The sequence below is a fragment of the Aequorivita antarctica genome, assembly GCF_007997155.1.
In the GTDB taxonomy this organism is placed as follows: Bacteria; Bacteroidota; Bacteroidia; order Flavobacteriales; family Flavobacteriaceae; genus Aequorivita; species Aequorivita antarctica.
In genome coordinates this window covers 1-57,671 of the sequence record NZ_VORT01000006.1, presented here as the reverse complement: position 1 = coordinate 57,671, position 57,671 = coordinate 1, and the positions used below count along the sequence as shown (strand labels likewise).

The window sequence follows — 57,671 nt, the reverse complement described above, 5'->3', positions numbered from 1 at the left end:
TGTTGCGAAGAAAGCTTGTCCGCCGCCGCCGCCTTGAATGTATTTTCCAAGTTCACGAATAATTTTCCCGGCATCAAGTCCTTTTTCAGTAGCCAATTCTTTTGAAATATAACAGGCTAAAAGTGCTTTTCCATCGTGTTCGGCTCCAAAAACCAAAAACAGATTTTCGGTTTCACCGCCCATTTCAAAAGCCAGATCCTTCATTCCGCCAGCGTCCAAATCAATTCTTTTGGCAAGGAAATTTACACCGTTGATTTCTTTTATTTCAGTTTTTAATTCGCCTTTTAAATTCTTCGTTTTATCCTTCAACAATTGCTGAATCTGTTTTTGAAGATTATTATTTTCTTCCTGCAAACTTTCTACAGCTTTCACTGGATCTTGCGCATTGTTCAGGGTTTTTTGAAGTGTTGCAAACGATTCACTTCTGTCAATAAAATATTGTTTTGCAGCATCGCCGGTGATGGCTTCAATTCTTCTAATTCCGGAAGCAACCGCACCTTCGGAAGTGATTATAAAATGCCAAATAGTATTTGTATTCGGAACGTGTGTTCCACCACAAAGTTCCATGGATTTTCCAAATTTTATGGCACGAACGGCATCACCATATTTTTCACCAAAAAGCGCAATAGCACCTTCGTCAATAGCTTGCTGATACGGAATATTTCTTCGTTCTTCCAAAGCAATTCCCTCGCGGATTCTTGCGTTTACAAAATCCTCCACCTGCTTCAATTCTTCATCCGTAACTTTTGCGAAATGTGAAAAATCGAAACGCAGGTTTCGACTATGTACCATACTTCCTTTTTGAGCAACATGTGTTCCTAGAATATTTCGCAATCCTTGGTGAAGCAAGTGCGTTGCGGTGTGGTTTGCTGCGGTGCGATTTCGTTGTTTTTCGTCAACAACAGCCATAAAAGTAGCTTCGGGATTACGCGGCAGTGTTTTCGTGAAATGTATAATGAGATTATTTTCCTTTTTGGTATCAACAATATAAATTATACCACCATCTGCAGCTTTTAAATAGCCTTTATCGCCTACTTGGCCTCCGCCTTCGGGATAAAAAGGCGTCAAGTTGAAAACGAGCTGGTACATTTCGCCGTCTTTTTTACTGTCTACTTTTCGGTAACGGGTAATTTTCACTTGGGTTTCCAGGGTATCGTAACCCACAAATTCTTCTACATCATCTTTTTCCAAAACAACCCAATCTCCTGTTTCCACTTTCGTTGCGGCGCGGGAACGTTCTTTTTGTTGCTGAAGTTCTGTATCAAACTCTTTCTCGTTTAAAGAGTAACCGCGTTCGCGAAGAATCAATGCTGTTAAATCTATCGGGAAGCCGAAGGTGTCATACAATTCAAATGCTTTTTTACCTGAAATTTCTTTCGAATCTGCATTTTCAATAATGTTTTCGAGCAAAACCAAACCTTGATCAAGCGTTCGTAAAAAAGAATTTTCCTCTTCGCGAATAACATTTGTGATTAAATTCTTTTCAATAATTAATTCAGGGAAAGCTTCACCCATTTGCGCGCTCAGCGTTTCAATTAATTTATAAATGAAAGGTTCCTTTTTGTCCAGAAACGTAAAACCGTAGCGGATTGCTCTTCTTAAAATTCTTCTTATTACGTAACCAGCGCCTGTATTGCTTGGCAATTGACCATCGGCAATGGAAAATGCAACGGCACGAACGTGGTCTGCAATCACGCGGGTTGCAATGTCTTTTTTCTCGTCTTTGCCGTATTTTGAATTTGTTATTGCTTCTATTTCACGAATGAGCGGTGTGAAAACGTCAGTGTCATAGTTACTCTGTTTGTTTTGCAAAACCATGCACAAACGTTCAAAACCCATTCCTGTATCAACGTGTTGTGCGGGTAATTTTTCGAGACTGCCATTGGCTTTTCGGTTGAACTGCATAAAAACCAAATTCCAGATTTCCACTACCTGCGGATGGTCGTTGTTTACCAAATCTTTTCCTGGAATCTTGGCTTTTTCTTCCGCGGAGCGAATATCTACGTGTATTTCACTGCACGGGCCACAAGGGCCTTGATCGCCCATTTCCCAAAAGTTGTCTTTTTTGTTTCCGTTTAAAATACGGTGTTCTGGCACAAACTGTTTCCAAAGGTTGTATGCTTCGGTATCGCGCTCCAAACCTTCACTTTCATCGCCTTCAAAAATGGTTACGTAAAGAATTTCTTTATCGATTTTTAAAACTTCGGTCAAAAGTTCCCACGCCCATTCTATTGCTTCTTTCTTGAAATAACCTCCTACGCTCTTATCAGAGCTTCGGTGGTCGCTGTCTCCAAAACTCCAGTTTCCCAACATTTCGAACATGGTGTGATGGTAAGTGTCCATTCCTACTTCTTCCAAATCGTTATGCTTTCCGCTAACGCGAAGACATTTCTGTGTATCGGCAATACGGTTGCTTTTTGGCTTTCCATTTCCCAAGAAATATTCCTTGAACGGCGCCATCCCACTGTTGATAAACATCAGCGTTGGGTCGTTTTTTACGACCATGGGTGCCGATGAAACAATAAGGTGTTGTTTCGACTTAAAAAATTCTAAAAATTGGGAACGTATTTCCTTAGACTTCATGTTTCGATATTATTTATTTTCAAAGGTAATATGGAACATCCTTAACAGACATTCGTCTGCAAGCTCGAGATTTAAGAATGGATGTTTCATTTCTTATAAAGTTATGCTAAAATTAAGGGTTGGGCGCAGTGGTAAACAATTTCTATATTTGTAAAATCGTTATCTTTACTTCGCGCAAAAAAGCAAAGCGCAAAAATAGCAATTTTTTAATGCATGTCTAAGGTTAAATATTACTACGATAGCGAAACGCTTTCGTATCGAAAAATAGAAAAGAAGAAAGGGAGAAAACTGAAGATTTTCGCCCTGAGTCTGTTGGGTATGTTTCTGAGTGGCTTTCTGTTGCTTTTGATTTATATAAATCTTCCGTCAGTGCAAACCCCAAAGGAGCTGGCGTTGCAGCGGGAGCTGAACAATATGGAGCTTCAGTTTGAACTTTTAAATAAAAAGATGAATCAAGCACAAGCCGTGCTTGGTGAAGTAGAAGATAGAGACAACAACCTATACCGCGTATATTTTGAAAGCAACCCAATTCCTGACGAACAACGTAAAGCAGGTTTTGGAGGGATAAACCGTTACAAGGATTTGGAAGGTTTTGACAATTCAAAATTGATTATAAATACCACTCGGAATTTGGATATTTTGACGAAACAAATTGTCGTGCAGTCAAAATCGTTGGACGAAATTGCTAAGTTAGCGGAAGAAAAAGAAAAGCTCTTGGCGGCAATTCCAGCAATTCAGCCGGTTAAAAACGAAGATCTTACGCGAATGGCTTCGGGTTATGGCTACCGAAATGATCCTTTTACAAAAGCGCGAAAGTTCCATTACGGAATGGATTTTACCGCACCCCGCGGAACTCCAGTATATGCTACTGGAGATGGTAAAGTTACACGTGCCGATAATACGGCAACAGGCTACGGAAACCACGTTGTAATTGACCACGGTTATGGCTATGAAAGTCTTTATGGGCATTTGTATAAATACAATGTTCGCAACGGACAAAAAGTGCAACGCGGCGATATAATAGGATTTGTGGGAAGCACTGGAAGAAGTGAAGCGCCACATTGCCATTATGAAGTTTTTAAAGATGGCGAACGCATCAACCCTATAAATTTTTACTATGGAAGTTTAACTGCGGAAGAATTTGCTCAGGTGCTGAAAAAATCACAGGAGGAAAATCAATCGCTTGATTAATGGCTGTAAGCTGTAAGCTGTAAGCTGTAAGCTGTAAGCTGTAAGCTGTAAGCTGTAAGCTGTAAGCTGTAAGCTGTAAGCTGTAAGCTGTAAGCTGTAAGCAAAATTAAAACTATAACTAAATAAATGCACATAGACCTACCCGAAAGATTATACTACAATATTGGCGAAGTAGCCGAGGCTTTCGGTGTGAATACATCGCTTATTCGTTTTTGGGAGAAGGAATTTGATGCATTGAAACCAAAAAAGAACGCCAAAGGCAATCGCAAGTTCACTCCACAAGACATTAAAAACCTAGAACTCATTTATCATTTGGTTAAAGAGCGAGGGTTTACACTGGAAGGCGCAAAAATCCATTTAAAGGAAAACAAACAAAAAACCCTGGACCAATTTGAGATTATACGAAAATTGGAATCGGTAAAAGCAGAACTTATAAAAATCAAAGAACAACTCTAAAACAAACTTATCATGAAAAAATGGTTACCCATTATTATTATTCTTGGACTTATCCTTCTTATTGGCGCTTATATGGCAAGCCTAAACAATAAATTGGTTGTACTGGACCAAAATGCAACAGCACAATGGGCGAATGTGGAAAGTTCCTATCAACGTCGCGCAGATCTTATTCCTAACATAGTAAGCACTGCAAAAGGCTATGCTGAATTTGAACAGTCAACTTTAATAGCCGTTACAGAAGCCAGAAGCAAAGCAACGTCTGTCACTATTGACCCTACTAACATTACTCCCGAACAATTGACACAGTACCAAGAAGCCCAAGCTGGTGTTACCTCTGCCCTTTCGCGATTATTGGCTGTTTTTGAAAGATATCCAGACTTAAAGGCTAACGAAAATTTCAAAGAATTGATAAACGAACTGGAACGTACCGAAAACCGTATCAATGTAGAACGCAACAGGTTTAATGGTTCCGCCAAGGAATTGAATACTAAACTAAATCAATTTCCTACTAAGATGTTTGCAGGAATGTTGGGCTTCCACGAAAAACCGTATTTCAAAGCCGATGCAGGTAGTGAAAACGCACCAAAAGTAGAATTTGACTTCGGAAAAGATAAAAAATAATGTCAAAGGTTGAAGATTTTCTTACTTCGGAAGAAGAAGCCGCTATTGTTGAAGCTATTCGTATTGCTGAAAAAAACACTTCTGGTGAAATTCGAGTGCATTTGGAGCCCACTTCCATTTCCGCAGAAGAACCAAATGAGCACATTGATGCCTTTGACCGTGCTGTGGAAGTGTTTGATATGCTAAATATGGATAACACCAAAGAAAGCAACGGTGTGCTTATTTATGTTGCTGTACAGGATAGAACGCTGGTAATAATGGGCGACAAAGGCATTAACGACATTGTGGGGCAAAATTTTTGGGAAAGCACCAAAGATATTATCATCAACCATTTCAAAAATGGTGATATAAAGCAAGGTTTGGTGGAAGGAATTCTAAAGGCTGGCGAACAGTTGAAAAAACATTTTCCTTATAAAAAAGATGACAAGAATGAACTACCGGACGAAATTTCGGTGGGGTGATTCAGGGGTCAGTGGCCAGTATTCAGTGTTCAGTGTTCAGTAAAAAAAAATAATGAGACTATTTCTTCAGAAATATAAAATACTATTTGTTTTAATCGCCATTGCATTTTTTTCTGAAAGTGTTTCGGCACAATATGAAATTCCTCCGATTCCTTCGGTTCAGACGTCACTATATGATTATGTAAATCTGCTTACCCCTTCTCAGAAAACTGAATTGGAAAACAAGTTAATTCGCTATGCAGATTCCACATCCACGCAGATAGTTTGTATTATCATTGGTTCCACAAATGGAGAAGATATATCTATGCTGGGTGCGGAATGGGGCCAGAAATGGGGCATCGGCCAAAAAGGCGAAGGTAACGGAATCGTAATCACTCTCGCAAAAGATGACCGAAAAGTAGATATAAATACGGGCTACGGTATTGAATATCGGATTACAGATTTAATGTCTGAACGCATCATAAATCGTATAATGATTCCAGAGTTTAAAAACGAAAATTACTACGCTGGTCTTGACAAAGGCAGCGATGCAATTTTTGCTGCGTTGAAGGGCGAATTCAAAGAAGATCGCGATTTTGGAAAAAAAGATAGTGGGAAGTTTCCATTTTTTATCATTTTCGTTTTTATCATTATTATTCTTGCTCTTATCCGTAAAGGTGGCAAAGGCGGAAAAGGTGGCGGCGGTGGAAGCCTTCTTGACATTATTGTTCTCAGCAGCCTTGGCCGCGGGGGTTTTGGCGGCGGAGGCGGTAGCTTTGGCGGAAGTGGTGGCGGCTTTGGCGGCGGTTTCGGCGGTGGTGGCTTTGGCGGCGGTGGCGCTTCAGGTGGTTGGTAAAACACATCCCTCCCCAACCCTCCTTTCAAAGGGAGGAAGCTCAAAAAAATAAAAACATGGAAAATTTTAAAGACAATTTTTCAAAACAATCAAATGCTTATCAAAAATACAGACCGTCCTATCCAAAGGAATTGTTTGAATATCTAAGTAAAATTTGCATTGATCACAATTTAGCTTGGGATTGTGCCACGGGCAATGGCCAATCTGCTGTAGGTTTGGCGAATTATTTTGAAAAGGTATATGCCACAGACCCCAGTGAACAACAAATTTTAAATGCAGTTTCACATCCAAAAATCACTTATAAAATTGAAAAAGCCGAAAGTAGCAGCTTGAATAATCATTCTGTAGATTTAATTACTGTGGCGCAAGCCTTGCATTGGTTTGATTTTGAAAAATTTTATGCTGAAGTAAATCGGGTATTGAAGCCGGAAGGAATCATCGCTGTTTGGACTTACAGTTTGCCGAAAATTTCCCCAGAAATAGACAAAATAGTTCTTCACTTTCACGATAACATTGTGAGCGAGTTTTGGCAAAGAGAAAATCAATTCGTTTCCGAAGAATACAAAACGATTCCATTTCCTTTTAAAGAAATAGAAACCCCTTCTTTCAAATTTCAAAAGAAAATTACACTTGAAGATTTAAAAGGCTTACTTTTAAGTTGGTCCGCCACTCAAAGATATAAAGACAAAAACGAAGTAAATCCTTTACTGGAAATTGAAAACCATCTTCAAAATTTTTGGCATAAGCCCAAAGCTACCAAACTCGCAACTTGGAATATATTTATAAAAGTGGGAAGACTAAATACCTACTGAGATTACTTCTTCCTAAAATAAACCGTGATTGGAACCCCCGTAAAGTCAAAGTTTTCACGCAGTTTGTTTTCTATAAAACGCTTGTATGGATCTTTTACATACTGCGGTAAGTTACAGAAGAATGCAAAACTAGGATAAGGCGTTGGCAATTGCGTACAGAATTTTATTTTTACGTATTTCGCTTTGTAAGCTGGTGGTGGATAGGCTTGAATTATTGGAAGCATCACATCGTTCAGTTCACTAGTCTTAACTTTTTTGCTTCGGTTTTGGTAAACTTCAACAGCAGTTTCAATTGCTTTATAAATACGTTGTTTTGTTAATACTGAAACAAAAACAATAGGCACATCTACAAAAGGCTCACATTGTTGGCGGATGTATTTTTCATAATCCTTCACACTGCTGGTGTCTTTATCTTCCACCAAATCCCATTTGTTGGCAATAATTACAATTCCTTTGTTGTTGCGCTGTGCAAGCCAGAAAATGTTTTCAACCTGCCCGTCAAAACCACGAGTGGCATCAAAAACGAGAATGATTACATCGCAATGCTCAATGGCGCGAACGCTTCGCATTACCGAATAGAATTCCAGATCTTCCTTTACTTTACTTTTTTTGCGAATTCCGGCGGTATCAACCAAATTGAACTCAAACCCAAAACGGTCATATTTTGTATCAATACTATCACGCGTAGTGCCTGCAATATCTGTAACGATATAACGATCTTTACCAATTAAGGCATTGATGAATGAAGATTTTCCAGCGTTTGGACGACCCACAACTGCAAATCGTGGCAACTCGCTATTGTCTTCTTCTTCGCGATCAGGCAATGCTTTTACCAAATCGTCAAGCAATTCACCTGTTCCGCTACCGTTGATACTTGAAAGATTGTATTGTTGATCAAAGCCCAAGGAATAAAACTCCATTGCGGCGTTCATTCGAGAGGCTCCATCTACCTTATTGATTGCCAAAAAAATTGGTTTCTTTGAACGGCGAAGCAGTTTTGCAACTTCTTGGTCCATTCCAGTAACGCCACTTTCCACGTCAACCATAAAGATTATTGCATCGGCTTCGTCAATGGCAAGTTCTACTTGTTTGTCTATTTCTGCTTCAAAAATATCGTCACTTCCCTTCACATAACCTCCAGTGTCTATCAACGAAAATTCCTTTCCATTCCAATCACTTTTTCCGTAATGACGGTCACGAGTAACGCCGCTCACTGCATCAACAATGGCTTCTCTGCGTTGAATCAATCTATTGAAAAAAGTGGATTTCCCTACATTTGGTCTTCCTACAACGGCAACAATGCTCATAATCTTAATTTTAGGGTGCAAAAATAGCTTTTAGTTGGGAGAAAAAATACTATTTTAACCGCTTAAAAATTAAATAAGTAAAGAATGCTTCCCAATGAAATTGTATTACGTCCACGTTTCCAAATGGAACTAGACAAAAGTTGCAACCAAGTTACAGCACTTTTCGCAAAAGTTAAAAAAGACCAGGTTAAATATATTGTTTCTTGCGTTGACGATCATATTTTTATAAAACTTCCGAATAACCAACAACACTTTTGGTCTCCACATTTGCATTTAGAAATATCGAAAATTTCTGAAAACAAATGCGCGCTTCACGGCTTTTTTGGTCCGAACCCCACGGTTTGGACTATGTTTATGTTCCTCCATGTGGCTGTGGGAATCCTTTTTATGGTTGATTTAACTTGGCTGTACTCAAATTACACTATGGGAAATGCTATCGCTCTACAAATTAGCATAGCCGTTGTTTTGGTAATACTATGGATATTACTTTATATAGCTGGAAGAATTGGAAAGAAAAAAGGAAAGCCCGGAATGCGGGAACTTTATGATTTTATGATGGAAACAATTGGTTGAAAACCATCAGTTTTAAGTTAAGTGCCTCCATTTTAGGGTTTACTATTTCTCTTTCTATTAGCTGGGTTTTGCTGAAAACATCTTTCGAGCATTTCATAGAGTTCCAGATGTTTTTTTCTGAAAAGATTTGGGCGCTCAAAAAAGTATTCCGAGGCTACCGCTAAGAATTCAACTTCACTGGTACCACCGTATTTTCGGATGTCTGATTTATTTTCATTGATGGCTTCCATTTCTTCGTGCATCAATTTTAGCCAGGGTGTAATATATTGTCGTTGCAAAAGCTGTTCTGGGACCCCATCAGCCTCACCGTCCATTTTATCTATCAGATGGACAAATTCATGTACGGGAGTATTTCCTTTATCTGTATCGTTTTCGAAACCGTGATGAAGGGCTTTTCTTGAAAGAATCATTTGTTTTTCGAATCTTCCAGAACCTACAAGACCAGCAATAATTCGCTTTTCACCATTATTTTCAAACTCTAGGTCACCATTAAAATTATTAGGATAAATTATGATGCCCGAAAGATTATTATAATGCCATTCCTTGAATCCGAAAACGGGAATGACCGCACTGGCGGCAATAAGCACTTTATCTAAATCTTCTATTTCCGTGTCAACAGCTTCAATATATACTTCACTTAAAAAAAGCATCATTCGCTGGCGGAACGTTTCCTTTTCGGCAATGGAAAGTTCCCTGTAAAAGTGAACATGTTCATTTAAAAGTTCTTTCCAATGTTCGGGGAAAGGCTGTATGGGACGTTTTTTATTTTGAATGAATGCGTAAACCGAAAAAGACACTAAGCCAATAAAGAGAATAAAATAAATCATTTTTTATTGTTGTACCCAAACCTACGCAACTGCCGTTCGTCACTACGCCAATTTTTGTTGACTTTTACATAAAGTTCTAGGTGGATTTGCTTTCCGAAGAATTTTTCCAAATCCTTTCGGGCTTCGGTGCCGACTCGTTTTAAGGCAGAACCTTTGTGTCCAATAATAATTCCTTTTTGGGTTTCACGCTCCACCATAATCACACTGCGGATGCGGATGATGGTTTCATCTTCAAAAAATTCCTCAGTATCAATTTCTACGGAATAAGGAATTTCTTTTTTATAGTGAATCAATATTTTTTCGCGAATGGCTTCGTTCACAAAAAACCGTTCGGGTTTATCGGTCAGTTGGTCTTTAGGATAAAACGCTGGCGACTCTGGAAGCAATTCTATAATTCGATTGAAAACTTCGGGCACTCCAAAATTTTTAAGCGCAGAAATAGCGAAAATTTCAGCATTCGGAACTTTTTCCTGCCAAAGTTTAAGCGCTTCGGAAAGCAAGCCTTCATTGCCTATATCAATTTTATTTATGAGAAGTAAGACTGGAATCTTGGAATTGGTTATTTTATTGAAAAACGCTTCATCCTTCAATTCCTTTTCGCCCAATTCAACCAGATACAACAAAATATCAGCATCCTCAAAAGCAGATTTCACAAAATCCATCATACTTTCCTGTAACTGATAAGCTGGTTTAATAATTCCAGGTGTATCGCTTAAAAGAACTTGAAAATCGTCGCCATTCACAATTCCCAAAATACGGTGACGTGTGGTTTGTGCTTTGGAAGTGATTATTGAAAGTCGTTCGCCCACAAAAGCATTCATCAGGGTGCTTTTGCCTACGTTTGGGTTTCCTATGATGTTTACGAATCCGGCTTTGTGTTTTGTCATTTCTGTATTATTGATTTTGCAAATTTAAAGCTTAAATACCGAAACATTGGATTTGGTTCTATTTTAAAACTTTCAGCATTGAAATCCTTACTTTTGTAAGATGCTTTTCCCAAAGAAAAAAATAGAGCTCGAAGAAGGTGATTATTACCTTACCCCTGAAGGATACAAATGCTTTACGGAGCAATATCATTTAAAACGCGGCTATTGCTGTGAAAGTGGTTGCCGTCATTGTCCATATGGATTTGATAAAAAAACTGGAAAGCATCAATAAAAATATATTTGGAAAATGACTTTTAAAGAACAAATACAACAAGGTATTCCTTCAATTTTGCCAGAAAAGAAACCTTACGACCCATCTATTAATCACGCGCCAAAGCGGAAAGATATTCTTTCAAAAGAAGAAAAAGAACTGGCTTTGCGCAATGCACTTCGGTATTTTGAGCCAAAACATCACGCCACGCTCCTACCCGAGTTTAGTGATGAACTTGAAAAATACGGTCGAATTTATATGTACCGTTTTCGTCCCGAGTACAAGATATTTGCGCGACCCGTTGACGAATATCCAGGAAAATCTAATCAGGCAAAAGCAATAATGTTAATGATCCAAAACAACTTGGATTATGCCGTAGCGCAACATCCGCATGAGCTTATTACTTATGGTGGAAATGGCGCGGTTTTTCAAAATTGGGCGCAGTATCTTTTAGTCATGAAATATCTTTCGGAGATGACTGACGAGCAGACTTTGGCAGTGTATTCTGGGCATCCAATGGGTTTATTTCCTTCACATAAAGACGCGCCTAGAGTGGTTGTAACGAACGGAATGATGATTCCGAATTATTCAAAGCCTGATGATTGGGAAAAATTCAATGCGCTGGGCGTGACGCAATACGGCCAAATGACAGCGGGAAGTTATATGTACATTGGCCCGCAGGGAATTGTGCACGGAACTACAATTACTGTTTTGAATGGTTTCAGAAAAATTAAAAAAGAAACAAAAGGCGGTTTGTTCCTAACCTCCGGTCTTGGCGGAATGAGCGGCGCACAACCCAAAGCGGGAAATATCGCAGGCTGCGTAACTGTGTGCGCCGAAGTGAACAAAAAAGCTACTGAAACTAGACAAAGTCAAGGTTGGGTTGACGAAGTGATTTCAGATTTAGATGCGCTTTCAAAACGTGTTATAGAAGCAATCGAGAATAAAGAAACCGTTTCTATAGCATACGATGGAAATGTGGTTGAAGTTTGGGAGAAATTTGCTGAAGAAAATATTAAAATCGATTTGGGAAGCGATCAAACCTCCCTGCACAATCCTTGGGCTGGCGGCTATTATCCAGTTGGGTTAACCTATGAGGAAGCCAACGAAATGATGGCCACTAATCCGGAACAATTTAAAAAAGAAGTACAGCGAAGTCTGCGTCGTCAAGTTGATGCCATCAACAAGCATACAGCAAAAGGCACATACTTTTTCGATTACGGAAATGCTTTTTTATTGGAAGCCTCGCGTGCGGGAGCAGCTGTTCTTTCCGATGATAAAAGCAAAGAATTTAGATATCCTTCCTATGTTCAAGACATAATGGGACCGATGTGTTTCGATTATGGCTTCGGACCTTTCCGCTGGGTATGTGCTTCTGGCAAGACAGAAGATCTTCAAAAAACGGATGAAATAGCCTGTAAAGTTTTGGAAGATTTAATGAAAAATTCACCAAAAGAAATCCAACAGCAGATGCAGGACAACATTACTTGGATAAAAGGTGCGCAGGAAAATAAATTGGTGGTGGGTTCACAAGCCCGTATTCTTTATGCAGATTCTGATGGGCGTTTGCAGATTGCTTCCGCTTTCAACAAAGCGATTTCTGAAGGAAAAATTGGTCCGGTTATTTTAGGGCGCGACCATCACGATGTTTCGGGCACCGATTCGCCATATCGGGAAACTTCAAACATTTACGATGGAAGTAGATTTACCGCCGATATGGCCATCCAAAATGTAATTGGCGATAGCTTTCGCGGGGCTACGTGGGTCAGTATTCACAATGGAGGTGGCGTAGGCTGGGGCGAAGTGATAAACGGCGGTTTCGGAATGGTTCTTGATGGTAGTGAGGATGCACAACGACGTTTGGAAAACATGCTTTTCTGGGATGTAAATAATGGAATTGCACGACGCAGTTGGGCGCGAAATGAAGAAGCTGTTTTCGCTATAAAACGCGCAATGGAAAACAATCCGCATTTAAAAGTTACACTTCCAAATTTCGTTGATGACAATCTTTTCAAATAAATTTCTTTAACTTTAAAGGAAAAACCGCAAATGCCAAAACATTTGCTTCAACTTAAAAAAATTGCATTATGAAAGCACTTAAATTCCTACCCTTGCTATTGCTTTTTGTATTCGCTTCCTGCTCCACCGTTCGCGTGGCGACAGATTTCGATAAAGAAGCTAATTTTAATCAGTACAATTCCTTCGCCTTTTTTAAGCCGGGAATAGACAAAGCCGAAATCAGCGATTTGGACAAAAAACGCATTCTTCGCGCAATTGAAGAAAATCTTACAATGAAGGGAATGACAAAATCTGAGACTCCTGATTTGTTGGTTAGTATATTCACCAAAGAGCGTGAGCGGATAGACGTTTACAACAACAATTTTGGTTACGGTTGGGGCTGGAGCCCTTGGTATTACGGAGGTTATTATGGCGGCAGCAATGTTTCCCGCTCTACGGAAGGTACACTTTACATAGATTTGATTGATGCAAAAACCAATAATCTGGTTTGGCAAGGTATGGGAAGTGCCGATTTAGTGACTAGCAGTATGGAGAAAAAGGAAGAGCGCATTCGTGAAATTGTTTCTAAAATTTTAGCAGAATATCCACCTGGAGCGATGAAGAAGTAAAAATGATCATACTAGGGGGTTTAAAAAAAGCCTCCCCAAAATAAGTTCTGGAAAGGCCTTCAACAATTGGGGATAAATATAAGTTTACTGTTTAATCAGTTTTATTCCTTTTTGCATCCCTTCATTCGTTAAAACGTTCATGAAATAAATTCCTGAAGTCCAGTTTTGAGTATTGATATTGGTTTCCTTTTCACTATTATATTTGGCACTAAACAATTGTTGTCCCAAAACATTGAATATTGAGATTGCTTGAATTGAGGAATTACTTTTTATAAGCATTTCATCTTTTACAGGGTTTGCAAAGAATATTGAAGCATTCGAAAATTCTTCAATTCCTACGGTATCATCCAAAACATTTTGAGCATAAACTTTCATGCCGGTTCCTTTGTCTTCAGCAAAAACTGCTACATTCTGCATATTTCCTTCTTTCGTGAAATTCACTCTTACTTTGGCAGCTGCGAAAGTAGCTACAGGACGGGTTTCCTCTAACCATTCAAACGCACCGTTTTCGTCCAAGTACACAGCGTGCAGAGTGGTAGGTGCAACTCCGTTGTTTTCTCCTTCTTCCATTAAGAAAAGTGGGGTATTATTTCTTAGGCTGAGTGACCCGGCATGAACCTTGTCTCCTCCTATTGGAAAAACTACTTTTGCATTATCGGTAAATTCACGCGCACCAGAAGCTTTGTCAAATTTTTGAACATACTCACCGCGCTCACTTTGGTTAGGGCTGGTATAAGTTGAAACAGCCCAAATATATTGTGAACCTGCTTGAAAAGCAATTTCAGTGTCCATTTCATAATCGGTTTCATTTGTGTCGAAGTCTGAACCGTTTACGCCCCAAGGCAACGTTCCATCAGGATTTATTCGCTGTAAATAGGAGTCAAAACGTGTTCCGGCTGAAGCAAAATAGCCCATATAAACTAGATCGCCATCCTGCAGACCTGTATAAGACCGATTAAAAGCAGTGGCTCTGTCAGCGATTTGTATGGCGTTTGCCCATACTGGATTTCCATCTGTATCATAACGTTGTGCATATAAAAAAGAGTTTATTCCGCTTAAAACAGAATGATAAACTACTTCAAAATCATTCCCGGAAAGTTCAAATATATTTGCAGCTACAGTATTTCCAGAACCTATGGTTTTAGTAGTTGGCCATACGGCCGTTCCATTAGCATCATATTTTTGCATAACAGCAGCACCTGAATCGTGCCATGAAACAATGGCTTCTCCAGAAGATAGTGGCAATATAGTAACAGGCACTCCTGTACCCAGATTAATACCATTGGCACCCCAAAGCTGGTTGCCTTCAGAGTCAATTTTAAAAGCATATGCCGAAAAGTCTTGCGTTCCGGTAACGCCTACATAAAGATTATCATCCGCATCAACCACGGTGTTCATAATTACGGTAAAAGTACTCATAGGTAATTGATCACTAACCAATATGCCATCACTGCCCAATGTTTGGTTACCATCCGCATCCATCACTTGTAAACGCAGTTCGATGTTTGTTGGCGCACCAACGTTTTTCCATGACACTACATAGGTTTGGCCGTCAGAAGTGCCACGAGCTTGCACATCCAGTTCTCCAGAATCAGCGACCAGTGTATTTGCATCCGTATCGGTTGTCCATTGTGCAGAGGCAATAAAGATTGATAAAAAACAGATAATTGTAAAAATTGCTTTCATTATTTTGGTTTTAGTTTGTCTTGCTAGTTGTGCTTTGTTTTTTGTCCAATTCTTGAATTATTTTTTTCAAAGCATTTTTTTTGTTCGTATTGTTTTCCAACAGTTTGTCCAAAATGGTTTTTTCTTTCAATTTATGTTTCATTGCAATAGTTTTGGGTATAAAACTTTTTGACCTGCCTTAGATTTTGGTTTTTTAAAGGTCAGATCGAATGTCCAGATTAAAATGCTTTTAGTTTTAGATTTGTTTTTTGGACATTTCAAAAGTATAGCTTGATCTTAGTTGCGCATAATCTTTTACCCTATCAAAAACACTCAACCCAAAAAAAGACCCATAGCATTACCACTCAATTTTAATTAAAATATTGATTGTCAATTATTTAATTTTTATTTGAAATTTAAAAAATGTAGAATATGTTATCCGAAATTGGATAAATATGCAGACAAATCTGTATGTAAATTGGTTATATCTAGCTTTTTTCGAAGCCTTGTTCGGGCATTCTCAACAGATTTTGAAGACAATCCAGCAATTTGAGCAATTTCTTTTGAAGTAAGATTTAGTTTTAGAAGCGCACAAAGCCTCTTGTCGCGAGAAGTTAAATCAGGATGTTTTTCAGTTAAGTTTTCATAAAATGATTCGTGTACTTGCTCAAACCGAAGTTCAAATTCTTCCCATATATTGGTTGAAGTATCACGCTTTAAACGTTTAGCTATATAATCTATGGCGTTTTGAGTTTCTTTTTTTGCCGCTTTAAGTTTTATTTCTTTTAAATCATTTAAAATATCCTCTATTATTTCGGTACGGTGCATTTCCACCATTGCTTTCCCAATAAGCTCTTTGTTCTTTAGCTGGAGGTTTGTGTTCAATTCCGTTTGTTTGGCTGTTGCTAATTGTTTTTCAAGTTCGGCGCGTTTCAGTTTATTACGAAAACGGTACAAAAGCATGCCCAATATTAATAAAAGCGTAATGAGCCCCAAAAGAATAATGTAGTTGCGCGATTGCCTTTTACTTTCCTCCAGCTCCCTAATTTTTTCCTTATTCCGATATTCTTCCCCAATAAGTAATTTCTCTACATTTACCCGTTTGTCTTCCAAATTCAAGGTATCACCAATGGCACAATATTTTTCAAAATAGGTAGATGCTTTTTCAAAATCACCTTTACCGATATAGCCTTTGTAAAGAAAGCCTACAGCTCGTTGCTGTTCAAAACCAAAGGGAGCTACACTGTCCAAATTTTTTACCGCCTTTTCTGCAAAATAGACCACGGAATCAGGTATTTTGGCGTTTAAATAAAATTCTGAAAGTTCATTATACAACCACGCAGCACCTCGAGGGTTAACACCCTTATCCACATCTGCAATGGCTTCTTTAAAATACATTTTTGCCATATTTGGATTTTCTTTCCGCACATAGCAGCGAGCAAGATTAGTATGGAGAAACATTTTTAAATCTGGATCAGCTATGTTTTGAGAAAGCTGAAGCGACTTTTTAAAATATACCAAAGACGAATCTACTTCCCTATCCAAAAAAAGACTTCCCATATTATTGAGAATTTTAGCCAAATTTAAAGTGTCGCTTTTCTCCTTTTGGGAATTGTAAACTTTTCTGAAATAAAATAATGCCTTTTCATTATTATCAGTACGCGCATAGACAATGGCGAGATTATTTTCCAGTTTAAATCGGTCTGAATCTGGGTGACTTTCGTAGAATTCATAAGCCTTTAAATAATGCTCCAAGGCAATGTCCAACGCGTCTTTCGTAAAATAAATATTACCAAGTGATTTATAAAAATCCGCCACGGTTTTTTCAGAATCAGATTTTATAGCACTTTCTTTTGCAACATCCATATAATTAAGTGCCCGCTCCCAGTCGTCATTGGCCAACTTTGCTGCAATTTCCATGCTCCATCTGGCCCTTCCACTTTCAGAAGAAGTTTGCGCCAAACTGTCCATCAAAACGGAAACGCCTTCTTGGGCAACCACTGTTTGGACTAGCAATAGAAATAAAATGAGACGAAAAATCATAGATTTTAAATTTCGGAACACAAGTTACGGAAAATCAATAGTTCAAAACTTCCAAAATCTTTTTCTTCACTTTTTCAGTAGAAGGAATCATGGTTTCTTCCAAAGTAGAATTTAGTGGAATAGCTGGCATATTTTCAGAACCTATTAGCATTACGGGTGCATCCAATTGCTGAAAACATTCCTCCTGAATTCTTCCCTGCAAGCCTCTTGAAAAACCATTTTCCGAAGGTTCTTCGGTTACGACTAAACATTTTCCGCACTTTTTTACGCTTTTGAAAACAGTTTCATAATCCAAAGGATGAAGCGTTCGAAGATCCACAACTTCAATTTTATCCTGCATTCCAAGTTCTTCTGAAGCGTTCATTGCCCAGTGCACACCCATTCCATAAGTAATAATAGAAAGAGTTTCCTCTTCTTCCTGTTTCCAGATTTCCTGTAAAACCCAAGCTTTTCCGAAAGGCAAAATATAATCTTCTGCAGGCATTACTGAAGTTGCTCCTTTGGTTCCTTTCACTTTACTCCAATACAACCCTTTGTGTTCAAAAATCACAACGGGATTGGGGTCGTAATATGCTGCTTTCAGCAAACCTTTTAAATCGGCGCCGTTACTTGGATAGGCAATTTTCAACCCGCGAATATTTGTCACCACACTTTCCACGGAAGAAGAATGATAAGGCCCACCACTTCCGTATGCACCAATTGGCACACGTAAAATCATTGAAACTGGCCATTTTCCATTTGAAAGATAACAGCTTCGGCTTACTTCAGTGAAAAGTTGGTTGAGTCCCGGCCAAATATAATCCGCAAATTGAACTTCTACGATTGGTTTTAAGCCCACCGCACTCATCCCGACGGTACTCCCTACAATAAATGCTTCTTGAATTGGCGTATTAAAAACACGATTGTCGCCAAATTTCTGTGCTAGTGTTGCTGCTTCACGAAAAACGCCACCCAAACGTGCACCAACATCTTGACCGTATAATAAACATTCCTTGTGTTTCGCCATTAATTCTTCAATTGCGAACAGCGCACAATCTACCATCACTACTTTTTCGCCACCTTTTGGAGAACGTTCGCCAACTTCTTCAGTAATTTCGGTTGGAGCGAAATCATGCGTAAATAAATCTTCTGGTTTTGGATCTTCGGCTTTTAAAGCTTTTTCCAAACTCTCAACAACTTCCTTTCTTGCAATTTTTTCAATGTCTGAAAGCTCTTTTTCTGAAAAACCATTTTCAATCAAAAGTTTTTTCAACTTTGGATATGGATCGCGGGTTCTCGCTTCATCTAAATCATCGCGATAAAATTCCATGCGAACGCCGGAAGTGTGATGGTTCAGCAACGGAACTTTTGCATGTACCAAAAATGGTCTTCTTTCTTTTCGGATTTTTGAAATTACATCCTGAATAGTGTTGTAACTTTCTTCAAAATCGGTTCCGTCAATTGTAACTGCTTCCAATCCGTGAAAACCTGCTGCATATTCAAAAGCGTTCTGGGCACGTGTTTCTGCAGCATTTGCTGAAATGTCCCAACCGTTATCTTGCACTAAATAGAGAATTGGCAACTGTTTTAAAGCGGCCATTTGAAAGGCTTCGGCAATCTCACCTTCGGTCACTGAAGCATCTCCCAAGGAACATACAACAATGGGAAGTTCGGAAGTTTCATTTTTGAATTCAGTTTTAAAAGATTCTTTATACCAAAACCCCATCGCAACGCCCGTTGCTGGAATGGCTTGCATTCCCGTGGCTGAACTTTGATGCGGAATTTTTGGTTTGTTGTCATCACGTAAACTTGGGTGACAATAATAAGTTCTTCCGCCAGAAAATGGATCATCTTTCTTTGCCAACACCTGAAGCATCAGCTCATAGGGTTTCATACCGATTGCCAGCAACATAGAATCATCGCGATAATACGGAAAAGCATAATCCTGTGGTAGGAGTTGCATTCCCAAGGCTATCTGGATCACCTCATGTCCGCGCGAAGTAGCGTGCACATATTTTGAAACGGTTTTGAAATTTTCTTCATAAATCTCAGTCATCGCTTTTGCGGTGACTAGATTTTTGAATGCTTTTTTTAATATATCTTTTGAAATATTCACTTATTTATTATTAATGAGGTCTCGACTACGCTCGACCAAACATTTTTAAATTTTTCTTTTTGAATCAAATTTCTCCATATAATCTGCAATTCTTCGTAAAAAAGAACCCGCTAAATATCCATCAACTATTCTATGATCGAAGGAAAGTGAAAGGTACATCATCTGTCTTATTTCAATAGAATCACCATCTTCGCGTTCCATCACCTCAGCTCTTTTTTTAATGATTCCAATTGCTAAAATTGCCGCTTCTGGTTGGTTGATTATAGGCGTTCCCATTAAACTTCCGAAAGTTCCCACATTACTAATTGTGAAGGTACTTCCTTTGGTATCGTCAGCTTTCAATTTGTTGTCTCGAGATTTTCCAACCAATTCGTTGGTGGCTTGAGCTAATTCTTTTAAATCTTTTTTATCGGCATTTCTTACTACGGGAACAATCAAATTTCCTGAAGGCAGTGCCGTTGCCATACCAATGTTTATTTCGTCTTTTACAATAATATTTTTTCCATCAAGCGTGGAATTTATCATTGGAAAATCTTTAATTGCCTTTGCAACACATTCAATAAATAGTGGCGTGAACGTAAGTTTTTCACTGTGCTTTTTTTGAAAAGCATCTTTGTTTTTGTTTCGCCAAGTTACCATTTCGGTCAAATCTGCTTCTACGTATGCGGTAACGTGAGGCGAAGTGTGTTTGCTGAAAACCATATGGTCCGCAATCATTTGGCGCATTCTGTCCATTTCAACAATTTTGCCTTTTCCTTTGTCGAATTTTAAGTCGGGAATTTGAAAACCAGAAGCCTCAGAAACTGCTTGCGCAAACTGAAATGGACGACCCAATTCCAGATATTCTGAAACATCACTTTTACGCAAACGGCCATCTTTTCCTGTTCCCGAAATTCTTGCAAGCTCTTCGTAACTAATATGATTTTTACGAGCAATAGCATCAACCAAAGGCGAAATAAAAACGTTCTCGTTTACTTTAAATGAAGCAGGTTTTGAAGCTTGTTTTTGTGCTTTGGGTTTTTCGGAAGTTATATCCTTCGCAACAGTTTTTTCAGTAGTGATTTTTGGAGATTTCGAAATCCCCTTTTCTCCTGAAAGCTCTAAAATAGCTATCACATCCCCAACAGGAACAACATCTTGCGCTTTATATTTATGTTGAAGCATTTTTCCTGAAGACGGTGCAGGCACTTCATTATCCACTTTATCGGTGGCTACTTCTAAAAGTATATCGCCTTCATTAAAGGTATCGCCCTCGTTTACGTGCCACTCGATGATGGTTCCTTCGCTAATGCTCTCGCCCATTTTGGGCATTTTAAATTCTGTTTTTTGCATTTTCTATAAATGTCACAATGAGCAGCCTGTCCTGAGCGCAGTCGAAGGGCTGTCGAAGTGCTTTTGTGTACTAATCAATATATATCTTTCAAATGAACCCTCGACTGCGCTCGGGGAGACATCGGTCTTTATTCTTGGTTCTTTGCTCTAAAATCTTTCAAAGTTTTATAAAAATCTTCCTGAACTGGTCGAGTCTGAGGAATTTCACGCAATGGCTCCACCTCTCTTAAACTTTCATGGCAGTCCGTTGGTAATTGTTGGTATAATCTAGTTCCGGCAGTTTTCCAAGCAATCATTTCATCCGAAATATCTTTTATTGCTTTTGCGGGGTTCCCAACAATCAATTTTCGTTTTGGAAATTTCTCTTCTGCTTTCACAAAACTCATTGCACCAACGATACATTCATCACCAATTTCGGCATCGTCCATTATTACGCTGTTCATCCCTATCAAACAATTTCTGCCCAAATTGGCTCCGTGAATCACTGCTCCGTGCCCAACATGCGCGCTTTCTTTCAAAACTATACTTTTCCCAGGAAACATATGAATGGTGCAATTTTCTTGTACATTCACGCCATCTTCTAAAATAATCTCACCCCAATCACCGCGAATGGCAGCACCTGGACCGATGTAGCAGTTTTTCCCAATAATCACGTTTCCTGTAACAGCCGCCAATGGATGGACGAAACTGGATTCGTGGATTACTGGAATATGTCCTTTGAAAGAATAAATCATAATTTAAATGGTATGAACTAAAAACATATTTCCTCATATTAAAACTGAAAAACCCTTTTAGTCTATAAAATCAGGATAATTTTAATGGTTTATTTAATCACGTTAATTTTTTTATTTATCAAATCTTCTATTTTAGACTTAAACCAAGTAGTAGAAGAAAGAACATCTTGAGTCAAATTAAATTTATTTAAATATGCTTTGTTGTAATCTTTCATATTGAAATATTCATAAAAATCTGAAAAATTGTCACTCCTTAGTTTATCTAATATTTTTTCTGAATTTTTTTCATCTCTATATTTTTCACCATGAATTTTAAGTTCAAAAAAAGTACTCCTTGCTCTATTAAGCTTACTTGCAATTTTCAGCAAATTTACATTCTTATCTTCTATTATACTTTCAATATATTTTTCCCTTTCAAATCCTTCCGATAGTAATTTTTCAACATTTTCTGGATGATATAAATAATTTTCAATACAATAAAAATCTAAAATACAGTAGTTCGGAAAATCAGCTTCTATTGATTTTTTCTCAGATTCTAAAATAAAATCTTTATCTCTAATACCTATTATATCGGTATCAGATTGAACTCTTCCAAATACCGTATAACTATCTTTTTCGGGTAAAAAATCAATATTTAAAAACCCTAATGAATTTAGAATTCCAGCATTTAAATTTTCGCAAACGATCATTTTTCGTTTTCCTATTTCTCTACCATAATTAATTAAAAGAACATTAATATCAACATCTTCCACGGACTCATCACAAACAATTTTCGACTTACCACTAATTTCATATTTCTTTAGTACTTTATAAGGGAAAAAATGGGGGTGTTTGTTTTTTTCACAATAGCTACAAATACATGGAACCATTTCTTTAATTTCTAAATCATTATAATCGTCATGAATTGCAGCAAAAGACTTTCTAATAGCAAATAAATATTCCTTTACTGAATCTCCAAATAAGCTTATAGTGATTTTGTTTTCAAAATAATATTCTCTAACAAGTGCAAAAGTGTTATCGAAATTAAGTTTAACACCATATCTCCAATAATTATTCTCATAAATATCTTCATTCATCTTAACGATTAACCTTGCTAAAATTCCTTTTGGCATAAACTTATATCTAAACTCAAATTTTGCAGTAGTCAAACTATCGTTCCACTCAAATTCAATTTGATCGACTGGTAGTAATCTTGGAACTAAATATTTCTCCGCGCTTACTTCGAAACACAGATCAAACTTTGTGTTTTTCATTAATGAAATAAGCTCAACAGTCCTAGGTTTATGTTCAGAATCTTTCCAAATTCTTTCAATATCCTGACCTGTAAATACCCCTCTATTTTCAATTACTATAGGATCGTCAAGAATTTTATATACACCTTTGGTAACCCATTCATGGTTTAAAAATATGACCCGTTTTAGGATAATATCATTTCTAAAATGAAGGAATACTCCTAAATCATGAAAAAAATCTGAAAGAAATTCTGACCTTTCTTGAGAGAGATAGTAAGTTCTACATAATTCTTCGAATTCTTCAAGATGAATAAAATTTTTGCCATTAGATTTTAAATTTTCAATTTCTCTTCTTATGTCTACCCAAACCTTCGGAAGAGGATTTCCAATATGGGGTAAATTTGCTGCTATCTTAATTACCTTATTCCTAAATAAATTCAAATTTGTTAAATGAGGTTCACAGTTAACTAACGAAATTTTATCAAAGTCAAGAATATTGTCAAAAGTATTTTTATATTCCTTTATAGGTAAATCTTTTATAGGTTGGTCGCATTTGTTAAGCACCATTAATACAGGGCTTTTATCACCTAACATTTTAATTATATTTAGCCAATAAAAAAAATCTTCATGACTATCTTCTTTCCTAGATTCAGTTAATAATAGGTACAATGATCTTTTTGTGAGAAAAAACTGGTGAGTTGAATGGTAAATCTCTTGCCCACCAAAATCCCAAATATTTATCAATAAATCTCTTTTTATGGCGTCATTGTATTTTATGACTTCATCATTAGGAATGTTCCATTGGAGAATATTAATACCTTCGGTTGATTTTTCATCCTCTAAAGAAAAATTTTTATCAGTTAAAGCATTAGATAAAGATGTTTTTCCAACTCTTCCTTCACCCACCATTATTAATTTAACTTCATATAAATAATCAGGATCTTTTAATTCTTGAAAAAAATTTCGAATTGAATCAATACCTTGTGAAGCAATTTCTGGAGGTAGAATATCGAATGGATTTCCCGAGATTTCTAACACACTTAATTGAGTCATATTAGCAACCTTTTCCGGTAAATGTTTAAGATTATTATTTCTTAGATTTAGATCTTTCAACCTTGGTAAGGTGGCTAATTTGTCACTAATCTTTAATAGGGAATTATTTTCTAAATTAAGTTTAGCAAGTCGATTAATCTTACTAATATCATCGGGGATTTCATCTATTTTATTTCTATATTTTTCATCAATATCATTGTCATTTCCTAAGTCAATATAAACGATGTTAGGGTTCTTAAATAACTCATCGGGAAAATGAGTTAATCCACAATTTCTAAAGTCCATACTAGTCCAACCATGATTGCGAAGATTTTCAAGTTGTGTATTTATTTTTTTTTCATTCATTTCTCACAAATTTATTGAACTTTATAAAAATTTTAATTGGGATATTCTAAACTATTTACTCAAATCTCTTTAGCGTCTCTTTTGTAAAATCACTCAAAACCAATCTTCCTGAAATCACAGCTCTTTCCGCAAGTAATTCATCCCAATCTTCCGTTCCACTCCAAAATACTTTCTTCATCTCCCTCATTGCTTCGGGGTTGTAAGTACAAAGATTTGCAGCGAATGATGCTACCGCCGCATCCATAACTTCAATACTTTCAAAAACTTGATTGAAAAGACCTTTCTGCATTGCCCATTCTGCACTGTAAAAAGTATTGGCATCAATGGCTATTTGGCTCATCGCGCTAAGACCAAGTTTGCGTTCTACTGCGGGGCCAACTACAAATGGGCCGATTCCGACATTTAATTCACTTAGCTTGATTGCTGAAAACTTTGTTGCAAAACAATAATCAGTCGCAGATGCAACGCCAACTCCACCGCCAACAGTTTTCCCTTGAATTCTTCCAATGATGAATTTTGGACATTTCCGCATTGCGTTGATTACGTTTGCAAATCCGCTGAAAAATATTTTTCCAGTTTCAGCATCGTTGATATTTATAAGTTCAGTAAAACTAGCACCTGCACAGAATGTTCTGTCGCCGCCGCTTTTCAGAATAATAACTTTTACATCTTCATTATTTCCAGCTTCAGTGATTGTATTTGCAAGTTTCGCTAACAAATCTCCTGGCAGGCTATTATGCGCTGGGTGGAAGAATTCGATGGTTGCGATTCCATTTTCTGTATTTATGTTTACGTGTGGTTTATCCATTTTTAAATAATAAATTTTAAATGTAAAAGTATCATTCGAATTAACTTTTACATTTTTAATTTTACATTTTTCGGTTTTAAATTACAGTAATCCGAATTGCTCGAAATGATGATTCAAATGCTTGCGCTCCATCAAATACCATTCATAACGATTCAATTCGCCAAAAACCAGATTGTTTAATTTGGCATCTGGATTTTCTTTGAAATAGGTTTTATAAGCTTCTCTTTCTTCAAGAAATTTCTCCTTCGCAGTTGCTAAATCAGTATACTTTAAAGTATCCAAAATATCTTTTTCCAACTGTGGGAATTGAGAGTTTTTTGGAAACTTATCATAGTTATAAAGACTGGCGTGAACTTTTTCCAAATACTTTTCAGGTGTTGAAACCTCAAAGTCTTGAATTTTTCCAGAAGCAATTTTATAAGTGTATTCCATATGTTCCAACATATGTTGCGGTGTCATAACGCCCCATTTTGGCTTGGTTTCTTCGGATAGCTTGTTCAAAGATTCCTGAATTTTTTCATCGGTCATTTCAACAAAAACCTCTTGTTTCTTTTGAACCATTGTCAAAATTGTTGCAACCGCCACCAACTCATCTTCTGCGTCAAAAACCTCAACAAACCATTTAACAATCCCGCTGGGATGTTCAGCAGAAGCGACATCGCGATCTACTTTTTGTTTACACGTTAAACGCACATAAATAGTATCGTTGTGATACAACGGACGTAAGAATCGACAATCTTCCAAACCGTAATTTGCAGCTACCGGGCCTTTATTTGGATAAACAAATAATCCCGCCGCTGCTGCAATGATGAAATAACCGTGAGCAGTTCGCTTTTCGAAAATGCTTCCGTCTAAAGAAGTAATATCTGTATGTGCATAAAAATGATCCCAAGTAAGATTGGCGAAATTTATAATATCTGTATCCGTAAGAGTACGATTATGAGTTTTCAAGGACATTCCAGGCTCGATGTCTTCCCAATGATATTTAAAAGGATGTTGGTCTGCTTCTTTATATTTTGCGTTTGCCTGATAAATTCCTGTAATTTCGGTTAAAGTAGTTGGTGAACCTTGAATGGCTGTACGTTGCATATAGTGTTTTATACCACGTACTCCGCCCATTTCCTCGCCACCGCCGGCACGTCCCGGACCTCCGTGAACTAAATACGGAAGTGGCGAACCGTGACCTGTGCTTTCTTTGGCACTTTCGCGGTTTAACACTAAAATCCGTCCGTGGTGGGAAGCTGCATTAATTACATACTCCTTCGCAATTTTATCATCATTTGTGGCAATAGAAGAAACCAACGAGCCTTTCCCCATTTGGGCTAAAGTGATTGCTTCGTCTAAATTTTTATATGGCATAATGGTACTCACAGGACCAAAAGCTTCCGTCTCATGAACCGCTAGATTTTTAAATGGGTTATCTTCTCTGAGTAAAATTGGAGCCAAGAAAGCTCCTTTTTTAGCATCGGCACCTATGACGTCTATTTTATCTAAATCGCCATAAACAATAGTTGCAGTTTTGGACAATTCTTGAACTCGCTCCCTTACTTCCTTCACTTGATCCAGACTTACCAATGATCCCATTCTAACTTCTTTTAAACGCGGATCGCCAATAGTTACTTTTGAAAGCGCTTTTCCGAGCGCAATTTGGACGTCTTCTATCAAATTTTCCGGAACGATAACGCGTCGAATGGCGGTACATTTCTGTCCGCATTTTACAGTCATTTCATTTCGAACTTCTTTAATGAAAAGATCGAATTCTGGAGTTCCGGGAACGGCATCTTCCCCCAAAATGGAAGCATTTAGACTATCAGCTTCCATAGTGAAAGGAACCGATTCCTGAATAATTCTTTTGTGAGCTTTCAACATTCTACCTGTCGTTGCCGAACCAGTGAACGTAACCACATCCTGGGATTCCACGGTATCGAGAATAGTTCGTGCCGAGCCTGAAATTAATTGCAATGCGCCTTCAGGTAGTATTCCGGAGGCGATGATTTCACGAACTACTGCTTCGGTTAAAAAGGATGTGTTTGTAGCAGGTTTTACAACGGCGGGAACTCCTGCCATCCAGTTTACGGCGCACTTTTCAAGCATTCCCCAAACAGGAAAATTAAAAGCATTTATATGAATGGCAACCCCACGTTTTGGAACCATAATGTGATGTGCCATAAAACGACCACCTCGTGACAAATCTATAGGTTCGCCTTCAACGTGATAGGATTGATTGGGAAATAATTTTCTGAGAGAAGCATTGGCAAAAAGATTTCCGAAACCACCTTCAATATCAATCCAACTATCTACTTTGGTAGCACCCGTTCTGTAGCTTATTTCATAGAAATCGGCTTTCTTCTTTACCAAATAAAGCGCTAGGGATTTTAGCATATTTCCACGCTCCTGAAAGGTCATTTTTCGAAGTACTTCTCCTCCTTTTGTTCTTCCGTATTGCAGGATTTCAGCAAAGTCCAGTCCTTCAGTATCTGAAAGGGCAATGATTTCGCCGGTAATGGCATCGTGCATTGGTACACCTTCGCCTTTACCTTCAACCCATTGTCCTGTTATGTAATTCTGTAATTTTTTCATTCTTACTTTTTTAGATAATCCACATTGAAGCGGAAAACAATCTTTTAAACTCGCTCAATAATAGCTGCATATCCTTGCCCAACACCCACACACATTGTTATTAGCGCATAGCGTTTGTTTTGTTCCTGCAATTCCAAAGCCGCAGAATAAGCGAGACGCGCTCCAGTAACCCCAAGCGGGTGGCCAATAGCGATTGAACCACCGTTTGGATTGATTCGAGGATCATCATCTTTCAATCCCCATTCGCGAATACATGCCAAAGCTTGGGAAGCGAATGCCTCGTTTAGTTCAATAACGTCCATATCTTCCATTTTCAAACCTGCCTTTTTTAAAGCTTTATTTGAAGCTTCCACAGGGCCGATGCCCATAATTCGTGGTTCTACGCCAACTACTGCAGAAGATACAATTCTTGCAATTGGTTTGAGATTATATTTTTTAACGGCATCTTCCGAAGCGATAATGGTTGCAGCGGCTCCGTCATTCAATCCTGAAGAATTTCCTGCGGTTACACTACCATCTTTTTTGAAGGCTGGACGCAATTTCGCCAAAACTTCTTTTGTAGTTTCGGGACGAATGAATTCATCATCTTTAAAAATAATTGGATCTTTTTTGCGCTGGGGAATTTCCACAGTTACAATTTCTTTCGCCAAACGTCCGCTTTTTTGTGCTTTTGCGGCCTTCATCTGGGAATTATAGGAAAATGCATCTTGGTCTTCACGATTAATATGATGCTTTTCTACCAAATTTTCAGCCGTATTTCCCATTCCGTCTGTCCCATACATTTCGGCCATTTTTGGGTTTACAAAACGCCATCCAAAACTAGAATCGTACATTTTGGCATCGGTTCCAAAAGCAGAAGAAGGCTTTGCAACCACGTACGGCCCGCGGGTCATATTTTCAACGCCCCCCGAAATAAACAAATCACCGTCGCCAGCCTTTATTGCTCTATTGGCTTGAATGATTGCTGAAAGTCCACTGCTACATAGTCTATTTACAGTCTCACCAGGAACAGTTACAGGCAATCCTGCTAGAAGTGCAGCCATTCTGGCAACATTTCTATTGTCTTCACCTGCTTGATTGGCACACCCGAGGATTACATCGTCGTAAGCTTCTTTGGGGATATTTGGGTTTCTTTTTACTATTTCAGCAATAACCAAAGCCGCCAAATCGTCCGTACGGACAGCGCTTAGCGTTCCTTGATAACTTCCTATTGGGGTTCGTATTCCGTCAATTATATATGCTTCCATTATGATTTTTGATTTTTGATTGACGATTTTTGATTGTTGAGTTTTAGCTTTTTTAGTTCTTCAATCAACAATCGTTAATCTGCAATCGTTAATTTAATATTTCCGAAAAGGTATCACCCTGCTTTATATCACCTGTCTTATAGCCTTTCATAAACCATCTTTTGCGTTGTTCTGAGCTCCCATGCGTAAAACTATCTGGGACAACATTCCCCTGCATTCTTTTTTGGATGGCGTCATCACCTACTGCATTTGCTGCACTAAGCGCTTCATCAATATCGCCTTCTTCAAGATATTCCTGATTGTAATGCGCCCAAACTCCTGCATAAAAATCGGCTTGAAGCTCCATTGCTACGGAAAGCTTATTAGCTTCAGTTTTATTTGATTTCCGCTGTAATTGACTCACTTTTTGATTGGTTCCAAGAAGCGTCTGCACGTGATGGCCTATTTCGTGGGCAGTTACATAAGCAATGGCAAAATCGCCACCCTGTGCACCAAAGCGTGTTTTTAATTCATCGAAAAATGCCAAGTCCATATACAATTTTTGATCCGCAGGACAATAAAATGGACCCGAAGCTGAACTTGCATTTCCACAGCCAGTGCTTACTGCATCAGTAAAAAGAACCATCGTGGGATCCTGATATTGTCCAAGATTATTATCACTGAAAACTTTTCCCCACACATCTTCTGTATCAGCTAAAACAGTCGCCATAAAATTTCCCATTTCCTTTTCCTGGGCAGTGAGTTCTCTTTGCTCAGTTTGCTGGGTAGTCTGGCTATTTCCTAATTGTTCAACGATGGGAGCGAGCTGTTGCCCAGTTTCACCGCCAAAAAATTGTAGCGCAAGCACAATTAATGTTACCGCTATTCCGCCACCAGCGGCCAGCTTGCCTTTGCTCATACCGCGACGATCTTCTAAGTTACCGCTTTGTCTTCTACCTTGCCATTTCATAATTTGAACATCTATATTTGTTAATGGATTGTATAATATTGTTGACTTAAAATTAAGCTTTCATTTTGAATTTTATCACTTCAAAAATCTGCAATCGTTAATTTTACTATTCCCAATCCTTGCTAGTTCTATAAACTACGCCTTTAAAAAGTGCAACCAGTTCATCACCGCGCTTTACTTCAACGATATTGAAACCGAGTTTATTCCCTACTTTTTCGATTACAGATTCCGCAGTTAAATAATCTCCTTCATTCAAAGCTTCAATATGATTGATTGAAGTTTCTATGGAAACTGCATACTTTCCGTGGGTGTTTGCCGCGAAGCCGAAAGCCGTGTCGGCGAGACTATAACTTATGCCTCCGTGAGCTTTGTTCATACTATTCAGCATTTCTTTGCGAACCGTCATTGCAACTTTGCATCTGCCCTTTTCAACTTCCAATATTTCAATACCAAGCCAAGAACTGAAGGCATCTTGACTGAGCATTTTATGTGGTATTATTTCAGCTTCAAGCATTTAAAAGAAGTTTTTATTTTCAAGATTCATTTTCCGCAACAATGGCGAACAACGATAACGGTCTTCGTGATATTCATCGTAAAGTTCATCCATTTTCTCCACACACCAATCAATTCCTTTTTCGTTGGCCCAAGCCAGCAACCCTTTCGGATAGTTTACGCCTTTTGTCATTGCATTATCTATATCTTCAGCGGAAGCGATGTTCCAAAATAATGCGTCGGCTGCTTCGTTGATTAGCATAACAAGAATTCTTTCAAAAATAGCTTTATCCGACACCTTCTCTCCTCCATTCGTTCTCGACTGCGCTCGAACTGACATTTCTCCATTTTCGGAATAGTTATAATATCCTTTTCCACTTTTTCTACCCAAATAGCCCGCTTCTGAAAAACGCTTTTGGGTGAATGAAGGTTTGTAACGGGGGTCGCAATAGAAAGCTTCAAAAACGGTTTCGGTTACAGTATAATTCACATCATTACCAATAAAATCCATAAGTTCAAAGGGGCCCATTCTAAAACCGCCAATCTCTTTCATTGCAGAATCTATTTCAGCAAATGTTGCAATTCCTTCTTCATAAATTCGGAGTGCTTCGCCATAAAAGGGACGCGCAACGCGGTTTACTATAAAACCGGGAGTATCTTTTGCAACTGCGACAGTTTTTCCCCAATCCTTAATTGTTTTTACTGAAATATTTAGAGTTTCTTCGGAGGTTTGGATTGCGGGAATTACCTCAACCAATTTCATCAATGGCGCTGGATTGAAAAAGTGAATCCCAATGCAGCGTTCTGGTTTTTGCAACGAAGAAGCTATAGAAGCAATGGAGAGCGAAGAGGTATTTGAAGCTATGATACAATCGTCGCTCACAAATTTTTCTAGTGTTGAGAACACATTTTTCTTTATATCCAAATTTTCGACAATGGCTTCAATTGTCAAATCCGAATCTTTTAATTCTTTAAGTGAACTGACATATTTTATGTTGTTTTGGATGCGTTCTTTTTCTGTGGAATCTATTTTTCCTTTTTCGATCAAACGAGCCATTATTTTTTCCAAATCGGCTTTGGCTTTATCCAAGGCTTCGGTTTTGGTATCGTATAATTTTACTGAGCAACCGGCTGTGGCGGCTACTTGCGCAATGCCAGCACCCATTGTTCCGCTTCCTATAATTCCAACAAATTTGATTAACGATTGCTGATTTTTGATTTTTGATTTTTGATTTTCCAAATTATTAAATTTTATTTTTTTGTGAAGCTGTTTTAATACTAGCTACAAAAATCGAAATTAACTCATTGTTCTCTGAAAGTAATCCTTCAATTATTTTCTTTAACCTCTCGATTGCGCTCGAGGTGACATTAATTAATTTCCTTTGAAGTTTGGCTTTCTTTTATTTACAAACGCATCAACGCCTTCCGCATAATCTTCGCTTTGAGCAGCTTCTATTTGAAGTTTGCTTTCCAAATTTAATTGTTCTTCCAAAGAATTTTGCATTGAATTGTTTAACAAACGCTTCGTTAATCCCAATGCTTTAGTAGGCATATTCGCCATTGTGTTTGCAATATTATTTACTTCATCCATAAAATTTTCTGAAGAAACTACTTTATAAACCATCCCAAGTTTTTCGGCTTCTTGGGCAGAGATTTTATCGCCCAACATCATTAAAGCCGATGCTTTTTGAAAACCAATCAACCTCGGTAAAAAGAAGGTTCCCGCACTATCTGGCACCAATCCAATTTTACTGAATGCTTGAATAAAGCTTGCGTTTTCCGAAGCAATAACCACATCACAAGCCAAAGCGATGTTTGCACCTGCGCCAGCTGCAACACCATTAATGGCGCCAATCACTGGTTTTTCAATATTTCGAATTCGAGAAATAATTGGGTTGTAATGTTCTTCGAGAATTTTTTTGAAACCTGGATTCAATTCAGGTGAAGTAACTTCCTTTAAATCCTGCCCTGCACAGAACGCTTTTCCGCTTCCAGTGATTACAATTGCGCGAACTTCAGAATTTTTTTCGCAGGCATCCAATTCGTTTTGAAGCAACAACGCCATTTCGCGGTTGAAACTGTTGAAAACCTCAGGACGATTAAGCGTTAAGATTGCCACTTTATTTTCTATTTGTGTGGTTATGCTTTTATTCAAATTTATATGTTTTAAAAGACCCTTCGATTGCGCTCAGGGTGACATTTCGTTATTATTTTAAACATTTAAAGTAATCAAACGGTTCTTGGCAATCGTCGCATTTAAAAAGTGCTTTGCAAGCCGTGGAACCAAATTGACTAACAAGATGAGTATTTGTGCTTCCGCATTGCGGACATTTCACCAGTTTTTTTTCGCCGAGCAAAACATCTTTGTCGGCTGTTTCTGAAAGCGGACGGGCAATACCGTATTCTTCCATTTTTTGTAATCCTTCCTCTGAAATCCAATCGGTGGACCAAGCTGGTGAAAGAATTAATTCAACTTCTACTTTCTTTCCAATTTCTGAAAAAGCTGCTTTTAGATCATCACCTATTACATCCATTGCTGGGCAACCGGAATAAGTTGGAGTGAGTTTTATGTGAACAATTCCATTTTCTTCAATTGCTTCTCGAATTACACCCAAATCCAAAACAGAAAGCACAGGAATCTCCGGATCTGAAACAGTTTTCAGAACTGGGACTAAGTCTTGCTGTATGTTCGGTTTTTCTGTGAGTGTCATAATTTATTAACGATTGCAGGAACCCGATTAACGATTGTTGATTAACGATTTTTGATTGTTGAAGTTTTTAATTCTGAAATCAGCAATCTTCAATCGTTAATCGTTAATCATTCTACCACGTCATATTCGGATAGGTGCGCTGCATATATTGCAAATCAGCCAAAATATAACCCATATGTTCAGTGTGAATTCCTTCTTTTCCGCCTTTAGTAAAATATTTGTTTTCTGGAATAGTGAGTGTGGCTTCTTTTAAAACTTCGGAAACCTCTTTGTAATATTTCCCTTTAAAAGATGAAACATCAATTCCGATGCCTTCTTTAACCATAGCATTTTCAGCATCAGTCATAAAGAAAAGTTCATCGGTGCATCGCCAAAGATCATCGATTGCTTCCTGCATTTTAGTGTTACTTTCTTCAGTGCCATCACCCAAACGTTTTACCCAATCGCTTGAAAAACGTTTGTGATAACTCACTTCCTTAATTCCTTTTTTTGCAATAGCTGCCAATGTTTCGTCGGGACTGTTCTGCAATTTTTCCATCAACATCAAATGATAGACATCAAACAAAAACTGACGGCCAATCACGTAACCGAAATGTGTATTTGGCTGTTCTACCAAAAGACAGTTTTTGTATTCCCTTTCAATTCTTAAAAAAGCGATATCGTCTTCAGTTTTACCTTCTCCGGAAATTTTTGCGGCATATTGATAATAACTTCTAGTTTGACCTAGCAAATCCAACGAAATATTTGTTAGTGCAATATCGGTTTCCAAGTTGGGACCGTGACCGCAGAGTTCACCCAATCGCTGCGCTAAAATCAGGGAATTGTCAGCAATTGTGAGGATGTAATTATAGAGGTTTTTGTTTTTCATTTTATAAAGGCATTAGGGATTGGGTATTAGGTAATAGTATTTCTTTCTTTTATCTTATTCCTAAGTGAGGAAAGCATTTTTGTCAATTCAGATAAGTATTTTCGATTTTCTTCGTCTTCTTCTACTGAAATATAATCCCTTCTTCTTGCTTTCGTACTACAAGAAACACATTCATTAGAACTATAAATAGAATAGTTAATATGTTTAATGAATTGCAAATCGCTTCCTGGATAGCCTTCTGCAACATTCAAGGCAATAGAATCTGCAGCTCTTCTGAATTGAGATGACAGCGCATATAATTCATGTTGAGTAAATTTCATTACTAATATGTTAGTCAATTCACCAAAATCCATAGCTTTTTGATAAACATTTAAATCTTCAAACTTAAAATGATATTTACTTTTCATAACATACTAATTCCAAATACCCATTGCCTAATCACTTAAGATTTACATGTGCTTCACCTCATCCGGCAAATCATAAAAAGTGGGATGACGATATACTTTGTCCTGCGCAGGTTCAAACATTTCGCCATTATCTGCAGGATTTGAAGCGGTAATATTTTTGCTTTCAACAACCCAAATGCTCACGCCTTCATTTCTTCTAGTATAAACATCGCGGGCATTTTCCATTGCCATTTCAGCATCGGCAGCGTGGAGGCTTCCAAAATGACGGTGTTCCAATCCATTTTTACTGCGGACGAATATTTCCCAAAGGGGCCAATTCTTTTTCATAAATAAAGTCTTGAGTAGTTAGTATTTTGTATTGAGTTATTCATTATTTCTCTAAAGATTTAATTAATGCGTAATTCATTTTTTGTACTTCTATTACTTCTTTAAGAATAGGTTCAACCAAATTTTCTGAGACTAAATTTAGCTTATGCGAAAGTATTAATTGAGTAAAAAGCTCATACGCTGAACCATTTGCAATGCTAATGAAATTTTTAAATTCACCTTTTGTATTTCTTCCTGCACCTTCAGCAATATTTGACGGAACAGAAATAGCACTTCTTCTTATTTGGCTAGTCAATCCGTATTTTTCTTCTTTTGGGAACTTTGAAGATAATTTATAAGTTTCAACTGCAATGTCCATTGCTTTATTCCAAACTTTTAAATCATTTAATACATTCATAATGGTAAGATTCTCATTACTATTCTCTCAATACTCAATACTTAATTAACTTGCTTTTGCTATCTTCTTATTTGCATTCTTTTCGGCGTGCGCCATTGCAGCATCACGCACCCATTCGCCATTATTCCATGCGTTGACGCGTGCACTCATTCGTTCTTTGTTACACGGGCCGTGGCCTTTTACCACTTGCCAGAATTCATCCCAATTAATTTCACCGAAATCATAACTACCAGTTTCTTTATTGAATTTCAAATCTGGATCTGGAATTGTAAGTCCCAGCAAATCTGCTTGTGGCACCGTTTGATCTATAAATTGCTGGCGTAATTCGTCGTTACTTTTGCGTTTCAGTTTCCATTTCATTGATTGTTCCGTGTGAATGGACTCAGCATCGGTTGGCCCCAACATCATTAAACTTGGCCACCACCAGCGATTTAAAGCATCTTGCGCCATTGCTTTTTGCTCTTCGGAACCTCGGCAAAGCGTCAGCATAATTTCGAAACCTTGTCGTTGGTGAAAACTTTCTTCCTTGCATACGCGTACCATTGCTCTTGCATAAGGCCCGAAAGAAGTATTGCAAAGCGGCACCTGATTTATAATGGCGGCACCGTCAACTAACCAGCCTACTGCGCCCATATCGGCCCAAGTTACCGTTGGATAGTTGAAAATAGAAGAATATTTCGCCTTTCCGCTATGTAGCTGTTCGTAAAGTTCATCTCTTGAAATTCCTAGGGTTTCACAAGCCGAGTACAGATATAAACCGTGGCCGGCTTCATCTTGAACTTTCGCAAGCAAAGCAGCTTTTCTTCGCAAAGAAGGCGCACGGGTAATCCAATTTCCTTCGGGAAGCATTCCCACAATTTCGGAATGCGCGTGCTGGCTCATTTGCCGAATATGGGTTTGACGGTATTTCTCCGGCATCCAATCTTTTGGCTCTATCTTTTCATCGCGCGCAATGCGGGCTTCGAAAATTTCTTCTAAGTTTTTTACTTCTTTTTCACTCATCTCTTTATGCTTTAAGCTTTAGGCGGTAAGCCGTAAGCTAGTTATACATCAAAATCTACTTTCACTTTCTCTGAAGTTGGCACAGCTTGGCAACTCAATACCAAGTTTTGTGAAACTTCTTTATCGCTTAATGCGTAATTTATTTTCATCTCTACGCTGCCTTCCAAAATCTGGCATTTGCAGGTGCTGCAAACTCCGCCCTTGCAGGCAAAAGGCAAATCGGCACCCGCAGCTAAGGCCGCATCGAGAATATTGTCAAAATCTTTAGTCATTGTAAATTGAAATTCCTTTCCGGCATCTACAATAGTCACTTCAACTCCTTCAACATTTTGTTGCGCCAAACGTTCGGCGCGTTTTTTATCTTCTTCGGTCAACCCTGTTACAAATAATTCAAAATGAATCAATTCTTTTGGCAAACCTACTTGAATTAAATAGTTGCTTACATAACTAACCATTTCTTCGGGACCGCACAAAAACACTTCGCTTGTATCGGGAATATCGATGAAATTTTTAGTCAGAACCTGCATCTTTTCATCGTTAAAACGCCCGTTAAAAAGTTCAATATCGCGGCGTTCTTTCGTAAGAAAATAATAAATTTCGAGTCTTCCGAAATATTGATTTCGCAACTGTTCCAAAGCTTCTTTAAAGATAATGGATTTCGCCGTTTTATTCACATAAAACAGTTTGCAAGTTGCTTTTGGCTCCAAAGCCAAATGCGTTTTAATCATAGAAAGAACAGGAGTAATGCCACTTCCTGCAGCGAAAAAAAGATAGTTTTTCGGTTTATCCGGTTCTATTTCAACGCCAAACATGCCGCTGGGCTCCATAATTTCCAAGATGTCTCCAGACTTCAATGTAGCATTAACAAAAGTTGAAAAAGCACCTCCAGGAATCGTTTTTACTGCCACTTGCCATTGGTTGTCAATGGGGCTGGAACACAAACTATAGGAACGGCGCGTATCTTCGCCATTAATATCAGCTTTCAGGGTTAAATGTTGACCTTGGCGAAAGTGGAATTCCTCAGCCAAATTTTCTGGAATGTCAAAAGTAATTACCGAACAATCGTTGGTTTCTTTATAAACCTCTTTTACTTTTATTTTATGAAATTTTGCCACTTCTTTTTTTTCGAATTAGGTTAACAAAACTAACGCTTGTTAGTTAGAATTGCAAATTATTATTTTTGTGATAAACTGTCCGTCACACAATACCTTTTATCAATACCGAAACCATATCTTTTTTCAAAATATTTACATCCACTTTTCCACGCTTTTGATACCATAAATAAAGTGTTCGCAATGTTGAAAGTATTGAAAATAATATTACTTCGGGATGGTATGATTTTATTTCGCCCGCATCCATTCCTTGTTTAATAATGATTCGGAAATTTTCTTCGTAATCTTCCCGCATTTTCACGAAAGCTTCCAAATCTTCTTCTTCCAAATGCATCCAATCATTGTTCAGGGCTGCAAGTGCTTCAGAATGATTCACTGTAATATCTATATGAAGTTCGATAACTTTTTCAACTTTTTTTATGGCTGAAGTGTTTTCAGTAACCACGGATACCATTCCATCGGTAAATTCTTTTGCGACTTTCAAAATGATTTCAGAAAGTATTTCCTGCTTGCTTTTTATGTGGTTGTAAAGACTCGCAGCCTTTATGTCCATTGCCGTTGCAATGTCGCGCATAGAAACAGCTGTGTACCCTTTTTCATAAAAGAGACGTGTTGCAGTTGCTATAATTTCTTCTTTTCTGGAGATTGTTTTCATTGATGATGCAATATATGAATTTTAGGGCTGAGCACCCCTTCCGATTTTTTTACGAAAAAGCAAAAAAACCACCTTCCCCTGAAAAAGGGGAAGGAGCTATGCATTTTCAAAACAAAACCAAGTACTTTTGAATTATGGAAAGCAAGATTGAAACCAACGAATTGTTGGACCGGTTACCGCCGCATTTAAAACAATATATAAAACCACAAAATTATGAGCAATACACGCCCATAAACCAAGCGGTTTGGCGTTATGTAATGCGGAAAAATGTGGATTATCTGGCAAAGGTTGCCCACGAAAGTTATTTGGGCGGGCTCAAAAAAACCGGTATTTCCATAGATGAAATTCCTTCGATGTATGGAATGAACCGTATTTTAAAGGAAATTGGCTGGGCTGCAGTTGCGGTTGACGGATTTATTCCACCGAATGCGTTTATGGAATTTCAGGCGTATAAAGTGCTAGTCATTGCCAGCGACATCCGCCAACTTGAAAATATTGAATACACGCCAGCACCCGATATTATTCACGAAGGTGCAGGCCACGCACCAATTATTGCAAGTCCAGATTATGCAGAGTATTTGCGCCGTTTTGGGGAAGTTGGCGCCAAAGCCATTTCCAGTGCGCACGATATTGATATGTATGAAGCCGTTCGCGAACTTTCTATTTTGAAGGAAGCCGAAGGCATTTCACAGGAATTGATAAATGCTGCAGAAAATCGCGTGGAAGAACTTCAAAATAAAAAAGTAAAACCTTCCGAGATTTCATTGATTCGAAATTTGCATTGGTGGACTGTGGAATACGGAATGGTTGGCACGGTGGAAAATCCAAAGATTTATGGTGCGGGACTGCTTTCCTCAATTGGTGAAAGTGTTTGGTGTATGAAAGAGGAGGTGAAGAAAATCCCTTATTCCATTGAAGCGGCTTATCAAGATTTCGATATTACAAAACCACAACCGCAACTTTATGTAACGCCAGATTTTGCTTATTTACAGGAGGTCCTGGAAGAATTTGCGAACACCATGGCCGTTCGGAAAGGTGGTTGGCGCGGACTGAAAAAACTTATAAAATCAAAACAGCTCGGGACTATTGAAATTAGTACCGGACTTCAAATAAGCGGGCATTTTTCGCGAATGATCAAAAACGAGGATAATGAAGTTGTTTATTTTGAAACTGAAGGCGAAACCGCACTTTCCTACCGTGAAAAAGAAGTAATCGGTCACGGAATAAGTAGACATAAAAAAGGTTTCCGTTCTCCTTTGGGGAAATTAAAAGGCATTAATTTATCCATTGAAAATATGGGTCCGAGAGATTTGCAAGCGTATAATTTTTATGATGGAAAACAAATTGCTTTTGAGTTTGAAAGTGGAATAACGGTGCAAGGTTTGAACGTTACTGGAATACGAAATCTTCGAGGCGAGCTGATGCTAATTCAATTTACAGATTGTACAGTAAAGTATAAAGATGAAGTTTTATTTTCTCCAGAAATGGGTGATTTTGATATGGCAGTAGGCAAAGAAATTGTTTCTGCTTTTGCGGGTGCTTCTGATTACCATTCGTTTAATTTAGTGACACACACTTCTTCAAGCGAAACCATTCGTCCGCAAATTTCTGAAAAGGAAAAAGAGTTGAATTCTTTTTATAAGGAAGTGCGGGAAATTCGTAATTTCAATGAAATAGATTCGACAAAACTTCAGCAAACTTTTAAAAATTTAAAAGAAAATCATCAAAGCGATTGGCTACTTATGTTAGAAATTTATGAATTACTTGTAAAAACGGATTCAGATTTTTCCAATGAGGTATTAAAACAGCTTTTACATTTAAAACAACAAAGACCTAAAGTGGCACATCTGATTGAAGGTGGATTGGCACTTTTAGAAGCAAACAAAAAAGTAATTATTAATTAACACTTCGACAAGCTCAGTGTGACAAGTGCGAGGAAAAATTCATATTAAATGGGATTATTAGATTTTTTATTGGGAAACAAAACAAAGAAAATTGAAGATTTTAAAAGCCGTGGTGCTATCATTATTGATGTGCGAAGCAAAGGGGAATATGACGGGGGAGCAATTCCAGGTTCAAAAAACATTCCTCTTCAGAATATTTCTTCCAAAATATCTGAAATAAAAAAATGGGACAAACCAGTGATTGCATGCTGCGCCAGCGGAATGCGAAGTGCAAGTGCCACAGGAATTCTAAAAAGCAATGGCATTGAGGCGATGAACGGCGGCGGATGGTATAGCTTGAACAGTAAACTATAATTTCAACTTTTGAAGATCTTGTTCTTCTTCGATGGGTTTTCCGTTATATTCCAACTTCCAACCCATTGAATTGGTAAGTATATAAATTTTCTGAAGTTCAGAAATCAATCGATTTTGGGCATTGGTGCGAAGTTCTGATGCTTCAATTTTTTTGCGAAGTGATTTTTCAACTCGCTGTTTTATTTTGTTATAATCTGAAGCGGAGAACTGGTTTAAATAATCCTGGGTCACATCGTAATATTCAATATTTGGATTGATAGAAAGTTCTGGTTCAGGAATATTGGTGATGGTTACGGTTTTTGTGGTTTCATCAACTGTTGTGTTTACCTTGCTTAAATCGTACGCAATACTTGCTTTTGCATTTACAACAACCAATGCTTTCTTTCTGGCATCAAACATTCCATAAAGCAAATCCTTGCTGTCGTTATAAGTGAAAACTTGGGCGTAACTACCCTCGGTTACAATCAGTTTTCCGACGTTTTTTAATTCTTTTTGAATAAGTGCCGTATTGGCTTCAAGAATTTCACGATTATCTTTCTTGTTTTCACAATAACGCAATCCGAAAACAATTACAAAGGCAATTACAATTCCGAGGAAGATGTTTCGCATGGTGACAATTTTTATGGGAAAGGTACGAAAAACATTCCACCCCCAAACCCCTACCTTCAAAGGGAGGGGAGCATTTTTACAGGTCGTATTTTATTACAAACATCACAATGCGTGGCATCACAAAATATTGCGACGTATTACTGAATTGGTCATTAAAACTGTCATTGTTGATGGATTCGGTATCCAAAATATTGGTGGCCTGTACTGAAAATTCCCACGGACTTTCGCCGTGTTTGTAATATAAATTTGCATTGAAAAAGGAATAACTGTTTTCAATCGTTTTGGCTTCGTTCGTATAATTGTAATAATCCCATTCGGCAAAAAGATTGAAATCCTTTAAAAAACGAAGATTCACGTTTGCATAGGGCCGATTTGTGAAAAATATTTGAGTCGAGCCCCCGTTGTCATAATCATTTTTTACGAAACGATAGCCCACTTCAAAATTTGGAAAGGTTTTGAAATTGCTTAAAACACTGGCATTATAGTTTTGGGTAAAACTTTGGCTTTCGCGAATTTCATCATTTACGATGTTATTTGTTTTGCTTAAAAACACTGCGGCATCAAGCTTAAACTGAACTTTTTTTATTGTTTTGCTAAATCTTCCAACTGCTGAAAATGTTTCATCGGGGAAGTTGCTGTCAAAATTTATAGGGCTACTCACTTGACTTATACCCTCCAAGTTTGTGTTAGCTTTTATAGCATCAATTCGTCGTGTGTAACTTAAATTTCCGCCAATGTTTGTATAGTTAAAAAGATTAAAACTGAAATAAGTTAAATTATAACTGTGCGAAAGTGAATTTTCCAACTCTCTATTTCCGCGGAAAAGTCGGTTGTAATCATTGAAGACATAGGCTTGGGCATAGTTATTAACATCACTATATTCTGAAGTTATTGCATAGTTGAAGCGCAAGTTTTCACTTTTCTTCAGTTCCAAAACCACGTTTATATCTGGCAAAACCATCCAATCGTTTTGGGTAGCAGTTGTCCCCAACTGTTCGTTTTTCAGATTATAATTATGAAGCGTAACCCCTGGCGTAAAAATGAATTTTCCACTTTTCAATTTATAGTGAAGCCCGAAAAAAGCATCTGTGAACACATAAGTTACATGGTTGTTGAAATCATCTTCAGTGAAATCATTTTGATTCCCATTATCTAAAATCTGAAAAATACTTGAGTTAAACTTTTGGTTACTGTAAGTAGTTCCGATTGTTAAATTAATATTGCTGACATTGTTCAAAACATAGTAATAATCAACCTTTGCATCCAGTTTATTACTTTTTATGGTTTTGTTTTGATTGACATTATAACGATCCGATTGTTCCAAAGGATCAAATGTATCTGCATCGCTATTAAAAGGATCTGCCAGATCTATTTGTGTAAAAACCCCTCGAAATGGAATTAAATCCTGCTCAGCTTGATAAAACGGATCTTCATTTTGATATAAATGCTGAACCTCTGCTGCAAAAATATTTTTATCGTTTAAAGTGTAATAAGCATTCGCAGTTTGATTTATGGAAAAGGGTTGGTTTTCCTTTACCTCCGAAATATCATTTTGATTGCCGCCAACAAAGGAAATTGTGGCATCGTCTTCAGTTTGCTTCGAAGTTTTTATCAAGGCATCATAATCTAACTGAAAGTTTGTATTTGGTTTATAGGTACTGCTTAGTTTTAGCATTGCCAATTGGTTGCGCTGATCGTTTTCAGTAATTGTATTTTCAGTGACTCCATTTGAAGTATATTGACGAATACTATTGTTAACGATGTTTGTTTTGTTATCGCTCAAAATTCCAAAACCGCTAATATCCAGTTTCTCATTTACAGCATAGCTGAAGTTTCCTGCAACAAATTTGGCGTCAATCTCCTTTGCCCTATCATTTTGTGAAACCGCAAACCCTAGGTCGCTATCGCTAATTCTAAAACTAGTTCCGCCGCCTTTGTTGAAATTCTTAAACCCGCCGGTAAAGTTGAAATAATCTCGAAACGTAAATGGCACTTCCCCAATATTGTTGAAATCGGTAATTATGTTGATGCTGTATTTCGGACTGTAATAAAACAATTTGGGATGTACTAGATAACGTCCATTTTCTTGTCCATATTCATCTGCCAAGCCAGCGCCGGCAGTAACTTCACCAAACCAGAAATTTTTCTTTCCTTCTTTTAATCTAATATTGATTGCTACATTATCGCGGTCATTTCCAAGGCCACGCATTTGATCAACTTCGTTGTAATTCCGAAGTACTTCCACTTTATCTACTGCATCTGCAGGAATGTTTTTGGTGGCGAGTTTGCTGTCGCCATCAAAGAAATCTTTCCCCTCAACCATTACTTTGGTAACAGTTTTACCTTCAACCTGTATTTCTCCATCTTCATTAACTTCAACGCCGGGAAGCTTTTTCATCACGTCGCCAAGTTTTCGCTCGTCGCCATTTGTGAAACTGTCAGCGTTGTAAATTATGGTGTCGCCCTTTACGGTTACAGGCATTTCGTATACAATTTCCACATCGTCCAGTTGATTTTCCTGAGGATTTAAGATAAAATCCAAATCGATATTTTCTGCGTCTGTAGAAACATTTACCGTTTGTTCCTTGCTTTCATAACCCAGAAAACTGGCTCTTAAAACGTAGTTATTTCCCTTTGGAAGATCTAATTGGTAGCGTCCTTGGTAATTAGTAATTCCGTAAGATTCCGTTTTACCCGTAGTTTTGATGCTCGCGATAACATTGGCAAATTCCAATGGATTGCCGATACTGTCTTTGATGGTTCCTTTCACCTTAATGCTTTGTGCGGAAAGGGAAATTGAGAAAATCAATAAGAGAATTGTAATTATTTTGTTCATGGGAAAGAATGATTTACCACAGAGACACAGAGGGCACAAAGATTATAAATAGCCATTTATTACTCTTTTAAGACCGTCTACTAATTTTACTGAATTGAAATTCACTAAAAGTCCGAGTTTTAAATCTTTAAGTTTTAGATAAGTTAAAATTTGAGCAGTGTGAATTGGAGCTAAGTCTTCAACAGACTTTATTTCTACTATAATGGTATTTTCAACAATTAGATCAATTCTATATCCAGCATCCAACTTTACTTCTTTATAAATTATTGGTAATGCTATTTGTTGTTTTACATTCAATCCTAAATTTCTCAACTCATAAGCCAAACAATGTTCATAAGAACTTTCCAGCAACCCAGGGCCCAATTCTTTATGGACCTCAATACAAGCCCCTATAATTTTTGAAGAAATTTCGTTTTCTATCATTTTATTTTTTCTCTGTGCCCTCTGTGTCTCTGTGGTTTTTTACTTTTTACCCCCCAAAACCACCTCCACGACGGTCATTGCCACCACGACCTCTAAAATTCTCGCGAAGTTCATCAGTCTTTTCCTTTACAATTGTAGTGTATTCGTCACGGGTAACTTTTTTACCTTTTGTGGGTGGTTCAATTTTTTCTGAATCTTTTGGATTCATTACTATTTTGGAACAAAGAAGCGTAGTTCGGTAAAAATTCAATTCTAAAATAAGTCCGGGCAAACCCGCAAATTCGCCTGGTCCGTTACTAATCGGAATTTGAGGTGTAAACCATGCGGTAACCTCAATTTCCTTTGGAATTTCAATCATATCCATTGGGTCTTCCGGTTTTGTTGTGTCTTTTTTTACTTCGGCATTTTCTTTTTCATTTTCATCTTTTCGATCGCGTTTGGGACGGGCCATACTATAATCGTTTGGATCTACTTTCTTTATTGCAGTTGCTTTGAAAGCGATGTATTGCCCAATTTGTTTTGACTCATTTGTTGTTTGCCAATCCAAGGTTTGTATGGAATCTGTTACCAAAAATTGTTTTCCGAAGAATTCATTTTCTTCAACAATTTGTCCGGTTTTCAGATTTTTGTATTGAGCTCCCGGCGTATAGCTGCTCATCATCATTTTAAAACCAGGATTTATAGGACTTGCATCCAGTTTTTCCTGCTCTTTGTAAATGGATTCATCTTTATTAAAAGTAAGAACGTAGGTTTTTTCCAAGGCGCTTTTCATCATTGTTGCCACGGTTTTTTTCATCTCCTCGCTCATTTCACGACCACCTCCAAAGGCATCCATATCTACAGTGGTTTTGGATTCATAATAAGCTTGCCCGCTAATATTTTGGGCGTTTATTCCGAAAGTAAAAAGCAGAAGAAAAATTAAGGTATATTTTTTCATAAAAAGATTTTGATGATTATTGCCAAAGTTAAAACACTTTGACTAAAGTGTTTAATAATAGTTTCATTTGTTTGAACAAATAGTGTTCTTTAACACTAAGACGAGTGAAGTTATAATCTGTTACATTATTTTTCGTTCAAATAAAACCTTCATTTTGTAACTTGCCAACTTTATGAAATGCCATTAACAGATTGTAAACCCCAAACGAAGGTGTATGTTGGGGCATTCCATCTTCCTATTTCTCAAATATCTTATACAGATGAAACAGCTTTTTCTTCTTTTTCTGCTTATTTGCCAATTGAGCATTTCGCAAAGCCTCGCTCCAATAAGCAAGGCGCCACTTGTTGCTGATAGGTTTATAGGTTCGGATAATTACAAAAACACTTACTTTATTAAGGACAGGGTAATCAACAAACAAGGTCCCGACGGTAATTTTCGCTTCAACGACCTTCAGTTGGGGCGGATTACTTCGGTAGATATTATTAATCCGTTAAAAGTGGTTGTGTTTTTTCAGGATACAAATACGGTGGTTTTGTTGGACAACAAGTTGAGTGAAATTGAACGCATCAATTTCAATAATCTGCCACAGTTTTTAAACGTGAGCACCGCCACCAACGCTGGAAGCAACAGCTTGTGGCTTTTTAATGTTGATACGCAGCAGCTGGAACTTTATAACTACGGCTCCAAATTGCAGACGGTGGTTTCGCAACCCTTTTCAGGGAGATTGATTTCGCAGGCGAGTAATTTTAATTATTGCTTCACTTTGACCGAAAAGAAATTACGAGCTTTCAATATTTATGGAAGCATTCTGAATGAAACGGCTTCGGAAGGCTATGAAAAATTAGTTCAGCAGAACGAAAATTTGATCGCTTTAAAGGAAAATTCACTTTACTACATTCCCGATTTCGCTAAGCGGAATGATGCCATTTCACACGAAACCGTAAAGTTGTCATTCCCTGAAATAAAAATTAAAGACTTGCAGCTTACCAATGATTTCCTGTATATTTATGACGGCGAAATTTTGCACACTTTTAAACTAACCCTTTCAACTAAAGAATAGATATGCACGTTGCAATTGCAGGGAACATAGGTTCCGGAAAGACCACCCTTACCCGATTATTGGCAAAACATTACAAATGGCAAGCCCATTACGAAGAGGTTGATGACAACCCCTATTTGGATGATTTTTACAACCAAATGGAGCGTTGGTCTTTCAATTTACAGATCTATTTTTTGAACAGCCGTTTTCGACAAATTCTTGAAATTCGCGAAAAAGGAAAAAGTGTAATTCAGGATCGTACCATATACGAAGACGCCTACATTTTTGCACCCAACCTGCACGCGATGGGCCTAATGACCAACCGCGATTTTGAAAACTACAGGTCGCTTTTTGAACTTATGGAAAGCGTTACCGAAGGTCCCGATTTGCTTATCTATTTGCGAAGTAGTATTCCAAATTTGGTAGACCAAATACACAAACGTGGCCGCGATTATGAAAACTCTATCAGCATCGATTACCTAAGCCGTTTGAACGAGCGTTACGAAGCTTGGATACACGATTACGACAAAGGAAACCTCATCATTTTTGATGTGGACAATATAAACTTTGTGGACGATCCAGAGCATTTGGGCCAAGTGATCAACAAGATAGACGCCGAGCTTCACGGACTGTTTTAAATAATTACTCTTTAAGAAATTAGATACAAGACTTTTATAAAAAACAAGACCCCGTCGATATGACAGGGTTTTGTTTTTTGGAATTTGATTTTTGGAATTTGGAATTTCCTTTACTCCTTATCCTTTATTTTAATTTTCACCCCGTCCACATCTTTTAATTGTGCACGAACTTCTTCTTCAGATCCAGTAAAAGTTTTGGTTTCAGTAGTTTCTAAGCCATCAACAGTTCTTGTGATGGTAACGTTTGCCGTAACTTGATCGTTTTTGTCATTCTTCAACATTTCAACCATCGTTTCGGTTTTGTTATTTAAGTCTTCACCTTCTTTAATAGTGCTTCCGGTTTCAATGTATTGAATTTGCTTTTCGGTCAAAATGGTTTTGTTCCCATCGGCATCAATAAAGTAAACTTCTTCAGAAGAGCTTTCAGCAGCCATTACATCACTATCGTGGTTTCCTAGAATTGGAGCAATTACCAAGCCTATCAAACAAGTAAGTTTAATCAAAATGTTCATAGAAGGTCCTGAAGTATCTTTGAAAGGATCCCCAACAGTATCACCAGTTACGGCTGCTTTGTGCGCATCGCTTCCTTTATAGGTCATTTCGCCATTGATCAATACACCAGCTTCAAAAGATTTTTTAGCGTTATCCCAAGCACCACCAGCGTTGTTTTGGAATATAGCCCAAAGCACACCGCTTACGGTAACACCAGCCATATAGCCACCCAACATTTCTGCGATTGCCATATTGTTCATTCCAAAAATCATTGGAACAAAAGCAATAACAAGTGGGAAACCAATAGTCATAATTCCTGGCAATAACATTTCTCTTAAAGAAGCTTTAGTTGAAATAGCCACACATTTGTCGTATTCTGGCTTGCCCGTACCTTCCATAATTCCTGGGATCTCACGGAACTGTCTTCTTACTTCATTCACCATTTGCATTGCAGCTTTACCTACCGCATTCATAGCCAGTGCAGAGAATACAACCGGAATCATACCACCAACAAAAAGCATCGCTAAAACAGGAGCTTTAAAGATGTTAATACCATCAATTCCTGTAAAGGTTACGTATGCAGCAAAAAGTGCCAATGAAGTTAATGCGGCTGAAGCAATGGCAAAACCTTTACCAGTTGCTGCAGTTGTATTACCAACAGAGTCTAAAATATCTGTACGTTCACGAACTATTGGTTCCTGCTCGCTCATTTCGGCAATACCACCCGCGTTATCGCTAATAGGTCCGAAAGCGTCAATTGCAAGTTGCATAGCAGTTGTTGCCATCATTGCAGAAGCTGCAAGCGCAACCCCATAAAAGCCGGCAAAAGCATACGATGCCCAGATAGCACCTGCAAAAAGTAATACTGAAGGGAAAGTAGAAATCATTCCTGTTGCCAAACCTGCAATAATGTTGGTTCCTGCGCCAGTGCTAGATTGTTGTACTATTTTAAGAATTGGGCTTTTACCTAAACCAGTGTAGTATTCAGTTACCGATGAAATTCCAGCACCAACTACCAAACCAACCAAGGTGGCATAAAATACTCTCATTGATGAAATCTCTTGAAGCCCTTCGCCGAAGAAACTCATATTCATAGTTTCTGGAAGCATCCATTTAACAAGAACAAAACACGAAATAGCCACTAATACAATTGATACCCAGTTTCCAATATTCAATGCACCCATAACTTGGGCTTCCTTTGCATCATTACTTTTTATTTTTACCAACATAGTTCCTATCATAGAAATAATGATCCCTACTCCTGCAATAGCCATTGGCAATAAGATTGGGCCAATACCACCAAATGCATCGGTAATGGCGCCTCCCATATCTTTTATAACGTAGTTACCCAAAACCATCGCTGCTAATACTGTTGCAACATAACTACCAAATAAATCGGCACCCATACCTGCAACATCACCAACGTTATCACCTACGTTATCAGCTATAGTTGCTGGGTTTCGTGGATCATCTTCTGGAATTCCAGCTTCTACCTTACCTACTAAATCTGCGCCAACATCGGCAGCTTTTGTGTAAATACCACCACCTACTCTTGCAAATAATGCAATAGACTCAGCTCCAAGAGAGAATCCTGCTAATGTTTCAAGAACAATGGTCATATCCATTGTGTTTGTCCAAACACCTCCCATAAAGTAATGAAAGAAAAAGATAAAGAATGATGTTAATCCCAATACTGCAAGACCTGCAACACCAAGACCCATTACTGTACCACCACCAAAAGATACTTTAAGTGCGTTAGGTAAACTTGTTCGTGCAGCTTGTGTGGTACGAACGTTTGTTTTGGTTGCTATTTTCATCCCCATATTACCCGCAAGGGCAGAGAATATAGCGCCGAAAATAAAGGCTACTACTATTAATATATGTGTGGTAGGAACAACGAATGATACTACTGCCAAAGCAACACTTACGATAACAACGAAAACGGCAAGCAACCTGTATTCAGCATTAAGGAAGGCTAAAGCACCTTCATAAATGTGGTCACTTATTTCTTTCATTTTACCATCGCCTGGGTTTTGTTTCAATACCCAAGAGCGTTTAACAGCCATAAAGAGTAAGCCTACTATCGCCATTACAATTGGCGCGTAAATCATCATTGATTCCATAATTTATTTAATTAAGATTGGTTTTCAAATTTGCGATTGCAAAAATAGGGAAATGGTTTGGGATACGAAACAGTAAAATGCAGGAAACCTAACAGTCAGATTGCTTCGTGCCTCGCAATGACGTTTGTTAGGTTTTAACCGAAATAGTAATCGTGTAATTTTAAATACTGAAATGTCCCTGCACCTCTGGTGTTTCCTTGTAGCGTTTTACGCATTGGTTATAAATTTCCATAGCTTCATTTGCATCTCCCCAACCATCAACGTCAACTTTTTTCTTTTCAAGATCTTTGTAAACCTGAAAGAAATGCTCAATTTCCTTTACCAAATGTGGATTCATATCTGATAGGTCATTCAAACTGCTCCAAATAGGGTCTGAAATAGGCACACAGATTACTTTTTCATCAGGGCCTTTTTCATCAGCCATGTGGAAAACACCGATTGGTTTTACTTCCATCACACACATTGGGAAGGTAGGTTCGCCACCCAAAACCAAAACATCCAGCGGATCGCCGTCCAATGCCAAAGTTTCTGGTATAAAACCGTAATCTGCGGGATACATCATACTACTGAAAAGCATCCTATCAAAGCGGATTTTCTTCAATTTAAAGTCGTATTCGTATTTGTTGCGGCTGCCCTTGGGGATTTCTATCAGTACGTCGAATGTCTTGTTCATGATCTTTTCTGTAAATTATTTTTGTGGGGGCAAAAGTAGTTATTTTTTTAGTAGTGAGTAATGAGTTTAGTAGTTAGTAATGAGTAATGAGTAGTGAGTATTTTTAGTGGATTCACTGTTGTTATTTGCCCTTATATAATTGGTATTTTGACCGCTCGTTTCTGCGTATTCACGACTATTTTTAAATTTGTAGGAAAAAAGGGCTGTTTTCCTACATTCTAATGACTTTGCTATGGCTTTGCTATGGAGTATCCGTGGCTGGGGTTTTAAGGAGAAGACATTATGAGTTTTTAGTCTTTAAAATTTTGGGGGTCGTGGGTCGGATTTTATGGAAAAACGCATTTTAAGTTGCTATTGTGTAATGCGGGTTTTGGGGGTTGGGTGAAGGAATAGAACAAATTTCATACAATTTATTAAATTATACTTGTAGTTTTATAAAATGATTTATGTAGTTTGTGCAGTAATTTATAGAGAAGGGAAAATCCTCATTGCGCAGCGAAGCGAGAAAATGAAGTTACCGTTAAAATGGGAATTTCCTGGCGGCAAATTAAAAAAAGGAGAAAACGAAGAACAAGCTATAACGAGAGAAATCAAAGAAGAATTAAACATTGAAATCCTTCCTTTTCAAAGAATATCTTCTCACACCCACGACTATGGTTCCTTAAAAATAAATTTAATAGCCTACTTGTGTGAGTATATTTCAGGGGAAATCAAACTTTTGGAACACCTAGACTTTGAATTTGTCTACTTTGAAGATCTAAAAGGCTATGATTTTGCAGAAGCGGATATTCCTGTTATTGAAAAATTAAAAACATTACTATAATGATTGAAGGTATTTATGAGCAATTAATAACCAAGTTAGTTGCTTTCAAACTTGAGAGCCTTAATGCAAAGCAATTTTATATTAAAGAATCTCCAATTGACAAAGAAGAAGCTGCGCAAGTTTTATCAAAACACCTTAATAGCACTATTGGTTATGCGCTTTCTTTAATCAAGGGTGAATACGCAATTGAAAATCAGATTAAAGTTGCAAACAAAATCATTCGAATTTTAAAAGACGAAATTGACAATAACCTTATTGAAGGTGACCTTATTGAAACAGAAGGAAGAATTCTTAAAGCTGTTTTCGAAAAAACTGACGCACACTTCTCCGACTTGGAATTGCATCTAAAAGAAATCACCCCTTACACTAGGTTAACACATAGCGAGTTATTTACAGGCGGAAACGTTGGCCTCTCTTTAGAAAGCGAATTAAAAAAAGAGATTCTTTCATCAAATAGAGTGGATTTATTAGTTTCTTTTATAAAATGGAAAGGAATAATAATTCTAGAAAGGGAATTACGTGAATTCACTGAAAGAGGTGGTCAATTGAGAGTCATTACAACGACTTATATGGGAGCTTCAGATTACAAAGCAATTCAATTACTTTCAAAATTGCCAAATACTGAAGTTAAAATATCTTACAATACTGGGAATGAAAGATTGCACGCAAAGGCATATTTCTTTTACCGCAATACAGGATTTCACACTGGATATATTGGTTCTTCTAACTTTTCGCGCACTGCTTTAACAGATGGTTTAGAATGGAACCTTAAAATAACTACAAAGGAGGTAAGCCATATAATTGATAAGTTCCAAAAAACCTTTGATGTTTATTGGCAAAACAATGAATTTGAATTGTTTAATGACGAAACACATTCTGAAAAACTAATCACTTCACTTAGGTCGGGGAAAATGCCACAACAAAGCTTCAATAACTTGGCTTATTTTGATTTGAAGCCTTACCCCTACCAAAAGGAAATATTGGAAAGGTTGGAAGTGGAGCGCATTGTTCACAATAGACATAAAAATTTATTGGTCGCAGCCACAGGGACTGGAAAAACAGTTGTTTCGGCTTTCGATTATAAGAGGTTTAAACAGGAAAATAAAACTGCGAAACTACTATATGTCGCTCATAGAAAAGAGATTTTAACACAAGCGAGATCAACATTTCAAGGTGTTTTAAAAAATAATAATTTTGGAGAATTATGGGTTGATGGAATGGAACCAGATAAATTCGATTTTGTATTTGCTTCCGTCCAAACTTTAAGAAACAGAATCGATGAGCTTTCTTTAAGTCCTACATTTTATGATTTTATAATTATCGATGAGGTTCATCATATTTCAGCTTCAAGTTATAGACCTATACTCAACCACTTTAAACCATCAGTTCTATTAGGATTAACTGCTACTCCAGAGAGAATGGATAATGAAAACATTCTCGACGATTTTTGTGATAGAATTGCAGCAGAAATAAGGTTACCAGAAGCCTTAAACAGAAAACTTTTATGTCCATTTCAATATTTCGGAATTTCAGATAGTATAGATTTGTCTAAGGTTAGATGGGAAAATGGAAGATATGTTCCAAGTGAATTAACGAAATTGTATTTAGCAAATGATAAGCGTGTTGGGGAAATATTAAACAACACTAATAAATATCTAAGAGACATAAACGATGTTAGAGCACTGGGATTCTGTGTAACTATTGAGCATGCTAAGTATATGGCCGAAAAGTTCACATTAGCCAATTTAAAAGCACATTATTTAACCAGTGAAAACTCAAGGGAAAGAGAGGAGGTAAGAAGAAAACTACGAAATAAAGAAATCAACTATCTATTTGTTGTGGATATATTTAATGAAGGAGTCGATATCCCTGAAATTGACACAGTCTTGTTTTTGAGACCAACAGAAAGTCTAACGATATTCCTACAACAATTAGGAAGAGGACTTAGGCTATCTGAAGGTAAAGAATGTTTGACTGTATTGGATTTCGTGGCTAATGCAAGACCTGAATATAATTTTGAAAATAAATTCAGGGCATTAATTGGTAAAACCACTACCCGTGTGCAAAAAGAAATTGAAGACAATTTTCCACATTTGCCCTTAGGTTGTTCAATTGTACTTGAACAAAAAGCGAAACACAATATTCTTGAAAATATTATTGCCGCAACCTCAGTTAATAAACGGCAGCTTATCCAGAAAATTCAAAATTTTGAACATCAAACCACTTTGCCTCTTACACTAGCAAATTTCATTTCTTTCAATAATATTAGTTTACAAGCAATTTACAAAAGAGGAAGTTGGAAAAGACTACTTCAATTTGCAGGTAAGCACGGTGACTTCGAAAGCACACACGAAAAAAAGATTGTTTCAACCATTTTAAAAAAATGGCTTTCCACTAATTCCATAAGCTATTTTCAGTTTATTTTAAATATCGCCAAAGAGAGGTTTAAACCCAAGTTTGATTTATTTGATGGAGAAGAAAAAACAATGCTTCTTATGCTACACTATGATGTCTGGCAAGATACAAAAGAGTTTGACTCCTTAGAGAATAGCATACAAGCAATTGGAAAAAATATAGTACTTGTTGATGAAATGATTGAGGTTTTAGAAATTCTAATCGATGAAATTAGTTTTAAAGAAATAAACATCGATCTTCCGTATATACAACCTTTGAAGGTTCATTCACGCTATACTCGCGATCAAATATTGGTGGCTTTCGGGTTAAGTACTTTTTATAAAAAGTCATCTAACCGAGAAGGTGTTGCGGAAAATAAATATCTTAATACCGAGATTTTATTCATTGACCTCATTAAATCAGAAGAAGACTTTTCTCCAACTACGATGTACAATGATTATGCAGTTAATGAAACCTTATTTCATTGGCAGTCTCAAAATCAAACACGTTCAGACCACGGTAAAGGTTTAACTTACATTAATCACCAAGACCTTAATAAAAAGATTCTACTTTTTATTAGAGAAAAAGCAAAAGATGAGTTTGGGAATACAATGGGATATGTTTTTATTGGAGAGGGAAACCTCCTAGATTATTATGGATCTAAACCAATGAGTATAAATTGGAATTTAAGTGAGCCTATCCCACAATATTTGTGGAATGCATCTGCTAAGATGTCAATTGGATAGTGTAAGAATAAATGTCTTCTTTACAAATCTGTCATAAATTCATATTCTTAGTCTGGCTGCTAAAGGACCACTCCACTAAGAGATCAGTGAAAGAATTGTTGGATGATTATCTGTGGTCAAGGATTTAGGATAGTCGAAATTTAGATTTTACAATACATATTTACTACCGAACACGATGGTTATCTATACAGATTATATCACACCCAGCAGAACGCTAGAGACAATATCCTCCGAAGGAAGTAATGAGTACTTGTATATTTATAATTATGAAGGAATTCACTATCGTTTGTTTATAGGACTTTTGGAATTAACCGAATTCTTTGAATCGGGAACAGAGCCTAAATACGATTTTACAGACGAAGGGGATTTGGATTTGTTTTTAGGGGAATATTTGAAAGACATTAATTCGTTTTAAGCCATATAAAAAAGTATGCTGCACAAAAACCTCATCCACCTCATCGCCATAATCTTAAGACTTAAGAGCTTTTTTATAAAAACTCACTCCCCATCAAAACTACGGTAGCGCGTAAGCAACACATAAAAAGCGCCATAAGAAATAAAGCCTACGGCAGTAAAGCCCATTAAAATCCTGCCCAACATAGATTGGTCCAAAAACGAAAAGGCATCCTGTATGCCTTTAATGTCGTGATTGCCAGAATAGATGCCTGCCCGCAGAAAGAAATAAGCGATTATGGCGACAATAAAGGCGCGGGAATAAAAACCAAATTGGCCTATACGGCGGATGAGTTGGTGATATTTATGGCCTTCCAGATTAAATTGATCCAACAGTCCTCCTTTTAAAACCCCAAGTATTAAAATGATGGATTGGATGGCCAATACAATACCCACACATATAAAAACAATGGACAATGTGGAAGGTCCTATGAAGTTGAGATAGCGGGAACTGGAGGTTCCTTCGGCCACGTAAGTGAACACATGATAAAAAGTAAGAACGGCTATAAAAGTATAAACCAGCCCCGTGGTGAAAAGTCCGAAACGGCGCAGTTTTGCTTTTCTGCTGTTGCCTAAATCTTCAGGATCTTTTATGCTCTGTACAAACATCCAAAAGGAATAGCAAAGCAGGCCCACGCCCAAGAGCATCAAGAGTATTTGTCCAAAGGGTTGTTTTTTAAGAAATACAAGGGCTTGGTTGGTGCCAGAACTTCCTCCTCCCATATTTAATGCCGCCAAAAGGGAGAGTATGCCTATTACCAAATAGATGATACCTTTAGAGACGAAGCCTATGGTAGCAGCTATTTTATAGGATTTCTTCACTCTTTTGTGTTGTTATTAAGGCATTCATAAACAAAGTTACGATAAGATTGCTTTGTTGCGAAGGGAGGGTTATGATTCTGACTATATTCATGAGATTGCTTCGCTGCGCTCGCAATGACGCTTCGGCGGACACGTGGGATTTGGGATTTGGGATTCGTTAATTCGGGATTCGGGATTTGGGTTTAGATTTTTAGATTGTTGGATTGTTAGATGGTTGGATAGGATTTGAGATTTGGGATTTGGGATTTGGGATTTGTTATTCCAAATGATCTATCAGTTTTTCAAAGCCAAGGATATCATCTCCCATCCCTATTTTTCTGCGGAGGGTTGCTGTTTTTGATTCTACTTGATCGCTACTTATGCCCATCAGGGAGGCAATTTCCTTGGTGGAAAGCTGGAGTTTTAACATGCAACAGTAAGCTACGTCGCTATCTGATAAACTAGGGAACATTTCCGAAAGTTGTGAGGCAAAAACGGGATGGACCTCTACAAATTTGCCTTTAAAATATTTCCAATAATTATTATTGCTCAAGAGGTCCTTTAATTTTGTGGCCAGAGCTTCAGAACTCTCTGGATTTTCCCGATGGGCTATCAATTCCATTATTCTGTTTTGAAGGTCGGACATTTCCATGGTGACCTCTATCAATTCTTTTTCTTTATTGACCAGCGTTCTTTCGCGTTCCAGACTTAGTTCATGCTCCAAAGTGTTTTTCTCTTCTAAAACCTTTTGGGAGGTTTCTAAACTAGTTACCAGTTCCTGCTGTAGTTTAAGCTTGTTTTTATTGGATAGGAACAGCACCAACCCAATGGCTAGTATGAGTATAAAAATAAGGATACTCAGCAATAGGATATTATCTTTCTTGTTGTTGTTTTCCACCAAAAGCTCGTTGTTTTTTGTCAATACAAGATTCTTCTCGCGCTGCAGACCATTTTGATAAGCTTCCTGAAGTTCCAGTGACTTGGCCTTATTGATGGCGGTATTGAGTGAATCCTTTAAAAAATCCATTCGTTCAAAAGACTGTAATGAGTTTTCTACCATTCCCTTTTGGCTATAGGTGGAAACAGTTTGTTTTAAAAAGTCAATTTCATTTTCGGCATTCATTTTCAGCCTTGATGTTTTTGTATTATTCTTTACCTGGTCTATTACGCTGAGCGCCTTGGTGTATTGTTTATGGTTATTTAAAAAATCGAGATAATGAACGCTTATCTCCATAAACCGAGTTGAATTTAGCTGTAAGGATCCATCATAGGCCTTTTGAAACGCCTCTTGGGCTTCTTGCGTTCTGCCTGTAGCATCATAAACTTTGGCAAGGTTACTTACGCTTAACCACATATATTCCTTATTGTTCATCTCCCGAAGGCCGCTCTCAACTTCTTTTAGGGCCTCTTCAGCGCCTTTATAATTTTCTTCCAACTGGATGAGACAATCAGCATAGCTCAGTAAGGTATAGTAATAATTGAGGCCTTTATTTTTTGCAAAGTTCGGCAACACTTCTTCATATAAATCCTTTGCAAAGGCATAGTCACCATTATTATAATATAAGTTTGCCAATTTTTGCTTCACAATATATAGCTCTCTCTGGTTGTTCACTTCCGTTAAAATGGCAATTGCTTTCTTGAGATATTCCAGTGCTTTTTCACTGTTCATCATATAGTTGTAGTTGGACCCCATTTCGCCGTAGACCAACCCCTCTCCTTCTTTATTTTCAGCTTTTTTATAGAACTGCATGGCGTTATCAAGTGCCTCCAACGATTCTTGATAGCGAGAACCAAAACGGTAATTGATGGCCAAATTAAGATACATTTTGGCATGAGGCAGCGGGTATTTTTCAGTGTAATCCAGCGCCTTTTTCATATAGAATTCCGCGGAATCGGGAACTGCCAATTTATTGTACTGGATGCCTAAAGTGCTATACGTTTTGCCAATCACAGTATCGTGGAGCTCTGCAGCATGCTTCAAAAGACGAAACAAATAGATCTTTGTAGAATCGGGGTTTGAAAGGTTGTTTTCTATCTGCTTGTTGAGCTTTTCTATCGCAGGAGTTTGCGCTTGAGTGCTTAAAAAAAAGCATAGCAGTATAACTAGAGGAGTTAGTTTTTTCATAAATAGGTTTGGATAGCGAAAATATAGATTATTTCCCATAGTTACAATGCAGCGTATGGGGATTGTAGAAAGATGGTTGATTGTTGTCTCCTCCTACGCTGAAAAAGCTTTGCAGGACTAGGGTAGTGGAAAAAAACAAAACCCCTTGCGCTATTTGCACAAGGGGTTTTTATTATTGTTTTGAAAAAAAACTATTCTTTCAATAGGCGCTTGGTTATCTGTCCTTCTTTGCCTTTGATGATCACTACGTAAGTAGCGGCAGCAAGGTTGTCAACGTTTAAGGTCTTGGTCGTTGCCATTCCCTTTAAGTTGAAGGATTGTACCAATCTTCCAGTTAGGTCGTAAATATTGGCGCTCTCAAGCTCTAGACTCTGTGGGTTGCCGATAGTCACTTCACTTTTTGCAGGGTTAGGATACATAGCGATGCTTCCAAGGCTCTGGCTGTTGTTGCCTGCACCAAGTACAGTATCAACAGTAAGCTCAAACTCACAAGTTCCAACATTTCCATACTCGTCCGTTGCCGTAAGTGTAATGGTATAAACGCCATCTGATAATGGTGTTCCCACAGCAGGATCCTGAGAAGTTATAGTCACAGGGTCTGTACAGTTATCGATAGCAGTTGCTTCGCCAGTTGCAAAGTAATCTGGAACAATATAGAACAGGTTACCAGCTCCTGGGTCAACAGTTTGATCTGCTGGACAGGTAACTACCGGCGCAAGAAGGTCAACCGCAGTTACCGTTGCCGTACAAGTGGCTAGGTTACCGTTGTTGTCCTGGCTGAATACTTGCACTGTTACCGGGGTTCCGATATCTGCAC

At 37.7% G+C, this 57,671-nt stretch carries 52 protein-coding genes (1 of these 52 running past the window's edge); 17 read left to right on the top strand and 35 right to left on the bottom strand.

Translation table 11 applies throughout. The features are described 5' to 3' along the window. Nucleotides 1-2,583 carry the 5' portion of an alanine--tRNA ligase gene (gene alaS / locus ESU54_RS09670; protein WP_111844300.1) on the bottom strand. It extends 66 nt beyond the left edge of the window, so 2,583 of the gene's 2,649 nt are visible here — the first part of the coding sequence; it begins with the start codon at nt 2,581-2,583; the stop codon falls past the left edge of the window. A gap of 213 nt (nt 2,584-2,796) precedes the next feature. On the opposite strand from alaS, the gene ESU54_RS09665 reads away from it, so the two are divergent. The 6 genes from ESU54_RS09665 (at nt 2,797) to ESU54_RS09640 (ending at nt 6,959) form a co-directional block, all read left to right on the top strand. Further along, nucleotides 2,797-3,774, top strand: a complete 978-nt coding sequence (locus ESU54_RS09665) for a M23 family metallopeptidase (protein WP_111844301.1) — start codon at nt 2,797-2,799, stop codon at nt 3,772-3,774. 126 nt (nt 3,775-3,900) lie between these two features. Then, entirely contained in the window at nt 3,901-4,230 is a 330-nt protein-coding gene (locus ESU54_RS09660; protein ID WP_068762318.1) for a MerR family transcriptional regulator, read from the top strand. A 12-nt stretch (nt 4,231-4,242) separates the two neighbouring features. Further along, on the top strand, nt 4,243-4,851 hold the full coding sequence (locus ESU54_RS09655) for a LemA family protein (protein WP_111844302.1): 609 nt from the start codon (nt 4,243-4,245) through the stop codon (nt 4,849-4,851). Next, the gene (locus ESU54_RS09650) at nt 4,851-5,312 is read left to right on the top strand and encodes a TPM domain-containing protein (protein ID WP_111844303.1); all 462 of its coding nucleotides are present in this window, start codon (nt 4,851-4,853) and stop codon (nt 5,310-5,312) included. The genes ESU54_RS09655 and ESU54_RS09650 overlap by 1 nt, the downstream gene beginning before the upstream one ends. A gap of 52 nt (nt 5,313-5,364) precedes the next feature. Continuing rightward, nucleotides 5,365-6,147 (top strand): TPM domain-containing protein, encoded by a 783-nt coding sequence (locus tag ESU54_RS09645; protein ID WP_111844304.1) that lies wholly within the window; start codon nt 5,365-5,367, stop codon nt 6,145-6,147. Between the two features lie 56 nt (nt 6,148-6,203). Beyond that, nucleotides 6,204-6,959, top strand: a complete 756-nt coding sequence (locus ESU54_RS09640) for a class I SAM-dependent methyltransferase (protein ID WP_111844321.1) — start codon at nt 6,204-6,206, stop codon at nt 6,957-6,959. A gap of 2 nt (nt 6,960-6,961) precedes the next feature. Here the strand turns inward: ESU54_RS09640 and der are convergent, their stop codons facing one another. Further along, nucleotides 6,962-8,269 (bottom strand): ribosome biogenesis GTPase Der, encoded by a 1,308-nt coding sequence (gene der / locus ESU54_RS09635; protein WP_111844322.1) that lies wholly within the window; start codon nt 8,267-8,269, stop codon nt 6,962-6,964. Between the two features lie 81 nt (nt 8,270-8,350). On the opposite strand from der, the gene ESU54_RS09630 reads away from it, so the two are divergent. Continuing rightward, nucleotides 8,351-8,839, top strand: a complete 489-nt coding sequence (locus ESU54_RS09630) for a GTP-binding protein (RefSeq protein WP_111844305.1) — start codon at nt 8,351-8,353, stop codon at nt 8,837-8,839. 32 nt (nt 8,840-8,871) lie between these two features. On the opposite strand, the gene ESU54_RS09625 is transcribed toward ESU54_RS09630, so the two are convergent. After that, nucleotides 8,872-9,666 carry a M90 family metallopeptidase gene (locus ESU54_RS09625; RefSeq protein ID WP_111844306.1) on the bottom strand — a complete coding sequence of 265 codons (795 nt, stop codon included), beginning with the start codon at nt 9,664-9,666 and terminating at the stop codon, nt 8,872-8,874. Beyond that, the gene (gene era, locus ESU54_RS09620) at nt 9,663-10,553 is read right to left on the bottom strand and encodes a GTPase Era (protein ID WP_111844307.1); all 891 of its coding nucleotides are present in this window, start codon (nt 10,551-10,553) and stop codon (nt 9,663-9,665) included. The genes ESU54_RS09625 and era overlap by 4 nt, the downstream gene beginning before the upstream one ends. 100 nt (nt 10,554-10,653) lie before the next feature. On the opposite strand from era, the gene ESU54_RS17830 reads away from it, so the two are divergent. The 3 genes from ESU54_RS17830 to ESU54_RS09610 all read left to right on the top strand — a co-directional run bounded on the left by ESU54_RS17830 (nt 10,654) and on the right by ESU54_RS09610 (nt 13,430). Beyond that, a complete protein-coding gene (locus ESU54_RS17830) occupies nt 10,654-10,824 on the top strand; it encodes a DUF5522 domain-containing protein (protein ID WP_157881732.1) in 171 nt (56 codons plus the stop codon). Between the two features lie 15 nt (nt 10,825-10,839). Continuing rightward, nucleotides 10,840-12,822, top strand: coding sequence for a urocanate hydratase (locus tag ESU54_RS09615; protein WP_111844308.1), 1,983 nt, complete (start codon nt 10,840-10,842; stop codon nt 12,820-12,822). Between the two features lie 68 nt (nt 12,823-12,890). Then, a complete protein-coding gene (locus ESU54_RS09610) occupies nt 12,891-13,430 on the top strand; it encodes a DUF4136 domain-containing protein (protein ID WP_111844309.1) in 540 nt (179 codons plus the stop codon). An 84-nt stretch (nt 13,431-13,514) separates the two neighbouring features. Here ESU54_RS09610 and ESU54_RS09605 read toward each other — a convergent pair whose 3' ends face one another. The 22 genes from ESU54_RS09605 to ESU54_RS09505 form a co-directional block, all read right to left on the bottom strand. Then, nucleotides 13,515-15,116: a T9SS type A sorting domain-containing protein gene (locus tag ESU54_RS09605; protein WP_111844310.1), complete on the bottom strand. Its 1,602-nt coding sequence runs from the start codon at nt 15,114-15,116 to the stop codon at nt 13,515-13,517. Between the two features lie 10 nt (nt 15,117-15,126). After that, nucleotides 15,127-15,258: a hypothetical protein gene (locus ESU54_RS18175; RefSeq protein ID WP_262510802.1), complete on the bottom strand. Its 132-nt coding sequence runs from the start codon at nt 15,256-15,258 to the stop codon at nt 15,127-15,129. A 272-nt stretch (nt 15,259-15,530) separates the two neighbouring features. Beyond that, the gene (locus ESU54_RS09600) at nt 15,531-17,138 is read right to left on the bottom strand and encodes a tetratricopeptide repeat protein (protein WP_111844311.1); all 1,608 of its coding nucleotides are present in this window, start codon (nt 17,136-17,138) and stop codon (nt 15,531-15,533) included. A gap of 34 nt (nt 17,139-17,172) precedes the next feature. Beyond that, nucleotides 17,173-19,173, bottom strand: coding sequence for an alpha-ketoacid dehydrogenase subunit alpha/beta (locus tag ESU54_RS09595; RefSeq protein WP_394348868.1), 2,001 nt, complete (start codon nt 19,171-19,173; stop codon nt 17,173-17,175). A gap of 105 nt (nt 19,174-19,278) precedes the next feature. Next, nucleotides 19,279-20,565, bottom strand: coding sequence for a dihydrolipoamide acetyltransferase family protein (locus ESU54_RS09590; protein WP_170253271.1), 1,287 nt, complete (start codon nt 20,563-20,565; stop codon nt 19,279-19,281). Nucleotides 20,566-20,693: 128 nt separating this feature from the next. Next, complete coding sequence (locus tag ESU54_RS09585; protein WP_111844313.1) at nt 20,694-21,299, bottom strand: acyltransferase; 606 nt, start codon at nt 21,297-21,299, stop codon at nt 20,694-20,696. Between the two features lie 89 nt (nt 21,300-21,388). Next, nucleotides 21,389-23,929: a COR domain-containing protein gene (locus ESU54_RS09580; RefSeq protein ID WP_146848114.1), complete on the bottom strand. Its 2,541-nt coding sequence runs from the start codon at nt 23,927-23,929 to the stop codon at nt 21,389-21,391. Nucleotides 23,930-23,984: 55 nt separating this feature from the next. Next, nucleotides 23,985-24,737 carry an enoyl-CoA hydratase/isomerase family protein gene (locus ESU54_RS09575; protein ID WP_111845808.1) on the bottom strand — a complete coding sequence of 251 codons (753 nt, stop codon included), beginning with the start codon at nt 24,735-24,737 and terminating at the stop codon, nt 23,985-23,987. An 81-nt stretch (nt 24,738-24,818) separates the two neighbouring features. Next, the gene (gene paaZ, locus ESU54_RS09570; RefSeq protein ID WP_111845809.1) at nt 24,819-27,317 is read right to left on the bottom strand and encodes a phenylacetic acid degradation bifunctional protein PaaZ; all 2,499 of its coding nucleotides are present in this window, start codon (nt 27,315-27,317) and stop codon (nt 24,819-24,821) included. 44 nt (nt 27,318-27,361) lie between these two features. Then, complete coding sequence (gene pcaF, locus ESU54_RS09565) at nt 27,362-28,564, bottom strand: 3-oxoadipyl-CoA thiolase (protein ID WP_111845810.1); 1,203 nt, start codon at nt 28,562-28,564, stop codon at nt 27,362-27,364. Nucleotides 28,565-28,652: 88 nt separating this feature from the next. After that, the gene (ypfJ, locus tag ESU54_RS09560; RefSeq protein WP_111845811.1) at nt 28,653-29,513 is read right to left on the bottom strand and encodes a KPN_02809 family neutral zinc metallopeptidase; all 861 of its coding nucleotides are present in this window, start codon (nt 29,511-29,513) and stop codon (nt 28,653-28,655) included. A 106-nt stretch (nt 29,514-29,619) separates the two neighbouring features. Beyond that, the gene (locus ESU54_RS09555; protein WP_111845812.1) at nt 29,620-30,027 is read right to left on the bottom strand and encodes a PaaI family thioesterase; all 408 of its coding nucleotides are present in this window, start codon (nt 30,025-30,027) and stop codon (nt 29,620-29,622) included. Continuing rightward, nucleotides 30,028-31,170, bottom strand: coding sequence for a 3-hydroxyacyl-CoA dehydrogenase NAD-binding domain-containing protein (locus ESU54_RS09550; RefSeq protein ID WP_235004638.1), 1,143 nt, complete (start codon nt 31,168-31,170; stop codon nt 30,028-30,030). A 207-nt stretch (nt 31,171-31,377) separates the two neighbouring features. Beyond that, complete coding sequence (locus tag ESU54_RS09545) at nt 31,378-32,160, bottom strand: enoyl-CoA hydratase-related protein (protein WP_111845814.1); 783 nt, start codon at nt 32,158-32,160, stop codon at nt 31,378-31,380. Nucleotides 32,161-32,212: 52 nt separating this feature from the next. Further along, the gene (gene paaD / locus ESU54_RS09540; protein WP_111845815.1) at nt 32,213-32,716 is read right to left on the bottom strand and encodes a 1,2-phenylacetyl-CoA epoxidase subunit PaaD; all 504 of its coding nucleotides are present in this window, start codon (nt 32,714-32,716) and stop codon (nt 32,213-32,215) included. Nucleotides 32,717-32,828: 112 nt separating this feature from the next. Further along, nucleotides 32,829-33,584 (bottom strand): 1,2-phenylacetyl-CoA epoxidase subunit PaaC, encoded by a 756-nt coding sequence (paaC, locus tag ESU54_RS09535; protein ID WP_111845816.1) that lies wholly within the window; start codon nt 33,582-33,584, stop codon nt 32,829-32,831. Between the two features lie 26 nt (nt 33,585-33,610). After that, nucleotides 33,611-33,991 (bottom strand): four helix bundle protein, encoded by a 381-nt coding sequence (locus tag ESU54_RS09530; RefSeq protein ID WP_111845817.1) that lies wholly within the window; start codon nt 33,989-33,991, stop codon nt 33,611-33,613. A gap of 42 nt (nt 33,992-34,033) precedes the next feature. After that, nucleotides 34,034-34,318, bottom strand: a complete 285-nt coding sequence (paaB, locus tag ESU54_RS09525; protein WP_111813744.1) for a 1,2-phenylacetyl-CoA epoxidase subunit PaaB — start codon at nt 34,316-34,318, stop codon at nt 34,034-34,036. 43 nt (nt 34,319-34,361) lie between these two features. Continuing rightward, nucleotides 34,362-34,715, bottom strand: a complete 354-nt coding sequence (locus ESU54_RS09520; protein ID WP_111845818.1) for a four helix bundle protein — start codon at nt 34,713-34,715, stop codon at nt 34,362-34,364. A gap of 45 nt (nt 34,716-34,760) precedes the next feature. Beyond that, nucleotides 34,761-35,717 carry a 1,2-phenylacetyl-CoA epoxidase subunit PaaA gene (paaA, locus tag ESU54_RS09515; RefSeq protein WP_111845819.1) on the bottom strand — a complete coding sequence of 319 codons (957 nt, stop codon included), beginning with the start codon at nt 35,715-35,717 and terminating at the stop codon, nt 34,761-34,763. Nucleotides 35,718-35,758: 41 nt separating this feature from the next. Next, nucleotides 35,759-36,832 (bottom strand): 2Fe-2S iron-sulfur cluster-binding protein, encoded by a 1,074-nt coding sequence (locus ESU54_RS09510; RefSeq protein WP_111845820.1) that lies wholly within the window; start codon nt 36,830-36,832, stop codon nt 35,759-35,761. A gap of 82 nt (nt 36,833-36,914) precedes the next feature. Next, entirely contained in the window at nt 36,915-37,484 is a 570-nt protein-coding gene (locus ESU54_RS09505; protein WP_111845821.1) for a TetR/AcrR family transcriptional regulator, read from the bottom strand. 134 nt (nt 37,485-37,618) lie between these two features. Between ESU54_RS09505 and ESU54_RS09500 the strand changes: the two genes are divergently transcribed. Both ESU54_RS09500 and ESU54_RS09495 read left to right on the top strand, forming a co-directional pair. Next, complete coding sequence (locus ESU54_RS09500; protein WP_111845822.1) at nt 37,619-39,388, top strand: aromatic amino acid hydroxylase; 1,770 nt, start codon at nt 37,619-37,621, stop codon at nt 39,386-39,388. Nucleotides 39,389-39,436: 48 nt separating this feature from the next. Continuing rightward, entirely contained in the window at nt 39,437-39,742 is a 306-nt protein-coding gene (locus tag ESU54_RS09495; protein WP_111845823.1) for a rhodanese-like domain-containing protein, read from the top strand. Here the strand turns inward: ESU54_RS09495 and ESU54_RS09490 are convergent. The 4 genes from ESU54_RS09490 to ESU54_RS09475 all read right to left on the bottom strand — a co-directional run bounded on the left by ESU54_RS09490 (nt 39,737) and on the right by ESU54_RS09475 (nt 44,547). Next, a complete protein-coding gene (locus ESU54_RS09490; RefSeq protein ID WP_111845824.1) occupies nt 39,737-40,351 on the bottom strand; it encodes a DUF4230 domain-containing protein in 615 nt (204 codons plus the stop codon). The genes ESU54_RS09495 and ESU54_RS09490 overlap by 6 nt on opposite strands. Nucleotides 40,352-40,427: 76 nt before the next feature. Beyond that, the gene (locus tag ESU54_RS09485) at nt 40,428-43,187 is read right to left on the bottom strand and encodes a TonB-dependent receptor (protein WP_111845825.1); all 2,760 of its coding nucleotides are present in this window, start codon (nt 43,185-43,187) and stop codon (nt 40,428-40,430) included. 42 nt (nt 43,188-43,229) lie between these two features. Further along, complete coding sequence (locus ESU54_RS09480) at nt 43,230-43,610, bottom strand: GxxExxY protein (protein ID WP_111845826.1); 381 nt, start codon at nt 43,608-43,610, stop codon at nt 43,230-43,232. A gap of 46 nt (nt 43,611-43,656) precedes the next feature. After that, a complete protein-coding gene (locus tag ESU54_RS09475; RefSeq protein WP_111845827.1) occupies nt 43,657-44,547 on the bottom strand; it encodes a GLPGLI family protein in 891 nt (296 codons plus the stop codon). Between the two features lie 259 nt (nt 44,548-44,806). On the opposite strand from ESU54_RS09475, the gene ESU54_RS09470 reads away from it, so the two are divergent. Together ESU54_RS09470 and ESU54_RS09465 are read left to right on the top strand one after the other, a co-directional pair. After that, complete coding sequence (locus ESU54_RS09470) at nt 44,807-45,607, top strand: hypothetical protein (protein WP_111845828.1); 801 nt, start codon at nt 44,807-44,809, stop codon at nt 45,605-45,607. 2 nt (nt 45,608-45,609) lie between these two features. Further along, entirely contained in the window at nt 45,610-46,224 is a 615-nt protein-coding gene (locus ESU54_RS09465; RefSeq protein WP_111845829.1) for a deoxynucleoside kinase, read from the top strand. Nucleotides 46,225-46,334: 110 nt separating this feature from the next. On the opposite strand, the gene ESU54_RS09460 is transcribed toward ESU54_RS09465, so the two are convergent. Continuing rightward, a complete protein-coding gene (locus tag ESU54_RS09460) occupies nt 46,335-48,839 on the bottom strand; it encodes a sodium-translocating pyrophosphatase (protein WP_111845830.1) in 2,505 nt (834 codons plus the stop codon). 160 nt (nt 48,840-48,999) lie between these two features. Continuing rightward, nucleotides 49,000-49,512, bottom strand: coding sequence for an inorganic diphosphatase (locus tag ESU54_RS09455; RefSeq protein WP_111845831.1), 513 nt, complete (start codon nt 49,510-49,512; stop codon nt 49,000-49,002). Nucleotides 49,513-49,951: 439 nt separating this feature from the next. On the opposite strand from ESU54_RS09455, the gene ESU54_RS09450 reads away from it, so the two are divergent. The 3 genes from ESU54_RS09450 (at nt 49,952) to ESU54_RS09440 (ending at nt 53,890) form a co-directional block, all read left to right on the top strand. Beyond that, complete coding sequence (locus tag ESU54_RS09450) at nt 49,952-50,335, top strand: (deoxy)nucleoside triphosphate pyrophosphohydrolase (protein WP_111845832.1); 384 nt, start codon at nt 49,952-49,954, stop codon at nt 50,333-50,335. Next, nucleotides 50,335-53,475 (top strand): DUF3427 domain-containing protein, encoded by a 3,141-nt coding sequence (locus ESU54_RS09445; protein WP_111845833.1) that lies wholly within the window; start codon nt 50,335-50,337, stop codon nt 53,473-53,475. The genes ESU54_RS09450 and ESU54_RS09445 overlap by 1 nt, the downstream gene beginning before the upstream one ends. A gap of 175 nt (nt 53,476-53,650) precedes the next feature. Further along, nucleotides 53,651-53,890 (top strand): hypothetical protein, encoded by a 240-nt coding sequence (locus ESU54_RS09440; protein WP_111845834.1) that lies wholly within the window; start codon nt 53,651-53,653, stop codon nt 53,888-53,890. An 83-nt stretch (nt 53,891-53,973) separates the two neighbouring features. Here ESU54_RS09440 and ESU54_RS09435 read toward each other — a convergent pair whose 3' ends face one another. The 3 genes from ESU54_RS09435 to ESU54_RS09425 form a co-directional block, all read right to left on the bottom strand. Continuing rightward, on the bottom strand, nt 53,974-54,750 hold the full coding sequence (locus ESU54_RS09435) for a DUF1206 domain-containing protein (RefSeq protein WP_111845835.1): 777 nt from the start codon (nt 54,748-54,750) through the stop codon (nt 53,974-53,976). Nucleotides 54,751-55,006: 256 nt separating this feature from the next. Beyond that, entirely contained in the window at nt 55,007-56,854 is a 1,848-nt protein-coding gene (locus tag ESU54_RS09430; protein ID WP_160113310.1) for a tetratricopeptide repeat protein, read from the bottom strand. A gap of 191 nt (nt 56,855-57,045) precedes the next feature. Continuing rightward, nucleotides 57,046-57,671, bottom strand: a 626-nt coding sequence (locus ESU54_RS09425) for a T9SS type A sorting domain-containing protein (RefSeq protein ID WP_146848113.1), incomplete at its 5' end; no start/stop codon positions are given.

Bases quoted from the DNA above. Each gene is read 5' to 3' on its own strand.
- ESU54_RS09665 (WP_111844301.1), top strand. From the start codon at position 2,797: ATGTCTAAGGTTAAATATTACTACGATAGCGAAACGCTTTCGTATCGA.
- ESU54_RS09660 (WP_068762318.1), top strand. From the start codon at position 3,901: ATGCACATAGACCTACCCGAAAGATTATACTACAATATTGGCGAAGTA.
- ESU54_RS09655 (WP_111844302.1), top strand. From the start codon at position 4,243: ATGAAAAAATGGTTACCCATTATTATTATTCTTGGACTTATCCTTCTT.
- ESU54_RS09650 (WP_111844303.1), top strand. From the start codon at position 4,851: ATGTCAAAGGTTGAAGATTTTCTTACTTCGGAAGAAGAAGCCGCTATT.
- ESU54_RS09645 (WP_111844304.1), top strand. From the start codon at position 5,365: ATGAGACTATTTCTTCAGAAATATAAAATACTATTTGTTTTAATCGCC.
- ESU54_RS09640 (WP_111844321.1), top strand. From the start codon at position 6,204: ATGGAAAATTTTAAAGACAATTTTTCAAAACAATCAAATGCTTATCAA.
- ESU54_RS09630 (WP_111844305.1), top strand. From the start codon at position 8,351: ATGCTTCCCAATGAAATTGTATTACGTCCACGTTTCCAAATGGAACTA.
- ESU54_RS09625 (WP_111844306.1), bottom strand. From the start codon at position 9,666: ATGATTTATTTTATTCTCTTTATTGGCTTAGTGTCTTTTTCGGTTTAC.
- era (WP_111844307.1), bottom strand. From the start codon at position 10,553: ATGACAAAACACAAAGCCGGATTCGTAAACATCATAGGAAACCCAAAC.
- ESU54_RS17830 (WP_157881732.1), top strand. From the start codon at position 10,654: ATGCTTTTCCCAAAGAAAAAAATAGAGCTCGAAGAAGGTGATTATTAC.
- ESU54_RS09615 (WP_111844308.1), top strand. From the start codon at position 10,840: ATGACTTTTAAAGAACAAATACAACAAGGTATTCCTTCAATTTTGCCA.
- ESU54_RS09610 (WP_111844309.1), top strand. From the start codon at position 12,891: ATGAAAGCACTTAAATTCCTACCCTTGCTATTGCTTTTTGTATTCGCT.
- ESU54_RS09605 (WP_111844310.1), bottom strand. From the start codon at position 15,116: ATGAAAGCAATTTTTACAATTATCTGTTTTTTATCAATCTTTATTGCC.
- ESU54_RS18175 (WP_262510802.1), bottom strand. From the start codon at position 15,258: ATGAAACATAAATTGAAAGAAAAAACCATTTTGGACAAACTGTTGGAA.
- ESU54_RS09600 (WP_111844311.1), bottom strand. From the start codon at position 17,138: ATGATTTTTCGTCTCATTTTATTTCTATTGCTAGTCCAAACAGTGGTT.
- ESU54_RS09595 (WP_394348868.1), bottom strand. From the start codon at position 19,173: ATGACTGAGATTTATGAAGAAAATTTCAAAACCGTTTCAAAATATGTG.
- ESU54_RS09590 (WP_170253271.1), bottom strand. From the start codon at position 20,565: ATGCAAAAAACAGAATTTAAAATGCCCAAAATGGGCGAGAGCATTAGC.
- ESU54_RS09585 (WP_111844313.1), bottom strand. From the start codon at position 21,299: ATGATTTATTCTTTCAAAGGACATATTCCAGTAATCCACGAATCCAGT.
- ESU54_RS09580 (WP_146848114.1), bottom strand. From the start codon at position 23,929: ATGAATGAAAAAAAAATAAATACACAACTTGAAAATCTTCGCAATCAT.
- ESU54_RS09575 (WP_111845808.1), bottom strand. From the start codon at position 24,737: ATGGATAAACCACACGTAAACATAAATACAGAAAATGGAATCGCAACC.
- paaZ (WP_111845809.1), bottom strand. From the start codon at position 27,317: ATGAAAAAATTACAGAATTACATAACAGGACAATGGGTTGAAGGTAAA.
- pcaF (WP_111845810.1), bottom strand. From the start codon at position 28,564: ATGGAAGCATATATAATTGACGGAATACGAACCCCAATAGGAAGTTAT.
- ypfJ (WP_111845811.1), bottom strand. From the start codon at position 29,513: ATGAAATGGCAAGGTAGAAGACAAAGCGGTAACTTAGAAGATCGTCGC.
- ESU54_RS09555 (WP_111845812.1), bottom strand. From the start codon at position 30,027: ATGCTTGAAGCTGAAATAATACCACATAAAATGCTCAGTCAAGATGCC.
- ESU54_RS09550 (WP_235004638.1), bottom strand. From the start codon at position 31,170: ATGGGTGCTGGCATTGCGCAAGTAGCCGCCACAGCCGGTTGCTCAGTA.
- paaD (WP_111845815.1), bottom strand. From the start codon at position 32,716: ATGACACTCACAGAAAAACCGAACATACAGCAAGACTTAGTCCCAGTT.
- paaC (WP_111845816.1), bottom strand. From the start codon at position 33,584: ATGAAAAACAAAAACCTCTATAATTACATCCTCACAATTGCTGACAAT.
- ESU54_RS09530 (WP_111845817.1), bottom strand. From the start codon at position 33,991: ATGAAAAGTAAATATCATTTTAAGTTTGAAGATTTAAATGTTTATCAA.
- paaB (WP_111813744.1), bottom strand. From the start codon at position 34,318: ATGAAAAAGAATTGGCCCCTTTGGGAAATATTCGTCCGCAGTAAAAAT.
- ESU54_RS09520 (WP_111845818.1), bottom strand. From the start codon at position 34,715: ATGAATGTATTAAATGATTTAAAAGTTTGGAATAAAGCAATGGACATT.
- paaA (WP_111845819.1), bottom strand. From the start codon at position 35,717: ATGAGTGAAAAAGAAGTAAAAAACTTAGAAGAAATTTTCGAAGCCCGC.
- ESU54_RS09505 (WP_111845821.1), bottom strand. From the start codon at position 37,484: ATGAAAACAATCTCCAGAAAAGAAGAAATTATAGCAACTGCAACACGT.
- ESU54_RS09500 (WP_111845822.1), top strand. From the start codon at position 37,619: ATGGAAAGCAAGATTGAAACCAACGAATTGTTGGACCGGTTACCGCCG.
- ESU54_RS09495 (WP_111845823.1), top strand. From the start codon at position 39,437: ATGGGATTATTAGATTTTTTATTGGGAAACAAAACAAAGAAAATTGAA.
- ESU54_RS09490 (WP_111845824.1), bottom strand. From the start codon at position 40,351: ATGCGAAACATCTTCCTCGGAATTGTAATTGCCTTTGTAATTGTTTTC.
- ESU54_RS09485 (WP_111845825.1), bottom strand. From the start codon at position 43,187: ATGAACAAAATAATTACAATTCTCTTATTGATTTTCTCAATTTCCCTT.
- ESU54_RS09480 (WP_111845826.1), bottom strand. From the start codon at position 43,610: ATGATAGAAAACGAAATTTCTTCAAAAATTATAGGGGCTTGTATTGAG.
- ESU54_RS09475 (WP_111845827.1), bottom strand. From the start codon at position 44,547: ATGAAAAAATATACCTTAATTTTTCTTCTGCTTTTTACTTTCGGAATA.
- ESU54_RS09470 (WP_111845828.1), top strand. From the start codon at position 44,807: ATGAAACAGCTTTTTCTTCTTTTTCTGCTTATTTGCCAATTGAGCATT.
- ESU54_RS09465 (WP_111845829.1), top strand. From the start codon at position 45,610: ATGCACGTTGCAATTGCAGGGAACATAGGTTCCGGAAAGACCACCCTT.
- ESU54_RS09460 (WP_111845830.1), bottom strand. From the start codon at position 48,839: ATGGAATCAATGATGATTTACGCGCCAATTGTAATGGCGATAGTAGGC.
- ESU54_RS09455 (WP_111845831.1), bottom strand. From the start codon at position 49,512: ATGAACAAGACATTCGACGTACTGATAGAAATCCCCAAGGGCAGCCGC.
- ESU54_RS09450 (WP_111845832.1), top strand. From the start codon at position 49,952: ATGATTTATGTAGTTTGTGCAGTAATTTATAGAGAAGGGAAAATCCTC.
- ESU54_RS09445 (WP_111845833.1), top strand. From the start codon at position 50,335: ATGATTGAAGGTATTTATGAGCAATTAATAACCAAGTTAGTTGCTTTC.
- ESU54_RS09440 (WP_111845834.1), top strand. From the start codon at position 53,651: ATGGTTATCTATACAGATTATATCACACCCAGCAGAACGCTAGAGACA.
- ESU54_RS09430 (WP_160113310.1), bottom strand. From the start codon at position 56,854: ATGAAAAAACTAACTCCTCTAGTTATACTGCTATGCTTTTTTTTAAGC.